Origin of the sequence: Citrobacter sp. NCU1, from assembly GCF_010231475.1 — a bacterium.
GTDB lineage: Bacteria > Pseudomonadota > Gammaproteobacteria > Enterobacterales > Enterobacteriaceae > Citrobacter_D.
On the sequence record NZ_NRDO01000042.1, the window covers coordinates 1 to 56,609 of the forward strand.

Annotated in this window: 57 protein-coding genes and 7 pseudogenes (1 of these 64 running past the window's edge); 36 read left to right on the top strand and 28 right to left on the bottom strand. The window is 52.8% G+C overall.

Annotated elements, in window-relative coordinates:
- A pseudogene (locus CJP72_RS14090) lies at window positions 1-232 on the top strand (hypothetical protein); the annotation flags it as partial.
- Window positions 233-474: 242 nt separating this feature from the next.
- On the opposite strand, the pseudogene CJP72_RS14095 reads toward CJP72_RS14090, so the two are convergent.
- A pseudogene (locus CJP72_RS14095) lies at window positions 475-669 on the bottom strand (arsenic metallochaperone ArsD family protein); the annotation flags it as partial.
- Window positions 670-926: 257 nt separating this feature from the next.
- On the opposite strand from CJP72_RS14095, the gene CJP72_RS14100 reads away from it, so the two are divergent.
- The 7 genes from CJP72_RS14100 (at window position 927) to CJP72_RS14130 (ending at window position 7,913) form a co-directional block, all read left to right on the top strand.
- The gene (locus CJP72_RS14100; protein ID WP_162381994.1) at window positions 927-1,946 is read left to right on the top strand and encodes a TRAP transporter substrate-binding protein; all 1,020 of its coding nucleotides are present in this window, start codon (window positions 927-929) and stop codon (window positions 1,944-1,946) included.
- Between the two features lie 67 nt (window positions 1,947-2,013).
- Window positions 2,014-2,484 carry a TRAP transporter small permease gene (locus CJP72_RS14105; protein ID WP_162381995.1) on the top strand — a complete coding sequence of 157 codons (471 nt, stop codon included), beginning with the start codon at window positions 2,014-2,016 and terminating at the stop codon, window positions 2,482-2,484.
- Window positions 2,485-2,501: 17 nt separating this feature from the next.
- On the top strand, window positions 2,502-3,779 hold the full coding sequence (locus tag CJP72_RS14110) for a TRAP transporter large permease subunit (RefSeq protein ID WP_162381996.1): 1,278 nt from the start codon (window positions 2,502-2,504) through the stop codon (window positions 3,777-3,779).
- Window positions 3,780-3,914: 135 nt separating this feature from the next.
- Window positions 3,915-4,898, top strand: a complete 984-nt coding sequence (locus CJP72_RS14115) for a sugar kinase (RefSeq protein ID WP_342212314.1) — start codon at window positions 3,915-3,917, stop codon at window positions 4,896-4,898.
- A complete protein-coding gene (locus CJP72_RS14120) occupies window positions 4,895-5,875 on the top strand; it encodes an NAD(P)-dependent oxidoreductase (RefSeq protein ID WP_162381998.1) in 981 nt (326 codons plus the stop codon). Before CJP72_RS14115 ends, CJP72_RS14120 begins: the two co-directional genes overlap by 4 nt.
- A gap of 156 nt (window positions 5,876-6,031) precedes the next feature.
- Window positions 6,032-7,048, top strand: a complete 1,017-nt coding sequence (locus CJP72_RS14125; RefSeq protein WP_162381999.1) for a LacI family DNA-binding transcriptional regulator — start codon at window positions 6,032-6,034, stop codon at window positions 7,046-7,048.
- Window positions 7,049-7,145: 97 nt separating this feature from the next.
- Complete coding sequence (locus CJP72_RS14130; RefSeq protein WP_162382000.1) at window positions 7,146-7,913, top strand: sugar phosphate isomerase/epimerase; 768 nt, start codon at window positions 7,146-7,148, stop codon at window positions 7,911-7,913.
- Between the two features lie 33 nt (window positions 7,914-7,946).
- Here the strand turns inward: CJP72_RS14130 and CJP72_RS14135 are convergent, their stop codons facing one another.
- Complete coding sequence (locus CJP72_RS14135) at window positions 7,947-8,627, bottom strand: EAL domain-containing protein (protein ID WP_162382058.1); 681 nt, start codon at window positions 8,625-8,627, stop codon at window positions 7,947-7,949.
- 74 nt (window positions 8,628-8,701) lie between these two features.
- On the opposite strand from CJP72_RS14135, the pseudogene CJP72_RS14140 reads away from it, so the two are divergent.
- Window positions 8,702-8,818 (top strand): annotated as a pseudogene (locus tag CJP72_RS14140) (transposase); the annotation flags it as partial.
- Window positions 8,819-9,036: 218 nt separating this feature from the next.
- Here CJP72_RS14140 and CJP72_RS14145 read toward each other — a convergent pair.
- Window positions 9,037-9,695: pseudogene (locus tag CJP72_RS14145) on the bottom strand (transposase).
- 66 nt (window positions 9,696-9,761) lie between these two features.
- On the opposite strand from CJP72_RS14145, the pseudogene CJP72_RS14150 reads away from it, so the two are divergent.
- Together CJP72_RS14150 and CJP72_RS14155 are read left to right on the top strand one after the other, a co-directional pair.
- Window positions 9,762-10,011: pseudogene (locus CJP72_RS14150) on the top strand (IS3 family transposase); the annotation flags it as partial.
- Window positions 9,969-10,205: pseudogene (locus CJP72_RS14155) on the top strand (Arm DNA-binding domain-containing protein); the annotation flags it as partial. The pseudogenes CJP72_RS14150 and CJP72_RS14155, both read left to right, overlap by 43 nt.
- A gap of 422 nt (window positions 10,206-10,627) precedes the next feature.
- Here CJP72_RS14155 and CJP72_RS14160 read toward each other — a convergent pair.
- The 6 genes from CJP72_RS14160 to yihU are packed head-to-tail and all read right to left on the bottom strand — an operon-like array spanning window position 10,628 to window position 17,172.
- A complete protein-coding gene (locus CJP72_RS14160; protein ID WP_162382001.1) occupies window positions 10,628-11,506 on the bottom strand; it encodes an aldose epimerase family protein in 879 nt (292 codons plus the stop codon).
- Between the two features lie 11 nt (window positions 11,507-11,517).
- Window positions 11,518-12,819, bottom strand: coding sequence for an MFS transporter (locus CJP72_RS14165; RefSeq protein WP_162382002.1), 1,302 nt, complete (start codon window positions 12,817-12,819; stop codon window positions 11,518-11,520).
- 58 nt (window positions 12,820-12,877) lie between these two features.
- Window positions 12,878-14,296, bottom strand: a complete 1,419-nt coding sequence (locus CJP72_RS14170) for an MFS transporter (protein WP_238340075.1) — start codon at window positions 14,294-14,296, stop codon at window positions 12,878-12,880.
- Window positions 14,297-14,347: 51 nt separating this feature from the next.
- Window positions 14,348-15,349, bottom strand: a complete 1,002-nt coding sequence (locus CJP72_RS14175) for a zinc-dependent alcohol dehydrogenase (protein ID WP_162382004.1) — start codon at window positions 15,347-15,349, stop codon at window positions 14,348-14,350.
- Between the two features lie 10 nt (window positions 15,350-15,359).
- Window positions 15,360-16,241 (bottom strand): class II fructose-bisphosphate aldolase, encoded by an 882-nt coding sequence (locus tag CJP72_RS14180; RefSeq protein WP_162382005.1) that lies wholly within the window; start codon window positions 16,239-16,241, stop codon window positions 15,360-15,362.
- A gap of 37 nt (window positions 16,242-16,278) precedes the next feature.
- Window positions 16,279-17,172, bottom strand: a complete 894-nt coding sequence (gene yihU, locus CJP72_RS14185; RefSeq protein ID WP_162382006.1) for a sulfolactaldehyde 3-reductase — start codon at window positions 17,170-17,172, stop codon at window positions 16,279-16,281.
- Between the two features lie 138 nt (window positions 17,173-17,310).
- Between yihU and CJP72_RS14190 the strand changes: the two genes are divergently transcribed.
- On the top strand, window positions 17,311-18,207 hold the full coding sequence (locus CJP72_RS14190; protein WP_162382007.1) for a PfkB family carbohydrate kinase: 897 nt from the start codon (window positions 17,311-17,313) through the stop codon (window positions 18,205-18,207).
- A 420-nt stretch (window positions 18,208-18,627) separates the two neighbouring features.
- On the top strand, window positions 18,628-19,440 hold the full coding sequence (locus CJP72_RS14195) for a DeoR/GlpR family DNA-binding transcription regulator (protein ID WP_162382008.1): 813 nt from the start codon (window positions 18,628-18,630) through the stop codon (window positions 19,438-19,440).
- Window positions 19,441-19,544: 104 nt separating this feature from the next.
- Here CJP72_RS14195 and CJP72_RS14200 read toward each other — a convergent pair.
- Window positions 19,545-19,712, bottom strand: a pseudogene (locus CJP72_RS14200) (DUF1889 family protein); the annotation flags it as partial.
- 216 nt (window positions 19,713-19,928) lie between these two features.
- Here CJP72_RS14200 and CJP72_RS14205 point away from each other — a divergent pair.
- Genes CJP72_RS14205 through CJP72_RS14215 form a run of 3 tightly spaced genes read left to right on the top strand, consistent with a single transcriptional unit; the run spans window position 19,929 to window position 21,804 of the window.
- Window positions 19,929-20,477, top strand: a complete 549-nt coding sequence (locus CJP72_RS14205) for a tetratricopeptide repeat protein (protein WP_162382010.1) — start codon at window positions 19,929-19,931, stop codon at window positions 20,475-20,477.
- A gap of 2 nt (window positions 20,478-20,479) precedes the next feature.
- Window positions 20,480-21,010 carry a sigma-70 family RNA polymerase sigma factor gene (locus CJP72_RS14210; RefSeq protein WP_162382060.1) on the top strand — a complete coding sequence of 177 codons (531 nt, stop codon included), beginning with the start codon at window positions 20,480-20,482 and terminating at the stop codon, window positions 21,008-21,010.
- Window positions 21,007-21,804 (top strand): anti-sigma factor family protein, encoded by a 798-nt coding sequence (locus tag CJP72_RS14215; protein WP_162382011.1) that lies wholly within the window; start codon window positions 21,007-21,009, stop codon window positions 21,802-21,804. The genes CJP72_RS14210 and CJP72_RS14215 overlap by 4 nt, the downstream gene beginning before the upstream one ends.
- A 62-nt stretch (window positions 21,805-21,866) precedes the next feature.
- Here the strand turns inward: CJP72_RS14215 and CJP72_RS14220 are convergent, their stop codons facing one another.
- On the bottom strand, window positions 21,867-23,399 hold the full coding sequence (locus CJP72_RS14220) for an EAL domain-containing protein (protein ID WP_162382012.1): 1,533 nt from the start codon (window positions 23,397-23,399) through the stop codon (window positions 21,867-21,869).
- A gap of 418 nt (window positions 23,400-23,817) precedes the next feature.
- A complete protein-coding gene (gene pspE / locus CJP72_RS14225; protein ID WP_238340079.1) occupies window positions 23,818-24,141 on the bottom strand; it encodes a thiosulfate sulfurtransferase PspE in 324 nt (107 codons plus the stop codon).
- A gap of 721 nt (window positions 24,142-24,862) precedes the next feature.
- Between pspE and CJP72_RS14230 the strand changes: the two genes are divergently transcribed.
- The 8 genes from CJP72_RS14230 (at window position 24,863) to CJP72_RS14265 (ending at window position 32,298) form a co-directional block, all read left to right on the top strand.
- On the top strand, window positions 24,863-25,747 hold the full coding sequence (locus CJP72_RS14230) for a FliM/FliN family flagellar motor switch protein (protein ID WP_162382014.1): 885 nt from the start codon (window positions 24,863-24,865) through the stop codon (window positions 25,745-25,747).
- Window positions 25,748-25,767: 20 nt separating this feature from the next.
- On the top strand, window positions 25,768-26,148 hold the full coding sequence (locus CJP72_RS14235; protein ID WP_162382015.1) for a FliM/FliN family flagellar motor switch protein: 381 nt from the start codon (window positions 25,768-25,770) through the stop codon (window positions 26,146-26,148).
- 4 nt (window positions 26,149-26,152) lie between these two features.
- Window positions 26,153-26,887, top strand: coding sequence for a flagellar type III secretion system pore protein FliP (gene fliP / locus CJP72_RS14240; RefSeq protein WP_162382016.1), 735 nt, complete (start codon window positions 26,153-26,155; stop codon window positions 26,885-26,887).
- Between the two features lie 14 nt (window positions 26,888-26,901).
- Complete coding sequence (locus CJP72_RS14245) at window positions 26,902-27,153, top strand: flagellar biosynthetic protein FliQ (RefSeq protein ID WP_193568730.1); 252 nt, start codon at window positions 26,902-26,904, stop codon at window positions 27,151-27,153.
- 2 nt (window positions 27,154-27,155) lie between these two features.
- Window positions 27,156-27,935, top strand: coding sequence for a flagellar biosynthetic protein FliR (gene fliR, locus CJP72_RS14250; protein WP_162382018.1), 780 nt, complete (start codon window positions 27,156-27,158; stop codon window positions 27,933-27,935).
- Complete coding sequence (gene flhB, locus CJP72_RS14255) at window positions 27,932-29,047, top strand: flagellar biosynthesis protein FlhB (protein WP_162382019.1); 1,116 nt, start codon at window positions 27,932-27,934, stop codon at window positions 29,045-29,047. The genes fliR and flhB overlap by 4 nt, the downstream gene beginning before the upstream one ends.
- Before the next feature lie 85 nt (window positions 29,048-29,132).
- On the top strand, window positions 29,133-31,148 hold the full coding sequence (locus CJP72_RS14260) for a flagellar biosynthesis protein FlhA (protein ID WP_238340080.1): 2,016 nt from the start codon (window positions 29,133-29,135) through the stop codon (window positions 31,146-31,148).
- Complete coding sequence (locus CJP72_RS14265) at window positions 31,111-32,298, top strand: transglycosylase SLT domain-containing protein (protein WP_162382021.1); 1,188 nt, start codon at window positions 31,111-31,113, stop codon at window positions 32,296-32,298. Before CJP72_RS14260 ends, CJP72_RS14265 begins: the two co-directional genes overlap by 38 nt.
- Before the next feature lie 11 nt (window positions 32,299-32,309).
- Here CJP72_RS14265 and fliO read toward each other — a convergent pair whose 3' ends face one another.
- The 15 genes from fliO to flgA form a co-directional block, all read right to left on the bottom strand.
- On the bottom strand, window positions 32,310-32,690 hold the full coding sequence (fliO, locus tag CJP72_RS14270) for a flagellar biosynthetic protein FliO (protein WP_162382022.1): 381 nt from the start codon (window positions 32,688-32,690) through the stop codon (window positions 32,310-32,312).
- Window positions 32,691-32,849: 159 nt separating this feature from the next.
- The gene (locus CJP72_RS14275) at window positions 32,850-33,509 is read right to left on the bottom strand and encodes a hypothetical protein (RefSeq protein ID WP_162382023.1); all 660 of its coding nucleotides are present in this window, start codon (window positions 33,507-33,509) and stop codon (window positions 32,850-32,852) included.
- Window positions 33,502-34,545, bottom strand: a complete 1,044-nt coding sequence (parM, locus tag CJP72_RS14280; protein WP_162382024.1) for a plasmid segregation protein ParM domain-containing protein — start codon at window positions 34,543-34,545, stop codon at window positions 33,502-33,504. The genes CJP72_RS14275 and parM overlap by 8 nt, the downstream gene beginning before the upstream one ends.
- A 47-nt stretch (window positions 34,546-34,592) precedes the next feature.
- Complete coding sequence (locus CJP72_RS14285) at window positions 34,593-35,021, bottom strand: flagellar FliJ family protein (protein ID WP_162382025.1); 429 nt, start codon at window positions 35,019-35,021, stop codon at window positions 34,593-34,595.
- Window positions 35,018-36,349 (bottom strand): FliI/YscN family ATPase, encoded by a 1,332-nt coding sequence (locus CJP72_RS14290; protein WP_162382026.1) that lies wholly within the window; start codon window positions 36,347-36,349, stop codon window positions 35,018-35,020. Before CJP72_RS14290 ends, CJP72_RS14285 begins: the two co-directional genes overlap by 4 nt.
- Before the next feature lie 4 nt (window positions 36,350-36,353).
- The gene (locus tag CJP72_RS14295; RefSeq protein ID WP_162382027.1) at window positions 36,354-37,220 is read right to left on the bottom strand and encodes a FliH/SctL family protein; all 867 of its coding nucleotides are present in this window, start codon (window positions 37,218-37,220) and stop codon (window positions 36,354-36,356) included.
- Window positions 37,221-37,223: 3 nt separating this feature from the next.
- Complete coding sequence (locus CJP72_RS14300) at window positions 37,224-38,258, bottom strand: FliG C-terminal domain-containing protein (protein WP_162382028.1); 1,035 nt, start codon at window positions 38,256-38,258, stop codon at window positions 37,224-37,226.
- Between the two features lie 9 nt (window positions 38,259-38,267).
- Window positions 38,268-39,932, bottom strand: a complete 1,665-nt coding sequence (fliF, locus tag CJP72_RS14305; RefSeq protein ID WP_162382029.1) for a flagellar basal-body MS-ring/collar protein FliF — start codon at window positions 39,930-39,932, stop codon at window positions 38,268-38,270.
- A gap of 24 nt (window positions 39,933-39,956) precedes the next feature.
- Window positions 39,957-40,286 (bottom strand): flagellar hook-basal body complex protein FliE, encoded by a 330-nt coding sequence (gene fliE / locus CJP72_RS14310; protein ID WP_162382030.1) that lies wholly within the window; start codon window positions 40,284-40,286, stop codon window positions 39,957-39,959.
- Window positions 40,287-40,312: 26 nt separating this feature from the next.
- Window positions 40,313-41,647 (bottom strand): sigma-54-dependent transcriptional regulator, encoded by a 1,335-nt coding sequence (locus CJP72_RS14315; protein WP_162382031.1) that lies wholly within the window; start codon window positions 41,645-41,647, stop codon window positions 40,313-40,315.
- A 315-nt stretch (window positions 41,648-41,962) separates the two neighbouring features.
- On the bottom strand, window positions 41,963-42,394 hold the full coding sequence (locus CJP72_RS14320; protein ID WP_162382032.1) for a flagellar export chaperone FlgN: 432 nt from the start codon (window positions 42,392-42,394) through the stop codon (window positions 41,963-41,965).
- 6 nt (window positions 42,395-42,400) lie between these two features.
- Window positions 42,401-42,802 carry a flagellar biosynthesis anti-sigma factor FlgM gene (locus CJP72_RS14325; RefSeq protein ID WP_162382033.1) on the bottom strand — a complete coding sequence of 134 codons (402 nt, stop codon included), beginning with the start codon at window positions 42,800-42,802 and terminating at the stop codon, window positions 42,401-42,403.
- Window positions 42,803-42,950: 148 nt separating this feature from the next.
- A complete protein-coding gene (locus tag CJP72_RS14330) occupies window positions 42,951-43,217 on the bottom strand; it encodes a hypothetical protein (protein ID WP_162382034.1) in 267 nt (88 codons plus the stop codon).
- Window positions 43,214-44,494, bottom strand: a complete 1,281-nt coding sequence (locus tag CJP72_RS14335; RefSeq protein ID WP_162382035.1) for a motility associated factor glycosyltransferase family protein — start codon at window positions 44,492-44,494, stop codon at window positions 43,214-43,216. Before CJP72_RS14335 ends, CJP72_RS14330 begins: the two co-directional genes overlap by 4 nt.
- Window positions 44,495-44,582: 88 nt before the next feature.
- The gene (gene flgA / locus CJP72_RS14340; RefSeq protein WP_162382036.1) at window positions 44,583-45,470 is read right to left on the bottom strand and encodes a flagellar basal body P-ring formation chaperone FlgA; all 888 of its coding nucleotides are present in this window, start codon (window positions 45,468-45,470) and stop codon (window positions 44,583-44,585) included.
- A 28-nt stretch (window positions 45,471-45,498) separates the two neighbouring features.
- Between flgA and flgB the strand changes: the two genes are divergently transcribed.
- The 12 genes from flgB to CJP72_RS14400 are packed head-to-tail and all read left to right on the top strand — an operon-like array spanning window position 45,499 to window position 55,701.
- Window positions 45,499-45,885 carry a flagellar basal body rod protein FlgB gene (flgB, locus tag CJP72_RS14345; RefSeq protein ID WP_162382037.1) on the top strand — a complete coding sequence of 129 codons (387 nt, stop codon included), beginning with the start codon at window positions 45,499-45,501 and terminating at the stop codon, window positions 45,883-45,885.
- Between the two features lie 41 nt (window positions 45,886-45,926).
- Window positions 45,927-46,358, top strand: coding sequence for a flagellar basal body rod protein FlgC (gene flgC, locus CJP72_RS14350; RefSeq protein WP_162382038.1), 432 nt, complete (start codon window positions 45,927-45,929; stop codon window positions 46,356-46,358).
- Complete coding sequence (locus CJP72_RS14355; protein ID WP_162382039.1) at window positions 46,358-47,209, top strand: flagellar hook assembly protein FlgD; 852 nt, start codon at window positions 46,358-46,360, stop codon at window positions 47,207-47,209. The genes flgC and CJP72_RS14355 overlap by 1 nt, the downstream gene beginning before the upstream one ends.
- On the top strand, window positions 47,206-48,429 hold the full coding sequence (flgE, locus tag CJP72_RS14360) for a flagellar hook protein FlgE (protein WP_162382040.1): 1,224 nt from the start codon (window positions 47,206-47,208) through the stop codon (window positions 48,427-48,429). Before CJP72_RS14355 ends, flgE begins: the two co-directional genes overlap by 4 nt.
- The gene (locus CJP72_RS14365; RefSeq protein WP_162382041.1) at window positions 48,429-49,166 is read left to right on the top strand and encodes a flagellar basal body rod protein FlgF; all 738 of its coding nucleotides are present in this window, start codon (window positions 48,429-48,431) and stop codon (window positions 49,164-49,166) included. The genes flgE and CJP72_RS14365 overlap by 1 nt, the downstream gene beginning before the upstream one ends.
- Before the next feature lie 22 nt (window positions 49,167-49,188).
- Window positions 49,189-49,974, top strand: coding sequence for a flagellar basal-body rod protein FlgG (gene flgG, locus CJP72_RS14370; RefSeq protein WP_162382042.1), 786 nt, complete (start codon window positions 49,189-49,191; stop codon window positions 49,972-49,974).
- 8 nt (window positions 49,975-49,982) lie between these two features.
- Entirely contained in the window at window positions 49,983-50,666 is a 684-nt protein-coding gene (gene flgH / locus CJP72_RS14375; RefSeq protein ID WP_162382043.1) for a flagellar basal body L-ring protein FlgH, read from the top strand.
- A gap of 2 nt (window positions 50,667-50,668) precedes the next feature.
- Window positions 50,669-51,772, top strand: coding sequence for a flagellar basal body P-ring protein FlgI (locus CJP72_RS14380; RefSeq protein WP_162382044.1), 1,104 nt, complete (start codon window positions 50,669-50,671; stop codon window positions 51,770-51,772).
- Between the two features lie 13 nt (window positions 51,773-51,785).
- A complete protein-coding gene (locus CJP72_RS14385) occupies window positions 51,786-52,277 on the top strand; it encodes a rod-binding protein (protein WP_162382045.1) in 492 nt (163 codons plus the stop codon).
- Between the two features lie 5 nt (window positions 52,278-52,282).
- Complete coding sequence (gene flgK, locus CJP72_RS14390) at window positions 52,283-53,635, top strand: flagellar hook-associated protein FlgK (protein ID WP_238340076.1); 1,353 nt, start codon at window positions 52,283-52,285, stop codon at window positions 53,633-53,635.
- A 59-nt stretch (window positions 53,636-53,694) separates the two neighbouring features.
- Window positions 53,695-54,618, top strand: a complete 924-nt coding sequence (flgL, locus tag CJP72_RS14395) for a flagellar hook-associated protein FlgL (RefSeq protein WP_162382047.1) — start codon at window positions 53,695-53,697, stop codon at window positions 54,616-54,618.
- 3 nt (window positions 54,619-54,621) lie between these two features.
- A complete protein-coding gene (locus tag CJP72_RS14400; protein ID WP_162382048.1) occupies window positions 54,622-55,701 on the top strand; it encodes a hypothetical protein in 1,080 nt (359 codons plus the stop codon).
- Between the two features lie 513 nt (window positions 55,702-56,214).
- On the opposite strand, the gene CJP72_RS14405 is transcribed toward CJP72_RS14400, so the two are convergent.
- Window positions 56,215-56,609, bottom strand: partial view of a flagellar motor protein MotB gene (locus tag CJP72_RS14405; RefSeq protein ID WP_162382049.1) — the 3' end only. Its footprint extends 550 nt past the window's final position; the window shows 395 of its 945 coding nt (coding positions 551-945); the start codon falls outside the window, past its right edge; it ends in the stop codon at window positions 56,215-56,217.

Here is a 56,609-nt window from a genome sequence, read left to right on the forward strand (position 1 = left end):
CTTTGGTGATAAAAACAAAGCCGACGAAATGCTGAAAAAAGCACTGGCGATCAATCCTGATGGAATCGATCCAAACTTTTTTTATGGCGACTTTTTGCTAAAAGAGAAAAAGACTGACGAAGGAAAACGCTATCTGGAAAAGGCTCTTAAAGCACCGGCTCGGCCGGGACGTGAGATTGCTGACCAGGGACGCCATCGTGATATAGCAAAAGACCTGGAAAGTATTCAGTAAAATATACAGCCCCTGCGTTGTTATAACGCCTGGGGTTGTTGGTTTTAATAATCCATGTCACCTCTCCCCATTTTTCTCATTGACGAAATCTCCGTACTCGTACTGGTGCCTCAAGGTAGCTTCTTACGTAAATTGAGAGTCTGAGCCTGGGCAAAGCGGGGCTGATGGGCTGCGGGAAAAGAGAAATGAATCGCCACAGGTTTAACAGACACCTCAGAGTCATTTATGGACTGACCCCACCCCGGTAGACGATCCTGCCCTATAGTTGGAGTGACCCCACACCCGTACTCGCTATGAACAAAGCTCACAGGCTGTTGTGCCAGATTGTAACGTTCAACGTCTACACCACGCCCTTTCAGTCATTGCACATCAGCAGAAAAATCGACCTGAATCTGATCGACATCTTAACTACAAACGCCGGTCCTGCAGCACTTCATTTACACTGAAACGGCAACAATGATGATTTACTGCCAGAACGGCTTCATTTTAACTGTGACTGCATTATCGATTATTCATCTGGACAGCCCATTAATCCTATATTTGTGACTGATATTTAATTTATGGATCATTTTTTTGATGCATGGAATCGATTCCATATATCGTACCACTAACGGGTGCAAAGGCAGAGAATGGAGAGCCCCGTAACCAACATCCCCTACATTTATTCATGTCGTACAGACGGAAAACTATACATATGAAGAATACGAGAGCGCTTTTTACTTCAACCCTCATTGCTGCCAGCTTATCTTTGATATCTTTCACCTCCCAGGCCGCCGATATCAGCTCCCGAAACCTGAAGATGCCTATCGTCAACGCGATTGATCACCCGCAAGGAATCGGTGCCAAAGTTTTTGTTGATGAAGTGGCTAAACACTCAGACAACAAAATTAAGATTAAAATTTTCCCGAACGGCACGCTGGGTGGCGAGCAACAAGTAGCCTCCGCTATGCAGGGGGGCACGATTGAAGTTTCCATGATGTCACCGGCGCAAATCGTCGGCACTATTCCGGAGTTTGTGGCTCTGGACTTCCCGTTCTCGTTTAAAAATACCGCACAAGCTGATGCTGTTCTGGACGGTCCGTTTGGCCAGAAACTGCTGGATTACATGCCAGCAAAAGGTTGGGTGGGACTGGCCTATATGGAACAGGGCTACCGTAGTATCAGTAATAACAAACACCCGATCACGAAACTGGAAGATGTGAAAGGATTGAAGATCCGTACCATTCTCAATCCGTTGTATGTCGACATGTTTAATGCGCTGGGTGCAAACGCAGTGCCGCTGCCGATGCCGGAACTCTACACAGCCATGGAAACCCGTACAGTCGATGGTCAGGAAAACCCGGAAACATCTGTTGATGCCAACAAATACTATGAAGTACAGAAGTATTTCAGCGGCACTCGTCATATCTATAATCCACAATTGCTGATGGTGAGCAAAAAGCTGTGGGACAAACTGTCTGACGATGAGAAGAAAATCTTCAAAGATGCGTCAATTGTTGCCCGTGATGCTCAGCGTAAAGCCGCCCGTGATATGACCGAAGTTTCCCGTAAGAACCTGATTGACAAAGGTATGCAGCTCAATGAATTGTCACCAGAAGAAATCGAGCGTATGCGTGTTGCTGTAGAGCCAGTGACACAAAAATATGCAGCGAAGCTGGACCCGGCCCTGCTCAAGCAATTCCAGGATGAGCTTGAAAGAACAAAAGACCTGTAATTTATCTCTTCCAGCGGCGCGTTTTATTTCGCGCCGCTAGCAGGTTTTCGTTCAAGGAAAATACTCCATGGCAACCCTAGAAAAATATATTCTCCGCACTATCAACTTTATCATCGTTTTTTGCCTGGCCTCTATGATGTTAATGGTCTTTGTTAACGTCATTCTGCGATACGGATTTAATTCAGGCATTACTTTTTCCGAAGATGTCTCCCGGCTGTTTTTCGTCTGGTTGACATTTTTAGGGGCTATCGCCGCGATGAAAGATGGTACTCACATTCGGGTCGATTCGCTGGTTGAAAAAATGCCTCGCTGGGGGAAGCAGGTCTGTGAATTAGTCGGCAACGCGTTAATACTGTTCGTATGCTGGCTCCTGTTGCAAGGGGGTTGGCAGCAAACTGTCATTAATATCGATACCGTTTCCCCGGTAACTGGCTGGCCGATGGCTGTTTTGTATATAACCAGCGTTGTCGCCAGCATTGGTATTGCGCTGTACGCCTTCAAAAACATTTTTCGTCTTTTCCTCAACAAAAAACATTAATCTGAGGATAGTTACACATGACAGTCCTTATTTTCCTTGGCATCCTGCTGAGTGCTATTGCTATCGGCATTCCCATTTCTTTTTCGCTGTTTCTGAGTGGTGTCGGTTTGATGTGGCATCTCGACCTGTTTGATGCCCAGTTGATTGCGCAAAATGCTGTAGATGGCACAAACAATTTCGTTCTGCTTGCTGCGCCGTTCTTTATGCTGGCGGGGGAGTTCATGAACGCCGGTGGCCTGTCACGCCGTATTGTCCGTATGGCACTGGCACTGGTTGGTCACATTCCCGGCGGGCTGGGTTACGTTGCTGTATTCGCCGCCATCCTGATGGCCAGTCTCTCTGGCTCTGCGCTGGCTGATACCACCGCACTGGCCGCCATGCTGTTACCGATGATGCGCGAAGCCGGGTACAACCTGAACCGTTCTGCGGGGCTGATTGCGTGTGGAGGCGTCATTGCGCCGGTTATTCCTCCCAGTATTGGTTTGATTCTGTTTGGTGTTGCGGCTCAGGTTTCCATCACCAAACTGTTTATGGGCGGTATCGTTCCGGGGATCCTGATGGGGGTCAGTATTCTGATTACCTGGTGGTTTGTCTCCCGTCGTGACAACGTTGTCACGTTCGAAAAACCGACCCGTGCTGAAGTGTGTCAGGCCTTTAAAGAAGGCATCTGGGCGATGATCCTGCCATTCATCATTCTGTTTGGTCTGAAATTTGGCATCTTCACGCCGACGGAAGCCGGGGTTGTTGCTGCCGTATACGCACTGTTTGTCGGCAAATTTATATACAAAGAGCTGAAGTTTAGCGATCTGTATGGCTTGTTCCTGAATGCCGGGAAAATGACCGCAGTCGTCATGTTCCTCGTCGGCGGCGCGATGGTGACCTCATGGTTGATCACAGTAGCCGATTTACCTGGTGAACTAATCACGTTGCTTGAGCCATTTATGGATCATCCAACCCTTTTCCTGCTGATTCTGGTCACGCTGTTGTTTGTTATCGGCACCGCAATGGATCAGACGCCAATTATCCTGATCCTGGCGCCAGTACTGATGCCGGTGGTGAAAGCAGTGGGTATCGATCCAATATACTTTGGCGTGATCTTTGTGATGATTACCGCACTGGGACTGATTACCCCACCAGTGGGCACTTCCCTGAATGCCGTGTGTAGCGTAGGGAAACTCAAAATAGGTGAAGTGACCTGGGGAATGATGCCATTCCTGATGGCCGAATTTCTGGTGGTCGTCCTGCTGATTATCTTCCCTGAACTGGTGACGGTTCCCCTCGAATGGTTTAGTTAACTAACTGCTGTGTTATACCGTATTTCTTCATGCTAATCGGCAATAACACATTGATATAACACCCTGAGATATCAGCCAATTATGGCTGACGTCTCAGGGCTGGATGAGTTTTTAAGGAGTGCGATTACTGTGACAGTGAACCTTATATCCTCACGTGATACCCATAATAATCTGGATCTGGTCACTATTGGCGAAGCCATGGCTATGTTTGTTGCCGAAGAGTATGGCGATTTGGCTGACGCGGAACACTTCATTAAACGCATCGCTGGCGCGGAGTTGAATGTGGCTACCGGCATCGCAAGATTGGGGCTTCGGGCAGGTTGGGTTAGCAGAGTCGGCAAAGATGCGTTTGGTCGCTATGTTCTGAACTGTCTGGAAAAAGAAGGTATCAGTTTTCAGCAGGTGACGACCGATACAGAGTACGCCACCGGATTTCAAATCAAGTCGCGGGAAAAAGAGGGAGCAGATCCTGTCGTGCAATATTTCCGCAAAAACTCGGCCGCCAGTCATCTCTCGCTGGCCGATTTTTCCGCCGACTATTTTCTCACCGCGCGTCACCTTCATCTGACGGGGGTGGCAGCGGCACTCTCGGAAAGTGTTCTGGCGTTATGCCACCATGCCGCAGACGTGATGATTGCTGCCGGGAAAAGCGTCTCTTTTGACCCCAATCTGCGGCCTGTATTGTGGCGTGATACACCCACGATGGTGAATACCTTAAATGCCCTCGCCTTTAAAGCAAAACTGGTAATGCCAGGCCTGAGTGAAGGGAAAATACTCACCGGCCACGAACATCCTGAGGCGATTGCCGACTTTTACCTTAATCAGGGCGTGAATGCCGTTGTCATCAAACTTGGGCCGCAAGGCGCATGGTTTAAATCTGCTCATGGCGAACAGGCAACAATACCGGGCTTTCCGGTCACAAACGTGGTGGACACGGTCGGTGCCGGCGACGGTTTTGCGGTTGGTGTACTGAGCGGATTAATTGAAGGAAAAATGCTATCCGAAGCCGTGCGACGAGGCAATCTTTTGGGTTCCCTGGCCGTTCAGGTGCCTGGTGACAGCGAGGGACTCCCCCATCGCGAACAGTTGAACTTACTTGAACAGGAGAGTGCTCTTTGAAACCTGCCATCGTATTGTACAAACGTATTCCGGATGCGCTGTACCACAAACTGGAAACCTGTTTTGAGGTGCGCTTTTTCGATGGGATCAACGACACGAATCGGGTCGCAGTAAAAGCTGCCCTCCAGGATGCCCAGGGGATGATCGGCGCCAGTGTGCCGGTACGTGATGCGTTGCTGGACTGCGCTCCCCATCTGAAAGCCATCTCGACTATCTCTGTCGGTGTCGATCAATTTGATATTCATGACCTGACACGACGCGGTATTTTACTGATGCATACCCCTTCGGTATTAACGGAAACAACCGCAGATACTATCTTTATGCTGCTGATGATGACGGCTCGCCGCGCCAGTGAACTGGCAGAATGGGTGAAAGCCGGACACTGGACGGGCAGCATTGATGCGTCAATGTACGGTGTGGACGTCAATCATAAGACGATAGGTATTGTCGGCATGGGACGTATTGGTGCCGCCCTGGCACGCCGGGCGAATGCCGGATTTGGTATGCAGGTGTTATACGCCAACGAAACGACGAATAGCGAAGTGGAACAACATTACGGAGCGCGTCGTTGCTCGCTGGATCAGTTGCTGGCAGAAGCAGACTTTATCTGTCTGACCTTACCGCTGACACCGCAGACAGAAAAAATGATCGATGCTCGCTGCCTGGCACAAATGAAATCTGGCGCTATCCTGGTCAATGGGGCCAGAGGAAAAATCGTGGATCAGCAGGCCCTAATTCATGCGTTAAAACAGGGTGTTATCCGCGCCGCAGGGCTTGATGTCTTTGAAACCGAGCCGCTGCCTGTCGACTCGGAACTGTTACAATTACCCAATGTTGTCGCGTTACCGCATATTGGTTCTGCTACTCATGAAACCCGTTACAACATGGCGGTTTGCGCCGTCGATAACCTGATTACTGCGCTAACCGGTACGGTCACGCAAAATGGGTACAATCTGCACCAGCTGATTCAACGTTAACCTGGCGTCAGAATGAATAAAGGAATACACCATTCTGCCAGGACGAGTGCTCCTAAAACGGCGTTAAGAATCATTGTAATGAAGCCCTCAGAGGCACCAGTGAACGACCCGGATTTTACGTCCGGGCGTTCGTAGATAATGATGAGAAAAGTACCTATGGAACCATCACCGCGCCCTACCATAAAAGATGTTGCCAAAACAGCGCAGACAGGAAAAACCAGCGTTTCACGTTATTTGAATGGTGAAAAACATCTTCTCTCTGCTGCACTGCTGGCGCGGATTGAAAAAGCCATTGCCGACCTTGATTACCGCCCAAGCCTGATGGCTCGCAGTTTAAAGCATGGGCGAAGTCGTCTTATTGGTCTGATTATCGCCGATATAACCAATCCCTATTCGATCGATGTACTCAGCGGCATAGAAGCTGCATGCCGTAAAAATGGGTTTACCCCACTGATTTGTAATGCAAATAATGAGGGCGTTCAGGAGCAACACTATCTCGATTTGCTGCTCAATTATCAGGTTGAAGGGATGGTCGTCAATGCGATACACATGCCTGAGGATACGTTGGATCGGCTTAAGCAGTCGGCGCTACCGATGGTGCTCATTGACCGTAAGATCCCCCATTTCATCTGTGACAGTGCCGCACTGGACAATGCCCAGGCAACAACACTGGCAACAGAGCACCTTGTCACACACGGATTTGAAGCCATTCTTTTCCTGAGTGAGCCAATCGGTACCGTCAATACCCGTCGCGAACGCCTGAACAACTTTCGTGCCACTCTCGCCCGTTATCCTGAGATTGTGGCGGACAGTGCCGAAATACCACTGACACAAGGCGACCTTCTTGATGACACATTGCACCAGTTTCATACCCGTTACCGTGGCATGCGCAAAGCGGTTATTTCCGCTAACGGTGCCTTAACGTTACAGGTTGCCCGCTCCCTGAAACGTATTGGTCTGCAATGGGGGAGCGATATCGGCCTGCTGGGATTTGACGAACTGGAATGGGCTGAACTGGCTGGCGTTGGTATCACCACGCTCAAACAACCCACCTGGCAAATTGGTTATGCTGCCGCCGAACAGGTCATCCGTCGTATTGGCGGTGCCAAAGATCCCGTCAATGAGCAGTTATTCCCTGGTGAATTGCTGGTGCGCGGTTCAACGGTTCGTTAGTTTTCTTTTATGACAGTCAACACGTGATAAATATCACTTGTATGGGATCGATTTCATTCAGGGCTAAAACCAGGATTTGATGGCAACGGAGCGATAAGTGAGCAGAAAAATTATTGTGGTAACCGCCGCCTATGGCTATGAGACCGTACGTGCAGCTGGTGGGCAGGTGGCCATGTTACCCGTAATAGCGCAGTCGGGTGCGCAAGGCGTCGAAATTCGTCGGGAGATGTTATCAGTTGAAGAGTTAAACCACTTACCTTCGCTGGCGCACACCATCAGGAAGCATAATTTGCAGGCATGCTACTCTGCGCCTGAGCCATTGTATCTGCCGGATAGTTCGCTCAACCCGCAAATACCAGCGCTACTTGAGGAGGCTCAAACCCTTAATGCGCAGTGGCTGAAAGTGTCGCTGGGGCACTTTGGTCAGGTTCCGGCAGTGGAAACATTGCGACACTGGCTTGCCGATACTGGCGTACCGCTGGTGGTAGAAAATGATCAGACTGAATGCGGGCAGTTGCCGGTAATGCAGCGTTTTCAGGTTACCTGCCGCGCACTGGGATTACCGATTACGCTGACGTTTGATATGGGGAACTGGCTGTGGGCTGGCTCATCGCCGGAAGAGGCAGCTCATCAACTGGCACCGTCTGTGAGCTATATCCATGTGAAAGCGGCGGAACCTCATCGGAATACCTTTCGCGCGATTGCGCCTGAGCCAGCCTCTTCGCGCTGGCTGGCATTACTGCAGTTATTACCCACTGAGGCGCCACTCGGGATTGAGTTTCCCCTGGAAGGTCCGGATTTGACAGCCGTGACTCAATATTACGTTACGTTATTGCGAAAGGCGGGCAGGCACAGCCCGGATTGATTCTTCGAACTTAAATTGACCGCTACAAGACACTTAAACTGAGGCGTAAAATTGTCTGGCGAACTCATCCATGGGGATGGGTTTACCGTATAAATACCCCTGCAGATAAGTCACGTTGCGTGCTTTCAGATATGCTGCCTGAACTTCATTTTCAACCCCTTCTGCCACGGTTTGCAGGTGTAACCGGGAGGCCAGATCAATGATATTGTCGATGATATGGATTGAGTGCGAATCGATGCCAATATTGCTGACAAATCTCTTGTCGATTTTAAGGACATCAACGTTGAAGCTTTGCAAATACTTGAGGCTGGAATTACCCGTGCCAAAATCAGCAATGGCGATCAGCACCCCCAGCTTGTGCAGTTCTGCCACCAGCATTTCCGTCGCACCATCAGTGACCAGCAACTCCCGCTCGGTGAGCTCCAGAACCAGCTTAACAGGGTTGTCACTGAATGCCTGGATGAAGGTCCGGCAGTCCTCCACCAGATTGAAGTCTTTGAACTGGCTGGCACTGATATTGAAAGCGAAATGAAAATCTTTCGGCAATAAGTGAACCATAGGAGCAAACTCTTTACGTACCTGAACCATCAATGCCTGGGTCATCGGCACAATGAGGTTACAGCGTTCAGCTAAAGGGATGAAACTGTCCGGTGGGAAAATGCCGAGTGTGGGATGTGACCAGCGTATCAGGATCTCGCAACCAACCCAGTTGATCTCCCCCTGAAAACAGTGCCAGTCTAAACTGAAGTATTCGGTCTTTCTTCCATCTCACCGGGAGGCACATCACCATGAAAAAGACCCGTTATACCGAAGAACAGATTGCATTGGCGCTGAAACAGACCGAAACCGGCACCCGCGTCGGGGAAGTCTGCAGAAAGATGGGCATTTCTGAGGCCACCTTTTACATTTATGGACTACCTCCGTTTTGCAAGTACTGAATCTGATTTTGGGGTGTTGCTTACATCTATCCGGCATCAGGAAAACCTGTGCCCAAATGGGGAATACACACACCATCGCCTCAACAACTGGACGGCCTCTGAGGCCAGTATAAAAATCAGGTTCCGATTGTGCAGGTGCAACCTGTCACCATTTCTCAGTACGCTGCAACTTTTCTTGCTGGGAATTAACTTCCAACTACCTGATACTCTGTCTCATTTCTCAGCATCGACCAGATTATTCTCGCGTTTTTGTTAGCGACCGCCACGGTTGTTTTGTTAAACCCTCGCCGTTCTTTCAACTGGTTAACCCACTGATTCATATCGCCATCATTACTATTTGTTGCAACTCTGACGACAGCACGGGCACCATGAATAAACAGGGGCCGCAGATGCCTGTCGCCTTTTTTCGTCATATTCATCAACACCTGTCTGTCACCACTGGAGTGCTGACGCGGAACCAGATCCAGCCAGGCTGCAAAGTGACGACCATGCTTAAATTCAGTTCCTTTGTCTGTCGCGGCAACGACGGTAGTGGCCATTTTTGGGTCGATACCCTTAACTTTGGCAATACGCTGGCAGGCTTCGGAATGCCTGAACACAATATCTTTTACATACTGAGGGCTGATGACGTTTACTTTATGACCCAGTTTCTCAAACTCACGCTGCCAGTAAAATGCGCCTGTGGATGCTTCGACACCAATCAGGCAGGCCGGAATATTCGCCACCGTCTGGAGTAATTCTTTTCGGCCGGTACGTTTTGAATAAACCGGCTTACCAGCCTGGTTTAACCCGCAGAGCGGAAAGACATTTTTAGCCAGACAATACCCAGAAATGCGATATTCATGGTGATTCGCCTGCTGAACGTATTTCGTACAGTTAACCGCAGAGGGAGGAGGTAGTCCATTCCATTAACTGGAAGAAGAAATTTGCCGGTCTGGGCGTGACTTAACTGCGACGTCTGCGGCAACGGGAAGATGAAAACCAGCGGCTGAAGAAGACCTGAGTCTGGATAAAGAGATGCTGGAGGAGGTGCTGAAGCAAAAGTTCTGAGGCCGGCTCAGAAGCGCCAGGTGGTGCATTTCCTGCAGGCAGCATACCGTATCAGCATCCGCCGAGGATGCGGGTTACTGATGCAGAGCAGAACAGTCTACCACTGGCAGATGGTGCTGGTTTGAATCTTGACGTCGTTCCCTCGTGTTCTCGATACTGGCGGATGAAATATCGCTTCAATGGTAAAGAGAAGCGTATGGCTTTCGGTATCTATCCGGCAGTGTCCCTTGCACAAGCGAGGGCACTATGCGATGAAGCCAGAAAAAAGCTGGCCGAGGGTATCTAACCATTGTCTGCCAGAAATTAAGAAAGGTCGGTTCGCGATGTGCAGCTTAATTACACGTTTCAGACTGTGGCAAATCTCTAATTATAAATTAAAGGGATTTGTCATTATGGCAGATTTCTTAACTTATAAAATTGTTATAAAAAAACATATCTGGCCAGATATGTTGATTATAAAAAATAGATAAAAACCACTATCACCCAAAAGAAATTACACTAATTGAAATTTCTGGTCATTAACTATCTAATGATCGGCGACAAGGGAGTGTTCTCTACTCCTGACGCCAATGTTAGCATCGGCAGCTCGCTTAAAACGGCCAGTTTTACCTCATGAGGTACTAATTACATTGGTCTGTGGGGCATTTTTACATCGGTAGTAACATCTGTGAAAATAATCCACAGCCGTCTGATAGTTGGACTGCTGTGGATTCAGTGAGCCATTATTTACGCAATACCGCGTGTGAAGGTCAGTATGCTGGTAATTTCAGTCGGTTGATCCGGTGTGGTCAGATTAACCTGGTGGCTGTTAATGCCATTGGGTCGATCCGTTAATGTATTCACACAGGTAGCATCAGGTTGTTTATCAAATACCGTCAGATAATGGCCAGTGCTGGAGATATTGAGGGTTAATTTACTTCCCCAGTATAATGAAACATTGGCCCCGCAATTAAATCCAAAAGTATCATCCCACGGCCCATTTCCTGGTGCTACCCGCTTTCCGGTCGGGACTTCATTGGTTCCAGGTTCTTCCTGCCAGTCAGCACGGAAAGTTATCAGCAACTGATTTTCTTCAGTGCCATCCAGTTGTTTTTTGAACCATGGATGCCAGCCAGCACTGGCAGGAAACGCACGCTCAGCGGTAAAAATACTGAGTTTCATGATGACGTTATTGCCTTCCAGACGAACTTCATACAACACACTGCCTGTAAACGGCCATGGGTCACTAAGTTCAATACGGAACAATGCTTGTGTTTTTGTTGCGTACAGGACTTCCCAGCGCTGCATACAAGCGATACCGTGCATCGCATGCGGAAATTTATTCTGCGGTAATTGATAGCGAATGCCCTCGTGGTAAAAAACCCCGTTTTCTACACGACCGACCCAGGGAACCATAGGGAAACATCCATACTGGAAGGCACGCTTTCCCTGCTCCCAGGGACGCAATGTTTCCATCCCAAAGGCCTGCATAGAGCGGATACGACAACCATCATCCGGATAAATACTCAGAGTCAGATCCTGGTTACTGAGTGTGATGACAGGACCAACAGGACCCGGCCAATCGGTCGCGAAATCTTGTTGAAGGCGGATAAAATGTTCAGTCATAGGGTTTCCTGTTATATTTTCGATTCAGAGATATGTCTGTTAATTAAATGGACACACATAAAAGAGATTGCAGAAATACTGACGACAAAGGCTGCAATCAGCCACGGTTGTCCATTATTTTGATTAAGCAGCCAGGTACAGATAAAGGGCGTCATGCCACCAAGAATGGCAGAAAATTGATAGGCAACCGAAAGCCCAGAATATCGGACGCGGGCGCGGAACATATTCGTAAACATCGTCGGCTGAACAGCGAACATCATTGTTGGCCCAAGGTTATAAGCCAGAATCATGGCCAATGTGATGAGCATGGCGTCGCCAGTATTCAGCAGATAAAAATACGGGAACATTGCGATAACTAAAAAACCAGCCCCCCATTTATATATACGTCGTTGACCGTAATGATCAGACAACCACCCTGCAAGCGGGCAAATAATCATCCCTACGGCTGAAGCGATCATGATGGCCTTTAAGGGTAAATCTTTCCCCATCGCCAATTGAACTGCGACATAAGAAATCGCGAATGCATTCACGGTATTTGACGATACTGTTTCAGCAAGACGAGCGCCAAAGGCAAGAAAGATATTTCTGCGGTGATGCTTGAATAATGCGACCAGCGGTTTGGCATCATCCGGATGCGGCGCATCTTTACACAGATCCAGGGTTTCAACCGAATTAGCACGTATATACATGCCAGCGATAGCCATGACAGCCGAAAGTAAAAAGGGAATACGCCATCCCCACGCTATCATTTGCTCGTCAGTCAGGAACTGATACAACAGCCAGAAAACGGCGGTTGCCAACATGATCCCGGCGGATGCCGCGACCTGAGGCAATGAACCGATAAATCCGCGACGGTGTTCTGGCGCGGCCTCAATAGATATCAGCGCCGCACCACCGTATTCGCCACCAAGGCCAAAACCCTGAACAAGGCGCAATACGACCAGAATTATCGGAGCCAAAATTCCGATTGCCTCATAGGTTGGGATCAGGCCAATAAGAAACGTGGACAATCCCACGATCGAGAGCGTCCAGATGAGGGTGACTTTTCGTCCAACTTTGTCACCGAAATGACCAAATACAACGCCACCCAGTGGGCGAGCCAGAAAGCCGACGCCAAAGGTCGCGAATGAGGCCATTGTCCCGAATATCGGATCGGATGTAGGAAAGAAAATTGGGCCGAAAATGATACTGGCTGCAGTTCCGAAGATAAAAAAGTCATACCACTCCAGCAGCGCACCCGCAAAGCTACCTGCAACGATTCTACGCAATTTGGAGCGACTAACCGGACTATGTCTCTTGTTATTGTCATGCATATGTAGGGTCTCGCAATGGATGGCTAATCCAGCCGGGGTTGCCCCCCGGCTATTGAGATCAAGATTTATGGAGGTAATTAATCACTTCTTCATCTTCAGAATCGACATTGGCTTTTTCATAATCCCAGCGAACGAAAAGGCAGGTTATAGCGCCAATGAAAGGGATTGCTGCCAGAATAAAGAAGGCATCCGTACGCCACGCGCCCCAGGCCATTGGCCAAAGCACCAGCCCTGCAATCGCACCTGCACGCATGATAGCTCGTGTAAATCCAATCGCTGCGGTACGAATGCTTGGTGGGAAGGATAAGGTTGCAATGGTCATACCCAGTCCGCCCGGCCCGGCTGAATGGCAGAAAATAATCATGCCGAGCAGCATCAGTGAGATCCATGGGTTGGCCCCGGCCAACAAGCCCAGTGCGCATAACGCGAAGGTTACGAAGGCAAAACCCCATCCAGCCTGAAAACGAGCGCCAAATTTAGCGACCATAATGGAACCCAGCCCGCCCCCCGTGACACCACACAGCAGGTTCACCAGTGCCGAACCACCCAACGCATACGAAAGACCACCAGAGAAAATACCCGCCAGCGTTAGCGGCAGATAAACCCCAACGGCGTTGTATTGCCATGCCTGCATCGTCGCGACGACACAGCCGAGGATAGTGCGATAACGGTATTTGGGCGTGAAGAGCACACCATATGCTCCTTTGATTGACTGACTCTTTGGCGAGCTGGTCATCGCAGATGCGTTTGGCGAGATAATGGCGTTAATGTTGTATTGTTCGCGCAGTAGCTTTTCTGCAAGAGAAAACTTACCAACGCGAGCAGCCCAGGTGGCAGATTCGCCGATAATGAAATATCGCAGGATCATGACCAGAATGGCGAATAGACCGCCAGCAAAAATCCCGTAACGCCACAGATGTGGTTGATCGATAGCCGCAGCATTGAGCAGCATCAGCACCAGATAAACTATCATGGTGGAGACATACCAGCCCATCTGCCAAAGGTTAACGGAACTGCCCGTTTTCTTGGATTTTGCGCCTTTTAACTCGCTAACTGCGGTGGTGGCCAGCGGGAAATCGATCCCCAGTCCCACCCCCATCAGGATACGGCATAACAGTACAACCCAGATATTCGGGGCAAATGCGACGGCCAGAGCACCGACAGTACACAGTCCCATACCGATCAAAAACGTTTTCTGCTGACCAAAGCGGTTTGCAATGGACTGCGCATACAAGCCGGCGATTAATGCAGAGACCAGTACAGACGCGTTGACCAGCGCAGCAAATCCAGGAGAGATCCCAAATTGCTGAGCAATGTAACTGTTACCAAAACCCACCATTGTCGCCTGATACGCATCAACCAGAATCCCGCCAAGCGCGACAAAAATTATAAACAGATTAGATTTACGACTGCCTTTATCATTGATTGCATTGACGACATCCTGAGATGTACTGATATGCACTGCTGCTGTAGACATCATTAGACTCCTTTGGAGGTCAGCGAGCATTGCTGACCTCCGGATAATTGATCAGAACTTAATCAATACTTTGATTGAATCAGCGTCCTGCGCACGCTGATAGGCACTGGCAGCCTCATCAATAGTGAATACATCCGTGATCATATCTTCGGTTTTAAACAGACCCTGCTTTAACCACTCAACAGCAGTATCCCAGTCCTGCGCCACATACATCCCGGAACTACGGATATCGCGTTCGAACCGCTGAACCGGACCAAGATTCAGTTCTACCGGTTTGCTGGGAACGCCCATAATCACGACAGTTCCTCCTGCGCGCACCTGAGTCAGCGCCTGGTTCAGGGTGACCTGAGCAGAAACCACATCAATGATGGCGTCAAAACGCTCGCTTTCCGGTAATTCACCGATACCGTATGTCGCAACAGCACCGTATTTTTCAGCCAGCTTGCGTTTACCTGCGTCGGGTTCAATCACATGGATCTCATGAATACCCTTGATAAACGCGGCCTGGATTACGGACAATCCAATGGTACCGGCACCGATGATTAACAGCTTGCCGCGGTTCTCTGTCGGAATTCGGTCAACGCAATGCGTTCCACAGGCAATGACTTCAGCCAGGGCCAGTTGCTCCAAAGGAATGTTTTTACAGGCCACATGCACGTTATGCGCTGGAACAATTAACTCTGATTTGCCGAAGCCGGGTGCGCGGAACCCGGCGACCTGTGGAGGTTCGCACAGGTTATATTGGCCACGCAGACAAGCCGGACAACGCATACAGGCCATGATGGGATCAAGCACCGCATGATCGCCGACAGAGATCCCTTCTACGTCAGCCCCTACTTCCAGAACTTCCACACAAACTTCATGCCCTGGAACCATTGGGGGTTTTGCAAACGGGTGACCACCGTGCAAAACATGAATTTCTGAACCGCAGACGCCCATAAAGCGGGTTGCGACTCGCACTTCATGAGATTCAAGCTCGCGTGGCTCGACATTAACCATTTCCATTCTGACCGAATTGATGGCCTCAAATTTTACTTGTTTCAGGATAGTCATAAGGTTGCCCTCAAATTTCGGTGTCAGAGAGTAAAGAAGTGGCCTGATTTACACTCCCGAACAGTTTGATTTTTTCGATAACAGTTTCTTTCATACGGGTTTTTCCTGTATTCATCAGGAAAGCCAGTGTGAAGTCCTCAGGGGTTTTGCTCATGAATTCGCCGACGCCACCGATAAAGGCCTGTCTTAACTCGGTATCCACGTTAACTTTGGCAATACCGGCCTTAATCGCTGCTTTTACCTGATCGTCCGGAATACCAGACCCGCCATGCAGCACCAGCGGTGTGCCAGTGGCTTCTTTGATTTCAGCAAGGCGCTGCAGGGCCAGTTTAGGCGCCTGGGTGTAAACGCCGTGCGCTGTGCCGCAGGAAACCGCCAGATAGTCCACACCGGTGGCATCAACAAAGGATTTAGCTTCTGCCACGGTGGTGATCAGGGCATCTTTTTCATCCACACTAAGATCATCTTCAGTGCCGCCAATCTTGCCAATTTCGCCTTCAACACCCAGGCCCAATGCATGACCGATTTCAACGACCTGACGGGTAATTCGAATATTTTCCTGATCATCAAGTTGCGAGCCATCAAACATGACAGAATCAAATCCAATACTTACTGCTTTCACGATTTGCGGATATTTGTGGCAATGATCCAGGTGAATACAAACAGGGATGTTGTAATTTGCAATAGCCGCATCAAAAACCCGTTTTACGGTTTCGATACCGTGGGTATTAATAACCCGCTGGCCAATCTGAATCATGACCGGAGACTGAGTCTCCTGAGCAGCATCTAAAATAGCCTGTGCAGTTTCCAAATTATGAGCACTGAAAGCACCGACTGCGTAACCGTGCTTAACTGCATGGGCGATCATTTTTTTACCGGAGATGTAAGACATGGTTTTCCTCTATTACGGATTTTACTGAACTAATGATTTAATTAATTTTTGAAGGAACGGCTGCGGCATCGCGGATTTCTTCAACGATGGCGGTCCAGTCCTGTTTTTCACGGCCATGAGCTTTGGCCTGGGTGTATAACATGGTGGCCGCGGCGCCCATCGGCATTGGCATATTCAACTTGCTGGCGACATCCATCACGATGCCCAGATCCTTTTGCGCCAGACCGAGCATAAATACTGGCGACAGATCGCCTTTTAATAATTTATTCGGCCATGTGGTGGTGAAATGCCCTTTACCAGCAGGTGTGCCGGAAAATACTTTTTCTACCGTCTCGTATCTCAGCCCTAATTTTTCGGACAGGACGACAGCTTCTCCTGACAGCGCATTAAGTGCCGCTGACATAAAGTTGTTAACCAGTTTGATAGCGATCCCCATACCCGGCCCACCGGCGCGAACCACTTCATTGCCCATACACAGCAACACATCGTTTGCACGATCAATTTGCTCATCGGTTCCGCCAGCCAGAATTAATAAATCGCCGGTGACGGCATGTTCTGAAGTGCGGCCAACCGGAGCATCCATAAATTGCTTGCCGTTGGCTTCGAGTCTCTGGCGGATTTTTTCTGACTCAAGCGGGTGAATCGTGGACATATCAATTAACAGGGCATCGTCGCTCAGGGTATGAATTACGCCCTGCTCATCAAAAATCACACTTTCCACTAATTGCCCGTTCGGAAGCATGGTGATCACGAAATCAGCACCTGAAGCAGCTTCGCGTGGACTGTTTTTTGCCACCGCACCGAGATTTGTAACTTTTTTTACAACTTCGCAATCAATATCGAAAACTGACACAGCATGGTTTTTCTTCAACAAATTGCACACCATGGGAAATCCCATCTGACCAAGACCGATAAACCCTATATTCGCCATGTAAGCCTCTTTACCAGAATGTATGATTTATTACATTGCAAAATCATATATGAACAAATTTGTAATTTTGGTGACATTGATCTTCTTTTTGACAATCAGCTTTTCTTACAATGTCAGTGTCATCTATAGGAGAGAGTTATGAACAAAGTTGCTTGCGTGGGGATTGCTGTACAGGATCGGATTTACAATGTGATGCAGTTACCGAGCGAGGGAGGGAAGTACATCGCCCACCATTATCATGAAGTGGGCGGTGGGCCGGCAGCAACGGCCGCAGTCGCCGTGACCCGACTGGGACTTCCCTGCGATTTTATCGGTCGACTGGGGGGAGATGATGTGGGTGCATCATTACTCAAAGAACTCAGCGAAGAATTCGTTGGCACCAACTATGTAAAAATGTTTACAGGTGGCCGATCAACGCAGTCTGCGGTCTTAGTCGACAACCAGGGTGAGCGTATCATTATCAACCATCCCAGCCCTGATTTGGCGCCAGACACGGACTGGATGGAACACATCGACTTCAGTCAGTATGGTGTTCTTCTGGCGGATGTTCGCTGGCATGAAGGCGCAGTCGAAGCGTTCAAACAAGCAACCAAATATGGGATCCCGACGGTATTAGATGCGGATCTGACTAACCAGGATATTACCGAACTGGTCGCTATGGCCGATCATGCTGTTTTTTCTCAACCGGGTCTGAAAAAGTTTTCCGGTTCAGATAACCATCTTGAAGGCCTGCTTAAGGCGAAAGAGGTTTGCCGGGGTCGCGTGTATGTCACGCTCGGCAGCGCCGGTTGTGACTGGCTTGAGGACGGGGAGTTACGGCATTTCCCTGCGTTTTCTGTCGATACAGTTGATACCACCGGTGCCGGAGATGTATTCCACGGTGCATTTGCCGTTGCCGTTGCCCGTGGTCTTGATACTCGCGCCACGGTTGAGTTTGCGTCTGCTGTCGCCGCACTCAAATGTACCAGACCAGGAGGACGTGCCGGTATTCCTGATTCTTCGCTGGTGGAAGAATTTATCAATAAGAACATATAATTTAATTTTAATTAACTGATTAATATAATAAATGCTGCGTATTTCGAGGGCGGTTGGCGACGTTAACACCTCCCTCTCTTTCACTGTTCTGAAGGCAAATAGCACGCATCATTATTGCCATCCGGTTTAAAGAAACTGTGTGATGCGCGCCAGTATCAGTCACCGGTGCTACATTGTCTGAACGCGTATTTTTATCGGTTGCCCCGACAGCGAGGATTGATGGACATCACTCTCAGACTGGTTTTGGATACAGAGGTTATGACGCCAAAGACAGCATTATGGATGACCGTCGAAATGTCAGCGTTCTTAGTTTATAGAATGCGATCAGAGTATTAGGATCTAGCGGGAGCTAGAATGAGAGTGTTAATCTACAGGCTACGCTATGCGTAACCACGTGATTCAGGAAACAGAACAACGTATATGAACGATAAAAAAATCCACAACGCCCCCCGTCTGAACAAAATTCTGGCGATTATAGAAGAACATGGCGCGTGTAGTCAGGATGAGTTAGCGAAACTGTTTGATGTTTCGGTACAGACCATACGTCGCGACTTTGCTACGCTCAGAAATAGCAATCTCATTAATGTCAAAAGTGGCGTTGCTTACATCAATCACGCCGACACCATCATTAATACCGATTTTTCGATGCGTCAGACCACTCATATGGCTGAAAAAGAGGCCATAGCGTTGCGTATCGCCCGTGATATACAAGATGGTTCAACCATTTTTCTGACTGCCGGTACTACCATCGAAAAGATAGCGGCAGCGTTATTGAATAAAAAAGATCTGACCGTCATTACCAGCAGCATTCGCGTCGCGAATATTTTATGTTCATCCGAAACAATAAATGTGTTCATCCCGAAGGGAAAAATCAGAAATAACAATGGCGCTATCATCGGTTCCAGCGTTGTTGAAGATATTAGTCAGTTTCATGCCGATTACACCATCACCAGTGTCGGTGCGATAACCGAAGAGGGGGTGTTGCTGGAATACAATATTGATGATGTGGCGATCGCCAGAACCATGATCGGGCAAAGTGAAAAGCTGATTGTGGCGACAGATTATTCAAAATTCAGCAGAAAAGCTGCCGTCGTGTTGTGCAAGCCATCGTCGATAGATGCGATTTATTGCGATCAATACCCTTCAGCAGAGTTACAACGTACTTTAGAGGATAATGGCGTCATTTTTAATAAAGTGGATGTATTGATAAACATAGAAGGTGTTGATAGTTAGACTTGCCAGTCAACCACCCGGCATTGTGCTGTCTATAACCCATGGCAGATACAGCATGACAAAGAAGGATGCTCCCAGAGTGAAGGCGAGAGCATCGGGAAAGTTTACTGTTCTTGCGCGTGCTCAACGAATATCTGAGCCTGAAGTTGCTCACGCATATAGGCAGAAAAATATTCAGGATTATTTATCAGTAGACGCTCTCCGGATGCGATATTTTCAGCCCATCCGAGCAATTTTTCCGTAAACCCGGCATTCCACTCCTCCTGCTCACCACTACATCTGCTGCACTTACAAGCACACCTTTTTTAGCTCCACGCATTTTTTTGAGATCCCGGCCAGATTGAGACGTCATTACCGTACTGCGCCTTTAATTTGTAGGCGATCAGCGAATTCAGCGTGTTACCTTGTGACTGCATTTTCTACGAATAGAAAGCGATGCTCAGGCGTTTACTCATTGTTCACCTGCCACACTCATCCAGGAGTAGAAAATGAACGCTAATGCTTTTTCTCGTCGTCATGCCCCCTTTATGGTTTTTCCTCTGCTGCTATTTTGCCTGCAAACGCCACAAGTGCTGGCGATGGGCAATAATGATAGCAATAGCAAAACGCCTGACTGCCCGTCCGGGCAGGTTTATGACAGTGTCAGCAAGCAGTGTGTGCCTGAAAAGTCCGGTCGTCTGAGCGATGAGGATAAAACGAATTATGCTTATCACCTGGCGAAAAAAGGCGAGTATCAGGCCGCGTTAAACCTGCTGGATACGCTCAAAAATGGCAATACGGCGGAAGCCTGGAACTATCGCGGCTACGCCACGCGTAAACTTGGCCGCACGGATGAAGGCATTGGCTATTATCAGCGCTCGCTGGCGCTTGAACCCAACTATGCTAAAGCACGGGAATATCTCGGCGAGGCCTGGATGGTGAAGGGGCGTGCGGATCTGGCAAAAGAGCAGCTTAAGATGATTGCCGGTATTTGCGGCCAGGAGTGCGAGGAGTATCGCGATCTTCAGGCTGCGATCAACGGTCATCCCGAATCCTGAACATTGAGGGCAAAATCATTACCACCAGCGACGTTCGCCAGCAGCTTGCCGCTCATCTGACGCGTCTTTGGCGTTATGGACTGGTATTGTCGCGCGACCGGGATCTTGCTGAAGAACTGGTTCAGTCCACCTGCGTACGCGCGCTCGAGAGGGGCGCGCAGTACACCTCTGGCACACGCATCGACAGATGGCTGTTCGCCATCTTACATTCCATCTGGATCTCTGAACTGCGCTCGCGGCATGTGCGAATGGGGCAGGGGTTCGTCGCCAGCGAAGAGTTAATCGCCCCGGATTACCGTGAGCAGGATGACGCATGTCTGCATTACCAGACTCTCATGCAGCGGGTAAATGCGCTGCCGGAAGCGCAGCGCAATACGGTATTTTTAGTTTATGTTGAAGGTTTTACCTATCGGGAGGCGGCCGAGACGTTAGCGGTTCCCATTGGCACGATAATGAGCCGACTGGCGGCGGCATGGGCAATGCTTGCTAAACCCGCAGATGCGCAGTCTCCGCAAAGGGAGAAACGTTCATGAAGCATCCTGCGTATAACGACGAGACGATTGTTGCCTGGCTTGACGGAGAGATGAGCCAGGACGCTGCGCGTAAGTTCGAGGCGCAACTGCGCAGTGATGAGCAACTTTCCGAACGTACTGCGGAACTGATGAAAAGCAATCAGGACTTTAAACGCGCGTTTGCCCCCTTGCTTGACGAAGCTCCGCTCGCGCGGATGCAGGAACATCTGGAAAGGCATCTGGATAAAATCCAGGCGCCAGCTTCCGGTATCAGTCGACGCGTGCTGGTGGCTGCATCAATCAGTTTTCTGGTGATGGGGACGGGAGTGGGTTATCTGGCGCGTCCGTTGAACAGTGTACAAAGCGAAAACGAACATATTCGCGATCTTGAGGCGCAATATATGGCGCTTTACAGTGCTGAGACGCTGCTGGATATGGACAGTTCAGCGCCGATTTTGCAACGCGGTCTTGCCCGCGCCGCGCAGGATATCGGGCTGCAACTGCGTGAGCCGCAACTCGAACTGCATGGCGCGGAGCTGAAAATGGTGCGGATGCTGCGTTACGACAAGATGCCTATCGCCCAGATTGCCTGGGTGCATGTCGATTACGGTCCGATGGCGTTGTGCATTTCGCCTCAGGAAGCCAGAAATTCAACGGAGATTACCCGTGAGAAGCGCCATAGCATGAATATTGCCTGGTGGAGTCGATGGGGATATCAGTTTGTCCTGATTGGCCGTAACCCGGAGCCACAACTACTGAAAAGCGCGCGCACGCTGTACGCTGCGCTTTCTGATGATGTCTTTAAAACGCGATAGGGCTGCGTGTTATCCGTGGTCTCTGTACGGTGTTTTCGCGCCCTGTGTTTACCCAAAATCCCTTAATCCGAAGCGTAAAATTGTCTGGCGAAATCCTCCATGGGGATAGGCTTACCGTATAAATACCCCTGTAAAAAAGTCACGTTACGCGCTTTCAGATACGCGGCCTGAACTTCATTTTCGACCCCTTCCGCCACGGTTTGCAGATGTAATCGGGAAGCCAGATCCATGATATTGTCGATGATATGGATTGAGTGCGAATCAATGCCAATGTTGCTAACAAAGCTTTTGTCGATTTTAAGGAAATTAACGTCGAAGCTTTGCAAATACTTCAGGCTGGAATTACCCGTACCGAAATCATCAATGGCGATCATTACCCCCAGTTTGTGCAACTCTCCCACCAGTCTTTCCGTCGCGCCATCAGTGACCAGTAATTCCCGCTCGGTGAGCTCCAGTACCAGCTTAACAGGATTGTCACTGAATGCCTGGATGAAGGTCCGACAGTCCTCTACCAGATTGAAGTCTTTTAATTGGCTGGCGCTGATATTGAACGCGAAGTGGAAATCCTTCGGCAGCAAATGTACCAGCGGTACAAACTGTTTACGTACCTGGGTCATCAGCATCCGGGTCATCGGCATAATGAGGTTACAGCTTTCAGCCAACGGGATGAAACTGTCCGGTGGAATAATGCCGAGTGTGGGGTGTGACCAGCGCATCAAAATCTCGCAACCGATCCAGCGAGTATGTTCTCCTGAGACCACGGGCTGGAAATAGGGAACAAACTCCTGGAGTTCCAGGGCCTGACGCAATTCATGTTCTGGCGTGATAAACCGGCCTGACCAGCGAAACACGCCAAAACCGACAATAGCGGCCAGTAAGAACCAGGCGAAAAGGGTGAAGCGGGAGAACATCCAGAAGTAGTGGGCATAATTCGCAGGGGAAATAACGGTCACTATCCGAAAAGGATAGTGGGTCGAGGCCTGCTCCAGATACCCCGACATGCTGGACGAAAACGGCGTTACCGCAGAGGTTTGCCACTGCTGCTTACCCACGGCCAGGCCCAGCGGTAAATTGATGCTCATGACATTGAGTTCGGAAAGAATATGATCGCCATAAAGCCTGACCACAATGCTGTCATTGTCGATGACCATCCGGTAGATAATCAGCGGCTGTCCTTTCCTGACCCGGGTGTCGCTCATCAGGTAGAGCATCCCGTTGGTATAATTATCAAAACTGATATTTTCTTCATTGTTACCGTACAGGGATGAGCAATAAATTTTGTTTCCCCGAACCAGGTTGACGCTACGCACATCCTGCGAGTAAGCCACCTGCATTCTGAGCTGGAGTTCCACAGGTTCAAGACAGGGATTGCCGAGATTATCTTTTACGGCAAACGCCGCATATTTGGCACTGTCCAGAGTCCCTTCGACCAGCTGCAGGGCATGGGTCATTCGTAGGAGGGTGGTGCGCTTGAGATTGGATGCCGTCTGCCAGAAGGTGCTGATTAGCCCTAACAAGATGCAAAATAAACTGACCAGAATGGCGCGAACCAGTCGGTATTTGAATTGACGCTTCTTTAACAGACCAAACGGCATAACATTGCCTCAATACTTCAGGTTAACCGTATCGTTTTACCATTTTGCCAGCAAAAACAGGTGACAGAATCTGTTATTGCTGAAAAAACATCATCAGTGCGACTATTCAATAGTGCAACTATTCAATGGCAAGAACGCCGCCACGTATACCGACGGTATGTGAAAATGCAGCATATCAGTCATGTCAGCAACGAAAAAAACATGTTTTGTCTTTTAACGGACCGCTCCTTCCTTGAATTTAATGAATAAGGGGGAGCCACTTTGCTCCCCCTTATTCAAACGATAGCGGTACCTGACGGCTTTTATTGTCTGGAATGGTCAAATTAACGTGGTTTTTAGGGGAAGAGAGTGGTGGTCATGATGAAGTGACGCGTTTCAAAAACCACCAGAATAAGGACGATTTAACCGATATCCGGCATTACTTTTTTATCATCGTCTGCGTTTTTTCAACATCCCTCAGACCACCTTCATTCACAACATGGGTATAACCCATTTCTTTGAGCATGACTTCGGCTTTGCTGGAGTTATTGCCCGTATTGCAATACAGATGCAGGGTATCGTCTTTATTCTGAGTGACTTCACTGATGCGGTGGTCTATCTGGGAAAGGGGAATATTCACGGCACCACTGACATGGGTTTCCTGATACTGCGCGGCATCACGAACGTCGATCCAATGCTCAGCCGCGTACAAGGAGGTGGACGCTATCAGCATCGTGCTGGCAAGTAACAGTTTTTTTATCATTCGGGTCTGGTGAACCATCCTAATGGGTTTCCTTATTGTTCAGGTGACATATTGCCATCATATTCAATTGTGACGTCATGACAACTGACGGGGTCGATTCTGAGGATGAAAACATTACAGGAACAAAAAAGAAAAAACATTGCAGGCAGCCGGATTATTTTAAATCACTTTTCTGGGCTGGACTGACCCGAGACGGCAGACATTTTCGGCCCGCCGGACTCACGCCCGCCAAGGGCTGATATATAAAAGGGCGTAAGCATCAGGACAACCTCTTAAATTGATGGCGATTGCTAAAAAATCACATTCCGTACAGCTCCAGTTAGGCATGTGTCATTCAGAATTTATCGATTTTCATATTGCAAGTTGCACCCAAAGCATTGCGTGGTGGTAGGTATTTTGATGTGTTTTTTATCAGTTCAATCACCTGGCATTGTTCATGTACAGGGCCTTAAGCAATACACATTTCTTAAACGACAGAAACGCCCTGCCGAATGAGGCTCAAAAGGCAAGTTTGCGTTTTTAAACCGTTTTGCTTCGAACTCAAAAGCTTCTGGTTGCAGAGCGATGTACGGGTTTGCTTTAGCGCCTGTACATGAGGCCTCAAAGTCAAAAGAGGAAGGAGAGAGGGGACGTGTATTCACCTCTAAAACAGCGAAAGCTTGCGGGTTATCCTCCTGAATTATGGGTATTGCAGACTCATTGTTAATGATAAGTAAATTTCATGGCTAACAAGACACAAAAGAGTAAGGGTCACGTCATTGCACCTGAGCAAGGCAATCTTTACCCCACGATAGAGTTAGGGCAGGTACAGGAATTCCGCTTATTGCACACCTATGTAGACGGCACTATGGAGAGGATCTCAAGGCTACTGGAGCAATTTTTGCGATCCGTTGGCTGTCTTCGGGTTGAGCCGCTTGAGCTGGCGTTTCGTGAATTATCCCCCGCCGAACATGAACAGTGGGTGTGGTGCGCCGCACTCGCGCCGCACGGTGGCCGTGCCAGAAAAATGTTTCGGTTTGGCGTACATCGCTCAGCGGTCACCGCGATGACGGAAACGGCGTTGGGCCTCAAGCCTGGGACGCAGACTGACGTGAACGGCGAGCAACCGCCAAGTGAAACTGAGCGACGTTTTCTGGATCGGATGGGTCAGGCCCTGACCCTGGGGGTCAAAACGGAATACCCCGTTTTGCACGATCTGGACTGGCAGCAGCAACCTACGGACGCCCCGGAAAAAAAAGGGTTATGCCTGACGTTGCGCCTGGTTTTTCAGGAGCAATCCTGGCCGCTGACTCTCCACTGGCACAGGGTGTTTTCCGAACTTCTGGAGAAGGTGACTGACCAGGAGCCGGTGGTATCTCCCATTACCAGCGCGCAACTGGAAGCCGCGTTGCGAAACATTCCGGTTCAGCTCAAGACGACGTTGTTCAGTACCAAACTGACGATGGTCGAGCTGGATCAATTCCTGCGAGGGGAGGTGCTTCCCGTTGCACCGCTGGAGCGGGTGACGCTGGGCTGCGGGAGTTTCTCAATCGGTGTCGGTCAACTCTATGATCGCAATGGGCACCTGGCATTTCAACTGCATGACGTGTCTCAACAGACACCTTAAATACCCTCTGGAGGTTTTGAATGGCTAAAGAATCGAAAATGGATCTGGACATGGCCGGATTAGATGTTGAGGGATTTGACGATCTGTTTGCCAGTGAGGGCGACGCGCTCAACGAGAGTGAACCCGCAGAAAGAGTCGTTGAAAAGCGCCCTTTATCTTTTTTCCATCGCTTACCGGTTACGCTTTCCCTCGAAGTCGCCAGCGTTGAGATCCCGCTGGAAGAGTTGATGACGCTGGCTGAAGGGGCTGTCGTTCAAATGAATAAGCTGAGCCACCAACCTCTGGATGTGAAGGTTAACGGGGTTTTGATCGGTGCCGCCGAAGTGGTCCTCGTCGAGGGGCACTACGGATTACGGATGACCGAGTTGTTTGATGACATCAACTGGTCAAAGCTGGCGTGATGTAATGAAAACAGCGCTCCTCCTGTTGTTCATCCTGGCGCCAGCGTCAGCCTTTGCCAGCGAAGTCCCTCTCCTGACCATTACCGGTAGCGAGGGTCAGCAGGACTTTTCGGTCAAGTTACAGGTCTTGCTGTTGATGACCGTGTTGGGGTTGCTCCCCTCCATGCTGTTGCTGATGACCTGTTTCACCCGGATCATCATTGTGTTGGGGATCCTGCGTCAGGCCATCGGTTTGCAAAGTTCGCCACCGAATCGTCTGCTGATCTCTATCGCACTCAGTATGACGTTGTTGCTGATGAAACCTGTCTGGCAGGATATTTATCAAAATGCGTTCGTCCCCTACGACGAAGACAAGATGACGCTGATGCAGGCGGTATCCAGGGCTGAGCAACCGCTGCGTAAGTTTATGCTGGCGCAGACCAGAAAGACGGATCTGGATCTGATGTTGAGGGTGGCGGGAGAGTCGCGTACGACCTCTGCGCAAGAGGTTAATTTCTTTATTCTGATGCCTGCATTTGTATTGAGCGAATTGAAGACGGCATTTCAGATAGGGTTCATGCTGTTCATTCCGTTTGTGGTCATTGACATGGTGGTGGCCACGGTACTGATGTCGATGGGGATGATGATGCTTTCGCCCATCATCATCTCTTTGCCTATCAAATTGATGGTGTTTGTCCTTGCTGATGGCTGGAGTATGGTGGTCAACACCCTCTCGATGAGCTTTGGGGGGATACAGTGACGCCCGATAACCTGATGGCGATGATGGTGGAGGCGACCTGGACCATCATCATGCTGGTCTGCATCATTGTTCTGCCGGGCATGTTGGTGGGGCTGTTGGTCAGCATTATTCAGGCGGTGACCCAAATCCAGGAGCAGACCCTGAGTTTCCTGCCCCGCTTTGTCGTGACGATGCTGATGATCGTCTTCGCGGGGCAGTGGATGGTCAGACAATTGCTGGAGCTCTTCTCCAGTATCAATCAGTACATTCTTTATTCCCTGCGCTGACCATGCTTGAGATATCTGCTGCGGAATTATTGCAGGCATGGGGGCGTGTCTGGTGGCCATTCTTACGGATAGGTAGCGCCTTTGCCGTTCTGCCGTTGCTGGGATATCCGCTGATCCCCATCCAGGTCCGGATCCTGCTGGCATTTCTGATAGCCGTACTGGCGGCCCCCTTGTTGCCCGCCATGCCCGCTGTCGATCCCCTGTCGCTGAATGCCGTGTTGCTGAGCCTGGAACAGATCTTTCTCGGGGCAATGATGGCGCTATTTCCGGTATGTCTGATTCAGGTGCTGGTCATGGCCGGTGAACTGCTTTCCATGCAGATGGGCCTGAGCATGGCGCGGATGAATGACCCCGTTAATGGCCTTGCCATACCGGTGCTGGGGAGTTTCTTCAGCAATATGGGGTTGTTGCTCTACGCCAGTATGAATGGCCATCTGGTGATGCTGGAAGTGCTGGTCGAGAGTTTCAGCGTCTGGACGGTCGGTTCTGGCCCGTTCAGCGTGGATTCTTCCAGTGTGATCCAGTTGTTTTCCTGGCTGCTGGCGGCGGCCCTGATGTTGTCGTTGCCCGCGATGGTGGCGATGTATCTGGTCAACTTCACCTTTGGGGTGCTCTCAAGGGTTGCGCCATCCCTCAATATCTTTGTTCTGGGTTTTCCGATGGCCCTGTTGTGCGGGTTATTTTGTATTTTGTTGATTATCAGCGGATTACCGGATCGATTCGCCGATTTGGCGCACAGCATATTCCTCAGCGTGCGTCACTACTACGGGGGTGAAGGATGAGTGCGGAAAAAACCGAAAAACCCTCGTCGCACCGGCTTGGCAAAGCCCGCGACAAGGGGCAAATTCCACGTTCCAAAGATTTGGGCATGGCGATCATCCTGATCGTGATTGCGTCCCTGGCGCTGCCTCTTTTTGCCCGGTTGGGTACTTCGTTGAGTCAGATCCTGACCTTTAATCTGTCTCTGACCCGCGATGAGGTGAACGATCCTGCTCAGATGCTCAGCCATCTTGGTCAGAGTCTCATTGAGACACTGCTGGCGCTGTTACCCCTGGCGGGGCTCATTATTGCCGTTGGCGTATTGGCTCACGTCGTGATGGGCGGATGGAATTTTGCATTGGAACCCCTGCTTCCCCAGTTTTCGAGGATAAGTCCAATGAAGGGATTTAAACGGATTTTTGGCGTGCAGTCGTTGGCCGAATTTACCAAGTCGGTACTGAAGATAGTGGTGATTTCCGCCACCATTTTGCTGTACGTCAGGACCGAATCAGACACCATCACCGCCCTCTATTATATCGGGTTGAAGGATTCCGTCAGAATGGGAATGGCCATCCTGATCGATGGCATTTTTTATATGGCGCTGGCGATGTTGGCGATCGGCATTCTGGATGCTCCCTACCAGCAGTGGAACCATCTGCGCGGCCTTCGGATGAGCAAACAGGAGCTGAAGGAGGAGCACAAAAATCTGCAGGGGAACCCGGAAATCAAAGGGCGTATCCGGCGGATCCAGATGTCGATGGCGATGCGTTCAATGCGTCAAACCTTACCGGATGCCGATCTGCTGCTGATTAACCCGACGCACTATGCGGTGGCGATTAAGTACGATCCGGCGCGTTGTGATGCTCCCTTTGTTATTGCCAAGGGGGAAGACTATATGGCGCTACAGATGAGGGCTCTGGCTCAGTCATTGGGCGTGGAGGTCCTGGAGATACCGGCCCTGGCCCGTTCCGTCTATCACACCACCCGTGTGAATCAACAGATCCCCCCCGGCCTTTACGTCATCATGGCGCAACTGCTGCACCATGTGTTGCGTCTGAAGGCCTTTCGTCAGGGAAAGGGCGACCAGCCGGCACCGCTCTCGTCAGTCGAGATCCCTGACTCATTAAGATATTGATGGTGACCCCGTGAAACGTTTGATCCCGCTTTTTTCCGGTACATCGCGCAGTTTTATTGCGATACCGCTGCTTATTCTGTCGCTGATGGCGATGATCGTGCTGCCCTTGCCCGCGTTTTTGCTGGATGGTTTTTTCACCTTCAATATCGTGCTTTCCATCATCGTGTTGCTGGTCGCGTTGTCTGTCCGGCGGCCACTCGACTTTTCGATCTTTCCGACCGTACTGTTGATTGCCACGTTGCTACGTCTGTGTCTGAACGTAGCATCAACCCGCGTGGTGCTGCAGTTTGGCCATGAGTCTCCCGATGCGGCCGGTAAGGTTGTCGAGTCTTTCGGTAAGGTGGTGATTGGCGGCAACTATGTGGTGGGGATGGTGGTGTTCTTCATCCTGATGATCATCAACTTTATTGTCATCACCAAGGGTAGCGAGCGAATCTCGGAAGTGGCTGCCCGATTTACCCTTGACGCTTTACCCGGTAAGCAGATGGCCATTGATGCCGATCTGAATGCCGGGATGATTGATCAGCGCCAGGCCAAGGAACGCCGGGACGAAATAGCCCGAGAAGCCGATTTTTATGGCTCGATGGACGGTGCGTCCAAATTTGTCAAAGGGGATGCGATAGCCGGTCTTTTGATCCTGTTTATCAACCTCTTCGGTGGGGTTGCCATCGGGGTCTTTCAGCATGGACTCAGCTTCTCTGAGGCCATGGGCGTTTATAGCCTGCTCTCCATCGGTGATGGTCTGGTCGCTCAGATTCCTTCGCTGATGCTGGCGGTGTCTGCGGCCATTGTGGTCACCCGCGTCTCTGATTCTGACGAAGATATTACCGTCCAGTTCGGTGCGCAGTTGCTGGCTTCGCCACCGGTTATCATGACCGCTGCCGCCGTGATGTTGGTGATGGGGCTGGTGCCGGGCATGCCGACGCTGGTCTTCTTGTTGTTTGCCGGTATCCTGGGTTATGCCGCCTGGCGAAGTCGAAAACATAAAGCCGAAAAAGTCGCGCCCGCCGATCAGGATCAGATGGAGCGCTTTACCCGCCCCATTGAGAATGAACTGGGGTGGGGGGACATCCCGTATACCGACCTGCTCAGACTGGAGCTGGGTTATCAGCTGATCTACCTCGTTGACCGGGACAAGGGGGCTGAATTACTGCAACGCCTGCGCGGCGTACGTCAGACGCTTTCCGAGCAAGCCGGTTTTCTGCTGCCCGAAGTCCGGGTCAGGGACAATATGGGGCTCAAACCCAACCAGTACGCTATCTATCTCAATGGGGTCAAGGTTGCCGTGGCGGACGTCATGCTGGACAGACTGCTGGCGATAAGCTCCGGTGAATTGCTGGGGGAGATCCCAGGCTATCTGGCCAAAGAACCGGTTTATGGCATGGATGCGGTATGGATCCTGCCTGCCGACAAGGCCAGAGCACTTAACTTAGGCTATTCCGTCGTCGATGTTGCGACCATCATTGGTACTCACATCAGCAAGGTTATCCGCAGCAATATCGGCGTCCTGTTGCAACTCGACGATGTACATCATCTACAGCAGCGACTCAGCCAACTGGCCCCCAAACTGGCCGAGGATCTTAGTGCTAAGTTGACGGCGAACCAGCAGTTGAAGGTCTACCGCAATTTATTAACCGATCAGGTTTCCCTGATGGACGTTCGGACGATCGCTCAGAGCATGGTGGATGGGGCCGAAATCACCAAAGACCCGATGTTACTTGCCGCGGAAGTCCGCTGCGCTCTGCGCCACACGATTCTGCACGGTTTGATTGGTACGACGACGACGGTGCAAGTCTTCACCCTTTCTGACGAACTGGAGAACATTCTGCTCAATGCCGCGACGCAGGCGCAGCGTAACGGTGGCGTACCGGCTGACAGCTTCCCCATTGAACCGCAGTTGCTGGCGCAGTTGCAAAACCGTATGCCCAGTGTGAAGGAGCAGATGTCGCTGCAGGGATGGTCGCCTATCTTGCTGGTGCTACCCCAATTACGTCCTCTGCTCGCCCGTTATGCCCGTACCTTTGCCAAAGGGCTGCACGTTCTGTCATTTAACGAGGTTCCCGATGAACTCCATATCGAAGTCAAAGGGATCCTGGGTTAAGGCGATGCTGGCCGGGGGGCTGTTGATCCTGTCAGCCCCGCTGATGGCGCAGGAAGTTGTTCCCCCCCGACAGGGAGAAGGGACGGCCATGAACTGGCAGTCGCGTCATCCGGACGTGGCGTTATATGAGAGTCTTTACCGCAAAGAAGCGGTCAGGATCCAGGGGCTGATGACGCGCTCAGCCCCATCAATCCGCTTTATCGTCACCCAACTCCAGCGGCGTAAATTACCGCTGGAACTGCTGTTTGTGCCGCTTGTCGAGAGTGGCTACGACCCGTATGCCGAATCGTCGGCGGGGGCTGTCGGCCCCTGGCAATTGATGCCCAAAACGGCGAAACAGTATGGTGTGATCCGCTATGACTGGTACGACGGGCGCAAGGATTTGAGCTCCTCTACTCGTGGGGCGCTCAACTATCTGAGTTATCTGTATAACCTGTTCGAACGTGACTGGTTACTTGCACTGGCGGCCTACAATGCCGGGGAAGGGACGGTTCAGGAGGCCATAACGCAAAACAAAGCGAAGGGCAGACAGACCGATTTTTGGTCCTTATCTTTGCCGGATGAGACCCGACAGTATGTGCCGAGGTTACTGGCGTTGGTGCGATTATACCGCAGCGGGCGTATTCAGTTGCCCGCAGTGCCCGAAGCGTCCCGTCTGGTCGCTCTGCATGTTGAAGATGGCGTCAGTCTGGCGTGGCTTGCCAGAAAACTCGGGCGCACTACGGAAGAGTTGAGTTATTACAATGCGGGGCTGGAAAATGCGGTCGCGCCGAAGGGCAGTCGCATTGCCCTGTTGCTGCCTGCGGGATGGGGGAAACGGGCGCGCCAGGCGCTGGGAACGCGCAGTGACCCACTCCCCCTGACACAAGAAAAAGCGCCGCCCCAGACGGCAAAGCGGCGGGCGCTCCCCGACAAGGATCTGGAGACTCTGGGATGGGGCGTTGGGCTGTGGCAGAAAACGCCGGGGGCGGCGGATCTCTATTCAGTGCGCCAGACAAACGACAACAAGAGCGCTCAGGATAAGGGGGCGAAGAAAGAGACACAGCCGCAGACGCTCTCTCTTCATTGGCGTTCCAGCATTGAACCCCTGAGCCAGTGGAATCGGGTGACGCCGGAGAATCCAGCCAAACCTGAGACGGCGTCGCCCTGAGCCGTCCGGGACTATTTTTTATCGCTGTTGGATGCACCGAGGGTCTCAAAGACCTGGGTAAACTCCGCCGGGGGAGGCTGAGGGGTTTCCTGGGTCAGGTTGCTGATTAGGGTGATCTGTTGTGGGGTGATCCCCAGCAATAACCGTTGGTCTTCCACCTGCACCAGCACCAGTTTCTCTTTCATACCTAACGACAGTACCGACTGGATCCGCATCTCCCCGCCGCTTCGCCAGTTCGCGCGCGCTCTCTTCCTCGCCAGCAGAAAGACCACGGCGCCAATCAGGAGAACGGCAAGGCAGGTGACAAACCAGGGCTTGAAGGCGGTCATATCCTGCTTCAGGGGCGCTGCCAGCGCGGGCAGCGGTAACAGCAACAGACAGAGTAAATACATGATGGAACTCCGAAACCAATGAGGGTGAGTAGGGCATACATCATGAGTAACACGATGTATGCCCTGAGCATGGAGGTGCATGTGCAGCGGTATGCCTGCGATCCTGTTGCGGGGATGTGGCATCAGATGCTGACCTGGGATGCTCATCATGGGCGTGGCTCAGAAGATGCCTTTTGCCCTGACTTTGCGCACTTTTGCCGCCGTCTCCGAGAGATCATGTCGCTGGACCTCTCCGGCAACCTGAGCAGGCAAGGGATGATTCTGTGTCGGGTCGGACTGAACCTGCCCACCAGCCTGCGTCAGTTTTTCGAGCAGAAGTGCCTGCTGTTGTAAAAGCTTGCTCTGTTTCTGTAACTGCTGGACCAGCTTTTTGACCTGGGTTTGCAACTCCTCATGCTGTTCATGTTGACTCGTCGATTCATCCAGAGCGCTGAGCAGAGGGGAGAGTTTATCGGCAATATGGGTGGCCAGTTCGTCCGGCGTGAACTGCCCGGACGGTTCTGTCGCTGGCGCCCCTGGCCCCTCGATGAGTCGGTGTTCCTCCAGACTTTGCTGGAGGAATGCGTTGTTCAGGTTGTGCAATTGCAGATTTCGGGCGAGAAATTTGACCAGACTGGGTTCCAGCAGGCACAGCATCAACCCTGACAGATAGATGTCTTTGTGCAACGACAGTCTGAAGAAATCAAAATTGTCCGTCTCTTTGTTCAGGATTTCCGCGCGCTGATACCAGCGCTGTAATGTCGCCAGCGCCAGGTTATCACTCGCCAACTGCGGGTCCAGCGTGAGGGTGACCTGGACTTCTCTGACTGGATTAGTCATTGCTGGCCTCTGAGGTGACAGGCGTTTCGCTGAAGACTTTATCTTCATCGCTGATGTAGAGGCAGATTTCGCGAGAGAGTGCGAATTGCGACTCCTCAACCAGGATCACGCGTTTGCCCAGAGTGGGATAGCTGGCCTGAATGGTGGGGTAGATAAGGTTTGCGCCACCGCCGACCAGGTAGACTCTGTTGGGGTTACGGGCAAATTTTTTCGCCTCTTCTGCGACAAAGTGTCCCAGCTCCTCAATTTTGCGCTCAAGTTTCTCCAGAATGCGCGGGATTTGGGACTCATCGTTAATCACTTCACGCACAAAAACATCATCGTGGCGGTGTTTGATCAGTTCGTTTGCCACCAGATAGCTGGAGTCGCTGTCGGCGGCGGCCAGTGCGGTGCGGGCGGCATCGGTGATCAGAGAGACACCGAGCGCGCGGTTGCCGTAGACCTCGGAAACCTCGTCAAATTCGCCGACGATCAACCCCATATCCAGTGTTGTTCCGCCACAGTCGATGACCAGCGTTTTGGTGTACGGGTTCACTCCCGAATTCACCAGTCGGGTAAGGATGGCGGGCAGACTCTCGGGCATCACATCCACGCTGACGATGCTGAACAACTCCCCTTTATTCAGACTGATGGGGCGCATCAGGTTCTGTTTTTTGCGCTCAATGTTCGCTTCGTTACGCTGGCAGTCATCTTGCTGATAGTACTCGGTGATGGGCAGCGTCACGGTGATTGCGACATCACAGGGCGGAAGACCGGTCTGTAGCAGGGCGTGATGCACTGCCAGCAGGTTCAGGTCGCCATACTGATAGTCGATGTGGGTGGTGGAGAGGGACTTCTCTGACGTCGGATCGTAGGTGTATTTGTTGATCCCGATTTCGTAGTTGTAGACCATCTTGCCTTTGAGCAGGGCGGCGCTCTTCCAGTCTTTGCGAAAGGAATTGGGCGAGATGATACTTTTTAGGGTCTTGTTAGCAATCCAGCTGACCTTGACGTTGGTCGAACCGTCGTCGATGGCGATCTTCAGGGGTTTACGCATAGTTGTGTGTCTCAATAGGGTTCAAAAAGGGAGGATGGTTTTGCGGCTCAGCGCTTATCCCGCGCATCGAGCCGTACCTGGTTGAGCGCCAGTTCATCCAGGATCTTTTGTTCTTGCCGTTGGGTTTCAAAGGACTGGCGGATCCGCTGTCGTTCCAGAATTATCTCGCTGCTTTTTCTGGCGACGAAAGCATCCAGCACGACTTTCTTCTGTTGCGCGATGGAGAGCTTGAGCGCGACCTTTTCCTCGTGCTGCTTATCAATAAGGTCGCCCAACTGGCGGTGCATGATATTGCGATTATGCAGGGCGAAGGCTGAACCGTAGGTGGGCAGTCGCGACATCTCACGGCGATATTGCCCGAGGACGTCGAGGGAGCGCTGGAGTTCGGCGCTGCGCGTCTCCAGCGTCGTCAACGCCTTGCTCTCATTATCCAGCTTGTGGCTCTGCAGTCGGTGCAATGTCCTTAAGGATTTCATCGTTTATCTTCCTCCATTAGCGCCTGGAGCAACGTCTGGGTTTGTTGCAGGTTTACCCCCTGTTGAGCAGGTTGCTGTAAATACTCCAGCATCTGCGGGAACAGGGTCACGGCGTGGTCCATTTCCTCATCGTGACCCGCCTGATAACCGCCCAGCGGGATCAGTTCGCGCACCTGCTGATACAGGCTGTAATAACGGCGAAACCGTTGGATTTGATGGACCTGTGCGGTAGAGCAGATCAACGGTATAACGCGACTGGCCGACGCGGCGACATCAATGGCTGGATAAATTCCCTGTTCGGCGATGTCACGGCGTAGAACAATGTGACCGTCGAGGATAGCCCGTGCAGCGTCTGCGATCGGATCGTTGTGGTCATCCCCTTCGACCAGCACCGTGTAGATGGCGCTGAGGCTGCCTTCCGGGTGATATCCGTTGCCTGCCCGCTCCACCAGTTGCGGCAGTTGGGTGAAGACGGAAGGGGGATAACCTTTCGTGGCGGGAGGTTCACCCAATGACAGGGCGATTTCGCGCTGGGCGATGGCATAACGGGTCAGGGAGTCCATCAACAGCAACACGTGCTTGCCCTGATCCCGAAAGCTTTCGGCAATCCGGTGACAGACCTGAGAGGCTCTGAGTCTGAGCAGGGGAGAAACATCGGCGGGAGCGACCACGACAACCGCCTTACGGCGTCCTTCTTCCCCCAGCGTATGTTGCAGGAATTCGGCAACTTCGCGTCCGCGTTCCCCAATCAGGCCGACCACGACCACGTCGGCATCGGTATAACGGGTCATCATACTGAGCAACACGCTCTTGCCCACGCCGCTGCCAGCAAACAGTCCGATACGTTGGCCGCGACCCAGCGGTAATATGCCGTTGATGGCCTTCACGCCAACATCCAGAGGGGCTGTGATGGGCTGGCGCGAGAGCGGATTCAGCGGCGGCTGATGCAAAGAGATGCGTTCACCCGTCAGTGGACCAAGACCGTCCAGAGGGCGGCCCAGACCATCCAGTATGCGACCGAGCAGCGCAGGCCCGACCACCAGTTCGCTGTCATCTTGTAGCGGTGAGACGCGGGCGCCGGGGAACAGGCCGGTAACCTGTTCGACGGGCATCAGAAACGTGCGCTCCTGATTAAAACCCACCACTTCCGTCTCGATCCAGGTGCTATTCCCGGTTTCAACGAGCGCGCGTTGACCAATGGAAAGGGGGCACCCTGTCACCTCCAGCAGCAGGCCAGTGACGCGCACCAGCCGCCCATAAATCTGGGCGGGAGGAACCCGATACGCTTCCTTTTCCAGTTGATTAAGCAACGTTTTCAGGGCGCGCATTGGGTTAAGCTTTTAAGTCTTCGTCGCTGAACTTGTCTGCGGGCAGCGAAAGCGAAGAGAAGGTCTCTTGCAGGCTCCAGGGCAAGTTAGGCGGCGTGATCGTTGATGATATCGTCTGGCTGTCCGCCGCGATGGCGGGCGTCTCCAGCGTATTCAGTTCAGGGGTATCGGTCAGTTGACGACGCAACTGATCGACACACTGATCGATGCGTGCATCCAGGTGGCTTTCCGCTTCCGCTAAACCCGTCTGAATATGGAAACTGCCGGAGGAAAGCAGGGGATCGGGTTGCAGATCCCAGCGTTCCAGGGCCTCCGGGGCAAATGTCTTAAGCAGCGTGTGGGTGCCAGGATCCAGGCGGATGGAAATCGCGCCCTGTGGCTTAGGTAACATCGCCAAAGTCTCTTCGATAAGCCCAAGGATCTGCGTCGGATTGAGCGCGAGTTCGGCGCGCAGTACCTGTCGGCAGATCTGTGAAATCAGGCGGCAGAGCGTTTCCCTTTGCCCGCTCAGTGTTTCTTGCAGTGTGGTCTCAAGGGAGAGATAGAGTTGACCGACCTGATGAAACATGTCATCCAGTTTAGGTTTGATCTCTTCCTGCGCTTGCTGGCTCCCGGCTTCTCGCCCTTCCTGCATTCCCACCTGAAATCCACGCTCCTGGCCCAGAGGATGACCTTGCTCCAGCCCCTGACGCAGCCCTTCAGCAAAACCCGCATCGCGACCCTCTTCCATCAGCGCCTGATATTTGGCCGCGATCTGTTGTGGAGAAGCATACGGTTGCTCCTCCGGCTGGGGCTCCTGCTGGGATAAGGGTGGAAAATGGTAACGATGGACACTGCGTGGGGGTCCGTCTTTTTTGCTATGCAGTGGCATGGGTTACTCCAACACTTTCTCTTCAAAGAGGCGAAACTCAAAGGGTTCGCCTCCTTCTGCATTTTCATTGTCTGCGATGAGCTCACGCACCTTAGCCATGATCTCCGCTTCCGCGCCTCTGACCACACTGGCGGGGAGGCCGCCCATGACCTGCATTTGCTCCTGAATCGCATTGGCCTGGCGTTTCGGCAGGCAGCGCAATATTGCCTGACGCAGGGAGGGCGACGCCCCTTTGAACGCTCTGGCCCAAACCTCTGGTTCCACTTCCTGGCAGAGTCGGACGATAGTGGCCTCTGGCTGGCGCTCCAGAATGGAGAACCGATACATACTGTTCTCAATTTCTTCGGCCAGTCCCTGGTCATGTTCGCGCACGGTCTCAAGCAATTTGGCGCTATTTCCTGGGTAACGGGAAATCAGGCCCGCCGCTTGTTCGACACCGCTCACCGATGTTTGAACGCCCTGCTGGACCATGGTCAGGCACTGCTGAATGATTTTCTCCAGCTCCGCCACCATGTTTTGGTTGATTTCCCGCAGGTTAGCCATGTTCAGAATCAACCGGTCATGCTGCGCCTGCGGCAGAAACTTCATGACCTCGGCAGAAACGTCCTGCGGCAACAGCGCGAGGAAGGTTGCCTGCAACGGCAGCATTTCATGTTGCAAATTAGCGGCGATCAGGGTGGGGGAAATCCACTGTAACTGATGCATGGTTTCCCGAATCTGTTCTCCGTAAACGTCGTTGATCACCCCTTTCGCCAGTTCTGGCCCCAGGGCGACATCGAGCGTTTTCTCAAGAAAGCCACGGGAGGCGCGAGAGATACCGCTCAGTTCGCGATAGTCGACGAACATCCGCTGCAATGCCATGTCCAGATGCTGGTTCTTGACATGTCCTACTTCTGCCATCGCCCGGACGATATCCTGGACATGTTCCCGACTCAGGCTGCGCAGAATGTTGCCAGCCTGGTGCTCGCTCAGTGTTAACAGCAGCAGACCTGCCTGTTCGGCACTTTTGAGCGGTTGTTGCTCGTACTCTTCATTCATGGCGGGTAATCACCTGCTATTCATCCACTGTTCTAATACTTCGGCGACGCGTTTGGGGTCATGGTCCGCCAGCAACTGCAAGTGGGCCAATTTTTCCCGCAAAGGCGAATTCGTGTCAGGCAGTTCATTTAAGCGAACTTTGTCAAACGCCAGGTTGCGGTTGTGCTTTCTGAAATATTCGCTCTCTTCGCTTTCTCGCTTGTCGGACGTCACCCGCGTGGCAGACGCGTTATCGTCGCCATTCGCCGGGGAACGTTGGATCAGGTGCTGCATCAACTTGCGGATGACAAAGAAGATGAGACACAGACCGAGAATGGTGGCGACCAGATAACGGGCGTAGATCAGCAACACCGGCTCCTGCCACCATGCGCTATCCAGCGCAGGATTGATGCCATCTTCCGAGAACGGGAACACATTCAGGCTGAGCTGATCGCCCCGCGCCTGATCAAAGCCCACCGCATCCAGCGCCATCTGACGGATATTGCTCAGTTGCTCAGCACTCCAGCCTTTTTCCGGCGAAACGGTCTGATTCAGTACCACGGAGACACTGAGATTATTCAGACGCCCCTGCTGATATTTGGTGTGAGTGATCGTACGTCCCACATCATAGCGACGCTGCTGCTCATCTTTCTCATTCACCAGACGTTCGGCCGTGGCGGGGGGCGTTTGCGCCTGATTACCCTGTTGCAGTGGGTCTGTGACCGGCGGACGGTTGCTCAGGGCTCCGGGGATACCGCTCAGTTGGCCTCCCTGCGAGGAGTCTTTCTGCAAACGCTCTTCGCGTACGATAGGACTCTTGTCGAGAGATTCCCGGGTCTCTTCCACGCTGTCGAAAATCAAGTGTGCCGTGACCTGCACCTTATAGTTGTTGGCGCCAAGCACCGGTTGCAGCATCTCACTGACGCGACGTTCATAACTGCGCTCGACCTGCTTTTGATAGTCGAGCTGATGGACGGTCAACTGGGTTCCGGAAAGTTCATCGTTGAGATCCTGTGTCAGCAGATTTCCATACTGATCGACCACAGAGATGTTTTCGGTGGTGAGATTGGAGACGCTACCTTTGACCAGGTTCACGATAGCGAGCACTTGCCCTGGCTCCATTCGGGTGGTCGCAGGGGAAAGCTCAAGCATCACGGAGGCAGAAGGTCGCTCCTCATTGCCACGCAGGAAGATCATTTTGTCCGGGATAGCCAGATGGACCCTGGCAAAATCAATGCCCTGCATGCCCATGATGGTACGCGCCAGTTCCCCTTCCAGCCCACGACGGTAACGGGCATTTTCAACGAACTGACTGGTTCCAAGCGTTGACTCTTGCTCCAGCGATTCCAGTCCCACCGGCAGTTTGGCTTGTACGCCTTTAGCCGCCAGCAACATACGCGCCTGTGACAAGTTATCTTCTTCAACCAGCACCTGTCCCGTCGTTTCCAGCAGACGATACGAAATGTGCTCCTGATCGAGAATAGCCATGATTTGAGCACTGTCGAAGCGCTCTTGCTGACCATAGAGGGGCCGATAATTTCCCTGGGAAGACCAGAGAAACAGTACGATGAGTACCGCTATCAGGCAGGTCAACATGCCCAATAGCATAAACTGCGGAACTTTACTCCGTAATGTGGTGATGGCGGGCAGCGGTTTGCTGATATTTTCCCAAATCGTTTTGAATTTTTGCCTCATTGGTTACTCACTACGTCCCCGGCCTTACAAAGGCATCTTCATGACTTCGTCATAGGCCGTCATCAGTTTGTTGCGGACCTGAGTGAGGGCCGAAAAACTGAGACTGGCTTTCTGACTGGCGATCATGGCACCCGTCAGATCGTCGCTGGCGCCGGTTTCGATTTGCGTCGCCAGATTGGCCGCTTGTTGCTGGTGGCTGTCCACCCCATTTAGAGCTGCATGAAAGACACTCTCAAAAGACGTGTTTTGTGTGTTGTTTTGCTGGTGAGAGGCCATCAGCGGTTGCTGGGCAGCGGTTTGCATCGTCGTCATACGCTGCATCATTGCCTGCTGTGTGTCATTTATCGTGTTCATAGTGTGGCCAAATAATAAAAAACGGGTCACGCATCATCAGTGATGATGCCTCTTTGCCGCATCTCGGCGAGTTTGTACCGCAGCGCTCTGGGGGTGATGCCAAGGGCTTTGGCCGTCATACTCCGATGTCCGCGGCAATGGCGTAGCGTGTCTAAAATGTGTTGGAACTCACCGTGTTTGCGGCTCTCCTGTAGGGAGGCCGAAGGGGTGAGTTCAACCTGTGTTTGTGGGGCAGCAACAATAATTTCCTGCGTGGGTGGAACAGACGGTAAATCGAAATCAGCGGCGAGCAGCACCGTACTGCGGCACATCACCAGCGCACGTTGTACGCGGTTCTCCAGTTCCCGAATATTGCCCGGCCAGTTATGCGCTAATAAGGCTTTCTGAGCACACGGGCTTAATTTAATGGCGGGCGCAAAAGCCTGATCCCCGTGTTTTTGCACGAAGTGGGAGATCAATCGTTCCAGTTCTTCCCGGCGTTGGCGCAGGGGGGGAATGACGAGCGGCAATATATCCAGACGATAGAGAAGATCCTCGCGAAAACGCCCCTGACTCACCGCTTCCCGCAGATTCTGGTTGGTCGCCGTGATCAGTCGGACATTAAGTGGAATGACCTTATTGCTTCCCAGACGTTCGACTTCCCACTCCTGCAACACGCGCAGCAGTTTCGCCTGCAAAGGGGGCGGCATTTCTGCAATCTCATCCAGAAACAGGGTGCCGTTGTTGGCCAGCTCAAACTTACCGGCTTGCCCGCTGTAAGCGCCGGTGAACGCCCCTTTAACATAACCAAACAGGATCGCTTCCAGCATGTTCTCGGGGATCGCGGCGCAATTGACGGCGACGAAGGGACCCTCTTTCCGGCTGGAGTTGGTGTGGATAAATTGGGCCAACATCTCCTTGCCCGTTCCCGTTTCCCCTCTGATGAGTACGGGGGCTTCGGCCAGGGCAACCCGATGCGCCATCGTCAACAGACGGCGGGAGGCTGGCGAACTCATGATCATGCCGCGGGTTTGCAGCGAGTTGGCATTGAGCAGGCTGGTTATCTGTTGCGTCAGTTGCTGGAGACTAAAGGGATAGAGCAAATAATCACTGACGCCGTTGCCTAACGCGGTGCTGGCCCATTCGGCTTGATCCATAGGGCTAATCAATAGGATAGGTACGGCATGCAACTGGCGAATAAAGCTAAGGGCCTGCACCTGAGAAAGACCCCGACCCAGAATGACCAGACTCGGGAGAGTGGCGCTGAGAGTGGCGATGTCCTGCAAACCTGGCTGCCAGACAACGCGACGAGCATATTCTTCACTCAGATGAGTGAGAATTTCGTCTGCGCACACTTTATCTGATTCAAGCAGCAAGATCATTGAACGAATACATACCTGTTATGAGCGAATAAAACGTCAGTGACGAGACGGGATCACAATAGAATTTATGGGAAATTAAAGCAGAGTTAACTTAACTGAAGCTGTACATACGACAGACATGACGCCTTTCGCAGGAACTTACCTGAACTAATCTGTGGTGAAGAGTGATTTGTAAACAATTTAGGAAGGTTAAACGATTATTTGCCGTCGATTATGATGTTTTGTAACACATGCAAGCACTCTCACTGGGACGTGTAATCCAGGGATGGGGCGACAGAAACGGGTGAGGCTCCTCTGTCGCAGTGAAGGGCGTCATCAGGTCGCGGGTTGGTAGAAGTCTTCTTGCGTGTTGAGCAGTTTACGTATCAACAGTTGTTGATTCGCCAGCAGCCGGCCATTGTGGTCATTGAGCTTTTTGCAGCGAACCACACTGTTTTCCAGCGTTTGCCACTGATCGAGCAACTTCTCTGAAATGGCCGTTGGCAATTTGTTGGCCAGCCGTTTCAGATCGTCCGTACTGGCCTGTAACCCAAAAGCGCGCAGCAGTTGCACACGTCGTTCGGCCCGGCCACGCAGGGTATCCAGCAGTTGCACCTGCTGTTCATTGTTGTGATGGATCGCCGGATTATTACGGCGAATCAGGTTGCTGTGCTGCTCCTTAAGCAACAGTTCCATCTGTTGCCAGGAGACGACATCCTGATTGATGTCCACAATCAACTGGCGGACGCGCTCGGTAGCGTTGCTCACGTCTGCTTATCTCCCACTTTGATAGAAGTTCATCATGTCGTCGGCGAGGGCGTCGGTGCTCACGGCAAACTTACCGCTGTTGAGTTGCTCCATGACGTCAGCCACTTTGGCATGATCAATATCGGGAAACTGACGTAGCTCATCGGCCAGGGCACGAGCCAATGCTGCGGATACAGGGGCATTCACCGGCACGTCGGCAGGGAACTCTGCGGGGGGCAGAGTGAACGGCGCGTCATGAGATCCCTTCGTCCCGAGCTTTTGATCGTTAGCGACGTTTGCTGGCGCGTTGACCTGCTGGGGAATGTTATTTTCACTTGCCGCGATCTCAGACGCTACCTGCGTTTGTTTCGCGTAGGCACTCTGAAGTGAGTTCTCGGGAAAACTCCCGTTTGGTGATGTAATGTTCATAATTAAGCCACTCTGAACAAGCTGACGAAACGATATGCTGGTTGGCCCCGACAGAACCCACGTAGCACTCTGGTTAAGTCAAATAAGCGACCGTTTTACGGCCAGACTTTAGCCATGATCGCATTTTTTACAAAAAATATTCAATGTCTCATTCTGTGTGGCGCGGCGTTGGGTCTGACAGCGCGTGGAGTAATTCATATTCCAGCCAGTCGGCAAGACCCAGCCAGTCTTCGCGCTCCTGACAGGCAAGGACAGCCTGCATTATCTGCGGTAACTGGCGCTGCGCCGTTGGCGAAAGCGAAGGAAGTAGCGGAAGCAACGATTTCATCAGGGGCGGAAGCGCCATTGCCGCATCCAGAGACATGCCCAGGCGGAACTGATGTGCAAGATTCGTGATCTGTGAGGCGATGGTCATGCGGTGAACTCCGGATGGTAACGGCAATCGGCAATCCTGGCGCCTTCCCGACTGCCGTTCCAGAAGCGAACCTCGGGATGCGCGGCAATATAGCGTTCAAGCTGAATACGATAACCCGTAAAGCTGATGTTGGTACGGATGCGCTGATCATGCCCATTCAGCACCCAATGTTTTGCCTGTTCCAGCGTGGTATTCAGGGCGCCGACAGCCCAGCCGGTATGGGTTTCCCCGCCTGGAAAGGCAAAATCGGCACCTAACAGGGTAACGTCCCGACAGCCCATCCTCACGGCGAGATCGACGGCGGGATGAATCACGCTTCCTCCCGAATAGAGCTGAGCCTTTGGCTGCGACTTACACAGCGCCTGATAAAGGGGACTGCTGGAATAAGCGGCCAGCCGTTTTCCGCGCCAGGCCATCAACGTTCGGGTGGGGACCAGAGGGAAATACACCAATCCGCAGTCTGCGGGCGGAAGTTTCTCTTCATCAATCAGGTGGTCGATGGAGACAACCCAGTCCGGTTGGATGCCATGAGCAAACAGCGCGCGGCAGGCGGTGTCGACCGCAATCAGCAACGGTCGTTCCGCCAGGCATTGCAGCGCCTGTAATCGGGGCAGATGCGACTTCAGCGTGGGGCCCGCCCCGATAACGAACGCCTCGCGACCGGGGGCGCTGTCGAAGAGCGAGGCCACATCACCGTCTTGTTTTAGCAGGTGACGATTGTCGGCAAGCCGCTGTCGCAGTGCCGGGAGGTGTTGCGCGTAACGGCGATTGGTATGAGGAAGTGATATTTCCCTGATGAGGCGGTCACGTATCCCATTTGCCGCCTCTTCCGCCAGGCGCATCTCGGCAGGCAAGGCAAAGAAGGGCAGACGGATCTCTTTTTCGTCGCCGGCCAGTGCCAGGCTGAGTCTCGGGTCCTCTAGCCAGTCCTGGTGATCCAACAGCGTCAGGGTCAGCAGGAACAGGGCGCGGTTCATGATGAAGACATTGAGGTGTTTCAGGGTGGGACGTTGCAGCAAGATGCGCGGCAGGCAGCCAAGCCCAATGCCGTAGACGTTGAGGTCCGGCTCTACTGGCAGGCTATTCGCCTGCTGCTGCGCCTCATTTTCCCGGTTGTGGCGACTGGTGAGTTGGATCCCGTCGACCAGCAGGGTTCCGCAATGCCCTTCCATGATGCTTGCCGATGACAGTGGCTGCGTCTGGCTTAGCAGGGTTGCCAGCGCCGGCCAGCGGCGGGCGATGATGGCGAGATGTTGGGTCAGGCGTGCGTCAGACATCGTTTATTGCTCTCTTTAAAACCATGTTCCCCGAAAGGACTCCACCCGATGGCGAGTGGGCGTTGAGATAAGCAATAAACATGCCGTTTTAATTCTGAGGATTCTCCATCGGTGTCTCATTGAGGATCAGCAATTGGCCGGGGCCAGAGACCGAAGCGGAAATAACCTTTCCGCTTTTTTCATTTTTGATGCTGATGGTTTCCCCTTTCTGTCCGTCCTGTAGGGCCGTCCCCTGCATGGAAATAGCCATCTCACCTTCTGCCAGCGTCAGACGCACCTTGTCGCCTTTACGTACCAACAGAGCCGCTTCAAGCATTCGGTTTCGCACGGGCTGTCCTGCTCGTAGCGAGCGTTGGGGACGACGCCCAATGGCCTGCTCCGGGGAGATGAGCACATCGTCCATCTGGGGCGTGAGCAGGATCTGGGTAACGGCCAGGTCGCTTGCCTGTAGGTAGTGCTCTTGTGCAACTGCCACCCGCGCCACGACGACAGGCATCAGAACAGAGATTTGGCTGCGGGTCGTAATCATCCAGCCTGGGGAGTCAGGGCAGCGTAAACGCAGGGAGAGTCGGCCCACGGGGAACTTAACCGATGAGTCTTCTACCTGGTATGGCTGACGACAGGGAGGAAGTTTACTGACCGCCTCAGGGATGATGACCTCGATTTGCCAATGGTAATCATGCCAGTTAACGCGCTGCGCATGCTGGGCAAAGCGTTGTTGCCAGTGATCGTGAACAAATTGCTTCAGGGTATTGGGATCGACGCCGGGTGTTGGCGCGGTGCGCCGGGTGGTCGACTCCACAGGCGCGGGTTGTGTTGGCAATGCCGTTGACGCAAGGCTCTTCCCACAGATCAGTAATAACGCAACGGCGAGAAACAGCCACATCACCTGCGTGGGTAATTGCGCGCCCCGACGGCAGATACGGCAAAAATTAAATGTTGGCCCGAAAATTGCTTTGTGCGTATGTCGTTTCATCTCTACTGAACTGTAAGGAGGAGGATGGATGGGAATTAGCTTCGAAAAAGCGCTTGGCATTCATCCAGAGGCGCTCAATTTTCGCGTCGAGCGTAGCAGGGTCCTGGCCAGTAATCTAGCCAATGCTGATACCCCCAACTATGCGGCACGGGATCTGGAGTTTCGACTCGCCGTCCCCGAGGGACAGGGTTCCTCCCCGGATGACATCGTCGCCCCCATTCCGGCCATGAGCATGACGCAGACCGAAATGAACCTGAAATATCGCCAGCCTTATCAGGTGAGCCGCGATGGCAATACGGTAGAAGCGGGTATCGAACAGGCGAGGGTTGCCGAGAATTCGATGGATTTCCAGACCAGTCTGGAGTTCCTCAACAACAAGTTTAACGGACTCGCGACGGCCATCGACGGCAAATAATCATTCAACATTAGCTAGATAAGACGAGACAGAAACACGCTATGTCCTTCGGAAAAATTTACGATATTGCGGGTACGGCCATCAACGCGAACAGCCTGAGGCTCAATACCATTTCGAGCAACCTGGCCAATGCCGACGCAGTCAGCGGCAGCGAAGCCGGGGCCTATCGCTCCCTGAAGCCCGTATTTAGCACGATTTACAATGATCCCACGCTGCATGTCACCGAGCGTGCCGCCTCAGCTGGCGTCGGGGTGATGGGGATAGTTCAGGCCGATCAGCCCGTCCAGAAGCGTCACGAGCCGGATAATCCGCTGGCAGACGCAGAGGGCTATGTCTACTACTCCAACGTCAATGTGGTGGAGGAGATGGCTGACATGCTTGCCGCCTCACGTAACTACGAAGCCAACGTCGAGATGCTGAACCAGGCTAAGAGCATGCAACAAAGCTTGCTGCGTCTGGGAGATAGGGTCTGATGAACCTGGCCGCATTCAACCCGGTCAACACCTATCCGGGTAATCGCTTGCCGGGCGCCCAGAACATGCTGTCACAGGTCAACGGCATGGTCGCCCCCATGAGTGCGCCGGGCACCCAGGCCGCAACGCCTCCGCCGACGGCGGCTGTCACTGAATCCACGACGGAGACCCCGTCTGAGCCTGAAGATGACACCAGTTCTGAGGAGACGACTCCACCACCTCAGGTGGCCAACGTCTTCGTCGACCTGATGCTGGCGCAGTTGACCTATCAGGACCCGACTAACCCTGTCGACAGTACCGAGTTTGTCACCCAGATGGCGATGTTCGCCCAGGTCACCAGCATGGAGTACATGCGTATGACGATGAACGCGCTCTATGCGGTGGCGGAAAACAACCTGGTGGTCTCGACTGAGCAGTTGATCGGCAACACCGTCACAGCGCCGGATGACACCGTGACCCTGGGGCCCGATACCCTACTGGAAGGGGAACTGATACTGGATAAGGACTACGACAACGTGAGCATCCGGATTTATGACGAGTTTGACGCGGAAGTAGGCACTGTCACGCTGGGACCACAGACGGCGGGCGAAAAACAGTTTGTGCTGGATGGCAACGTGCTGGGTCTGCCCGAAGGCGAATATCGTATTGAGGCCGAGACGGTGATCGGCGACGAAATTAGCACTACACCGACCTACTTTAGCGGCGTTGTGAACTCCGTGACCCTCAAAGGGCAGGAAGGGTTGATGCTGGATGTTGAAGGTGTCGGCATGGTGCCGTTGTTTGATATTTCGAAGATTAGCGCTCCTCCCACGCAAGGTGGAGACGAAACGACAGAGGGTAAAAGACTATGAGTTATGCAATCTCGGTAAGCGGTCTGAATGCCGCCAGCCAGAGCCTGAATACCATCAGCATGGATATCGCCAACGCCGCAACCGTGGGCTATATGGAATCCACCACCACCTTCTCGGCGCTGTATGCGGGGGGCCAGGCGGCGGGGGTATCGTCGGGCTATACCACCCAGAACTTTTCTGCACTGGGCACCACCACCTTCACCGGGCGCGACCTCGATATGGCCATTACCGGGGATGGCTTCTTCATCACCCAGGGGAGCGACGGCCAGGTCTATTACACCCGCGCGGGTAACTTCCATCAGGATGAAGACGGCTACATTGTTGACAGCAACGGCAATCGGGTACAGGGCTACCCGGTCGATGCAAACGGCAATGTCATGACCGGTCAGTTGGGCGATCTGCAACTGGATAACGGCTCAATGCCTCCCCAGTCAACCACCGATGTGGATCTGGGTATGAACCTGGATCAGAACGCAGAGCCGATCGACCGTGCGGCCACTACCTTTGACCCCTCCGATCCCAACAGTTATCACAGCACCAACTCGACGGTGGTCTATGACTCAATGGGCAACCAGCATACCGTCTCTCAGTACTACACCAAGACGGCAGACGGCACCTGGGAAGTGCAGGTCTATGTCGATGGTCAGGATGCGAATAGCTATTGCACGCCTGCCGGGCCACAAACCCTGCAGTTTGACGCCAACGGCAACCTGGTTTCCGGCGGCAATTTTACCCTGAGTATTCCAGCGGGCGATCCTCTGCTTGAGGGCGCCAATACGCTGACCATCGATATCGACATGAGCGAAACCACCCAGTATGCGGGGGCGTACAGTAACCAGTTGAACTCCTCCAACGGTTACCCGTCAGGCGAGCAAACCGGTGTCACGGTGGATGAGTACGGCAATATTTATGCGACCTACTCCAACGGCGAAACGATGCTGCAGGGGCAAATCGTGCTGGCGACGTTCCCGAACCCGGAAGCGCTCACCGTGGCAGACAACACCAGTTGGACGCAATCTTCGACCTCCGGTATGCCGTTGTACGGTACGCCAGGCACCGGCGTATACGGTGGTATTGAATCCCAGTCGTTGCAGAACTCCACGACCAACGTCACGGGCGAATTGGTTTACATGATGGAAGTGCAACGTAACTATCAAGCCAACACCAAGGCCATTGCGGTGCAGAGCCAGCTTGATCAAGTGCTGATGCAGGCTATCTGATGGACAAGCTGATCTACACCGCCATGAGCGGGGCGAATCGCAGCATGCTCTCTCAGCAGGTGCACGCCAATAACCTTGCCAACGTCAATACCACGGGGTTTCGCGCCGATTATGAGCGAGCCCACAGCTATGCCGTTGGCGGCGACGGCTTTTCCACGCGGCATATCGCGGTCCCGATGGGCGTGGGAAGCAAGTTTTCGCCAGGGGTGCTGGAGCACACGGGTAATGAGCTGGATGTCGGCATCCGTGGCGAGGGGCTGCTGGCCGTACAGGTCAATGGTCAGGAGCGTTACACCCGGGCTGGCAGCATGCATATCAATGAGCAGGGCACCCTGATGCTGGGACAATTCCCGGTACTCGACATGGATGGCCAGCAGATTGAGATCCCCGATTACCGGTCGATCAGCATCACTGACCAGGGACGGGTCAGCGTCGTTCCCGATTCCGGCGGCGAGGTATTGCTGGAAGTGGCAACGCTCAAAAGAGTGAAGCCAGAGGTGACGGAGCTGGTCAAAGATGCGGACGGGCTCTTCCGTCCCCGGACGGCAGCAGCCTCCCTTCCTGCGGATGATACGGTGGCGGTCGCGAGCGGTTTTCTGGAAGCCAGCAACGTCAATCCGGTCGAAGAGATGGTCGCCATCCTTACCACCAGTCGGCAGTTTGAACTTCAGGTCAAGATGATGAAAACCGCCGAAGAGCTAAGCCAGGCGTCGACGCGTCTCATCAGACCCGCCTGATAACTAATTAAGTGAGAAAGTAATGCAAGGTACCCTTTTTGTCAGTCAGACAGGTCTGACGGCCCAGGACGCCAAGATGACGGCCATTTCCAACAACCTGGCCAACGTGAACACCATCGCCTTTAAGAAGGATCGGATGGTATTCAACGACCTCTTCTATCAGAAGCAGTTCCAGGCGGGCGCGCAGATGGACTCGCAGAACCAGCGTCCGAACGGCTTGCAGATTGGTACTGGTGTCCAGGTCGTTGGCACCCAGAAGATGTTTGTGCAGGGGACAGCCCTCACAACAGGGGCGGAAACCGATGCCTCCATTATCGGCAAGGGCTTCTTTCAGATAGAGATGCCGGACGGCACCACGGCTTACTCGCGTGATGGTCAGTTCCATATCAACAGCGATGGCATGTTGGTGAATGCCTCTGGTTTGCCGCTGATCCCGCAGATAACGATCCCGGAAAATGCCACCGGTATCAGCATTGGCACCGACGGAACCGTTTCGGCGGTGGTCGCGGGTTCTGCTGAGCCGGAAGAGTTAGGGAACATCCAACTGGCCAGTTTCGTCAACCCAGGCGGCCTGGAGCCTATTGGTGGCAACCTCTTCATCGAGACGCAGGGCTCGGGCGCGCCCAACGAAGGTGTTCCGGGCGAAGATTATTTTGGGATTATCAAGCAGGGGACGCTGGAAGGCGCCAACGTTAACGTGGCGCAGGAAATGGTCGACATGATCGCCACTCAGCGAGCCTATGAGATGAATGCCAAGGTGATGACAGCGGCCGACGAGATGCTGCAAACCCTCAACCGGATGCTGTAAGGAATAACATGAGTAATAGGCCAAAATGGTGCGCCATAGCGGTAACGGTGCTGTTGATGCAGGGCTGTACATTGCCCTCGCTTGACAAAAAAAAACAGGTGGAAGAGGAGAATTACGCGCCTCCTCAACTGACGCCCCAGCCAGTCACGTATGCGAGCCAGGGCACCCTGTACAACCGTAGCTATGTTATGACGCTGTTTCAGGACAGACGTGCCTACCGGGTCGGCGATATGCTGACCGTCACCCTGGATGAAAAAACATCGTCCAGCAAGCAGGCCGACACCAGTTATGGCAAAAACAGCGATGTCTCCGTAGGGGCCGATGCGAGCAGCAGCTCGTTTAGCCCGAAGAACTTCAAGGGCAGTCTTAACGCGAATCGCGACTTCGATGGTAGCGCGCAGAGTTCCCAGAAAAACTCATTACAGGGCGCTATCACCGTGGTCGTTGCCAGCGTATTACCTAACGGTAATTTGCATGTACGGGGCGAGAAGTGGCTCAAGCTTAATCAGGGAGACGAGTATATCCGTCTGAGTGGCCTGGTGCGCGTTGAAGACATTGACGGTTTAAACCGTGTCTCCTCCCAGCGTCTGGCGGATGCCCGTATCAGCTATTCCGGTGAGGGCACCATGTCCGACAGCAACAATCCGGGTTGGCTGACCAAGTTTTTCTATAGTCCTTTGAGTCCATTCTGAACATGAGACAGAGCATACGCATAGTGCTGTTATGTTGGCTGACCCTGTTGCCCACGTTCGCACAGACCAAATCCACGCCGTTGCTTAATCTGGTTGAAATCGGCGGCGAGCGGAAAAACCAACTGGTGGGTTACGGACTGGTCGTTGGTCTGGACGGATCAGGGGATCGCAACCAGGTGACCTTCACGGCGCAATCCATGAGCAACATGCTGCGCCAGTTTGGGATCCAGGAAGAGGATCAAGCCAAAACCAAAAACGTCGCGGCAGTGTCGATCCATGCTGAGATCAGCAATGTCACCTCTCCAGGCCAGCTCATCGACATCACCGTCTCCTCGGTGGGGGATGCCAAAAGCCTGCGGGGAGGCACGCTGCTGCTGACGCCACTCTACGGCGTGGACGGTGAAGTCTACGCCTTCGCGCAGGGCAACCTGGTCGTCGGGGGCGCTTCTGCTGAAGGCAGCGATGGCTCCAGCGTCACGGTGAATGTGCCGACCGTCGGCAGGGTTCCAGGCGGTGCGGTGGTGGAGAAAGCGGTGCCTGCCAGCCCCACCGGGAATGCTTATGTCAGCCTGAACCTTAAAACCCCCAGCTTCAATCTGGCTCGCAATATCGAAGGGGCGATTACTGCCCGCTTTGGTGGCGGGATCGCCTCGGCCTACAACGCCGGTTCGGTGCGGGTCAAGGCGCCGAGTGACCCCAGTGCCCGGGTGAATTTCCTGGCGATGCTGGAAGAAATTCAGGTTAAGGAAGGGCGCCAACGCCCTCGTATTGTCCTGAACAGTCGGACAGGTACCGTGGTGATGAGCGATACCGTTTATGTGAAAAAGGCGGCGGTCACGCATGGCAACCTGACGGTGGCGATAAGCGAAGATACCCGGGTCAGTCAACCGAATGCGCTGGCAGGGGGAACGACGGAGAGGGTGCGCCGTTCTACGGTAAACATGACCGAAGGACAGTCACGGATAACCGTGATGCCGGAGGGAACGTCGCTGGATAAGATTGTTAAATCGTTGAATGAACTGGGTGCCACCGCCAGCGATCTGATGTCCATACTGCAAGCGCTGGATAAAGCGGGCGCGTTAGATGCTGACCTCATCGTCATATAACAAGGTGAACAAAATGAAGTCTATCGAGCAATCCGAGAGAGCCTACTACGACCTGCAATCCCTCAACAAGATCAAGCAGGAGAATCCGCAGGAGGCTCTGGAGCAGGCGGCTTCCTTGTTTGAGACGCATTTTCTCAAGACGGTACTCAAGCATATGCGCGACGCAACCGATGCGCTGGCGGCAGAAGAGTCGCCGTTTTCAAGCGATACCCAGCGTTTTTATCGTGAACTGGGGGATGAACAACTCGCTCAGCAACTGGGTGCCCAGGGGCAGTTTGGTCTGGCCGAGATGCTCGTCAGACAGTTCAGCCAGACTCAGCAACAGAACTCTCTGACGACGGCATTTAAGTCGGCAGAGAATAATGTCGCCCTTAAAGGGAAAGAGGACGCAGCTGGCAGGGCAGTAGAAGAAGGTTTGAATGACTATGCCAGCGTGTCTCTCATGGATGCCAGCCAGGACCATCCCTTTATCAACCGAGTGGACAGCGAGAGTAAAACATCATGAGCAACATGACGCAGATCGGAATGTCCGGCTTGCAGGCATCTCAGGCCTGGCTGAACGTCACCGCCAGTAACATCGCCAATGCCAGTACGCCGGGTTACAGCCGACATACCCTGGCGCTGACCTCCAATGCAGACGGTACGGTGAGTATCGATGGCGTACAGCGGATCTCCGATCAGTATCTGGTGGCGCAGGCCTGGGATGCCGGTACTGAAGTGGGCTACAGCGGCGCGTATGCGAGCTATATGTTGGCGCTGGAAAACACGTTTGCGACCGACGGCGGAAACCTGGGCATGGGATTAGACGGCTATTTCGCCGCGCTCAGCGCCTGTATGGCGGACCCCGGCAACACGGCGCTGCGCGAAGATGTGCTTAATGCTTCCCGTGAGCTGTGCAACCAGATGCATAACATCAATGGCAACCTGGAAAATCAGCTCGAACAGGTCAACAAATCGATGCAGGCGATGGTGAGTGAAGTGAACTCGCTCACCCAACAAATTGCCGATTTAAACATGCAGATCCAGGAAGGAATGGCATCGGGACAGGATGTTAGTGCTTTGCAGGATAAGCGCGATGTTGCGGTGCTGCAGCTCTCTGAAATGCTCGATGTCAGCGTGATTGACTGTGGTGACGGCACTATCCAGGTCACGTTGCCCCAGGGACAACCGCTGGTCAGTCAGGGTGAGGCCGCGACGCTCGGTTTTACCTCCGGCACCCAGCCCTCCGATGGCAAGCTGGAGCTGCATTTTGGTGAAGATGTCTATTATCTCAACCCGGATATCGGCGGCGCTCTGGGCGCGACCTACGAGTACTATCAGGAAGAGCTGATTCCCGCACAGGCTTATGTCGACGAGTTTGCTCAGGAATTCGCGGACGCGATGAATAGCTGGCAAGTGGTTGGCTATGATCTCAACGGCAATCCGGGTAAACCGATGTTCACCTATGATCCGGCCGATCCGGCGGGAACCATCGCTCTGGCCGAAGGATTTACCAATGCGGATCTGGCTTTTGCGTCCTCGCCGACCAGCGGCGCCGGTGACAACAGCAACCTGCAAAACATGCTGAACGTACAGAATCAGGCCTTTGTGTTTGACTCACTGGGGGGCGGCTCTTACACCTTCAACGACAGCTATAATGCGGTCTACAGTCATATCGCAAGCGCGGCGTCCAGTGCTCGTGAAGCCTACGAGATGGCGCTGACCACCATGGAACAGGCCTATTACTCCTGGTCATCGGTCAGCGGGGTCAATATGGATGAGGAGGCGATGAACCTGATGACGTATCAGCAGAACTATGTCGCCAATGCGCAGGTGATTGCCACCAGCGATGAGTTGTTTACCACTGTTCTGAACATGTTCTAATGACGGTCTCTCCGGCCTGACGGCGGGAGAGGCGTTCGACTATCTTGCGAGAAACTCCTATGCGTGTCAGTACCAACATGATGAACACGACCATGTACAGTGCGATGGTCAAATCAAATGTCAGTTACTACGAGACAGCGGCGAAGATGGCCACCGGCAACCGTTTGTTGCGCCCTTCTGATGATCCCCTGGCGGCCCGCGCCATTCAGGATCTGCGCCACAGTGAAAACCAGATCAACACCTATATGGACAACCTCAACAATCTGGAGTCCATTTTCATGTCGGCCGACAGTTACCTGACGCAGATGAACTCAATCTGTGATCGGGTCACGGAGATAGCGATCAATATTGGTTCTGGTACGGCCTCGCCGGAAGAACTGGAGGCGTATGCGGCCGAACTGGAAGAGCTTAACGAGGCGCTGGCGATGCAGTTCAATGGCACCTCGCCGACCGGTTTCTATATGTTTGGCGGCAATGTCACCGACGAGCCCCCGCTGGTGGAAGAGACCGATCCGGCGACCGGAGAAACCACCTGGGTTTACAAGGGCGATAACGGCACACGTCCGGTGCCGGTGGGGGAGGGGACCAGTATCGACGCGGCCTTCAGCCCGTTTGATCAGCTTTTCGGCAGTGGCAATGACATCTTCAACACCATTGACGATACGGTAGAGATACTGCGCGATCCTAACGCGACTCCGGAACAAATTGCGCAGGCGTCAGATGATCTGCTGACCGCCGTCGGCGATTTCCAGGATGCGATTAACATGCAGCTTGCCGAGTTGGGGGGACGCATGAACATGGTTGACGACATGCAGCTTTCTCACACCGATGTTTTGATGTTTAACCAACAGCTACAGGGGCAGTTTGGTGACCTCGACTACGCCCAGGCGGCGATGGAACTCACCGAATCGGCGGTCGCGCTACAAGCGGTACAGAAAACCTATCTGGACATGTCTCAGATGAATTTATTCCAGATGATGTAATGCATGAAGGTTGCTAATACTTCCCCACGTACCGGCCCGCTTGACGGGCTTCAGAGGCGTCGTTTTACGACGCCTCTGGGTTCTCCTGTTACACAATCACGAAAAGGCCCGGAACTGGAGCAACTGCCCGCTCCGCTATTACGCCCCCTTCCGGGACGCTATGATTTACACCGTTTTTGGGCACAGGTGGGTTCTCTGCAACAGCAGGCGACGGCGGTGCAGATCACCTTGCGCGCGCTGTTGTTGGTCAGACAGGGGCTGCGCGACATGTTACAGCTCTTCTCTGCCATCAAAGAGGCCGGCACCTTCAAGGGCTGGACGAACCAGCTACAAGAGCAGAAGCGGTTAGTGGCCCGCATCCCGTTCCAGACGCACTATCGTGGCCTGCGCCTGTTGACGCAGGGGATTCGCCCGGCATTGCTCGGTTATCAGGATATCCGGGAGTTCTCCATTCCTGGCCTGAACCTGCTGACGCCCGCAGGGCGCGATGAGCACCTTGAGCTGATATTGCTGGGGGGACGTCCGGTGCGCGCCGGCCTGAGTATTAAAGGAGATTCGCAGCTGGATGTGCGTATTCGCCAGATTGGTCGCGCCTTTGCACGACTGGGTATCCGCTCGCGCCCCGGTGAAGAGAGCGGGCTGGTGTTTAGTGTGCCTATTGAGCAATGGAAGGCGGTCAACGGGCAGCTGTACGTCCGGGGGGGAGGGGTTCGTATTCCGACCGGGGAGCCGATTAAATTGCAGCTGGAACCCGATATCTCCTGGCGAGAAATTGGCCTCTGGAAGTTAGGTAATGAAGAGGATCTTGTGCTGGCTGAGGGGCGAATCGTTCGCCTGGGCCGCGAGATTGAGTCGCACTTCTTCCTGTTGCAGCAAATGCAGAGTCAATGGATGGGGCAATTGCAGGCGCAACCCAACGACCTGGGAACGGCAGAACTTGATTCACTGATGACCGAGGTGATGTCCTGTTTTGCGAAGGAGTCGTCTCATCCGCTGGTGCTGTTTACGACCCAGGCCAATGTTCAGCGGGGAACCGTACAAAACATCCTCGCCGTCGGGGAGCGCTGGCGAGAAGAACCGTGATAGGGGGCGGAAATAAAAAGCCGTGAGGCATTACCCTGTAAAGACAACATGCTGGTTTTGCGAATAATTTCGTCTTGAATCAGCAAAATGGATATACCTGAAAGTCAAGGCGTTGAAGCGCCACCCTGAGTCCGGCTCGAAAATCGATGAGACGTTGACGGCTGACCGGGGCCGCCCGCAGGGACGCGGGCGGAGGGGACGGCCAGACGGGATGCAGGCTCGACCCCGACGCGAAAGGCGGACGGCATAAGACGAATGTATCGCGAACGCCGGGAGCCAGGGCTGCAAGGGAAGCGGCGGCGAGCCTCCCTTGCACGTTCACAGGTAAAGTGGCTTCAGAGAAGCAGCGGACATAAGGTGAACGTCAACCTTCGCCAGAGTGAAAGGTTCTCCCTCATTCCTTTACTGACACGTATTCGCCGTTATCGCGTCCCTTTCTTCCAGAGATGACGCTTTAAGCCCGTAGAATCACGTCTTCATTATCCCGGGTGTATATAAACCGCTTTTCACCACTCAACCTGCCGGTGTGGCGGCGGGAGAGGCGGGAGACGGAGCTCCTGAGGGAACCTGGGCAGCGCTGTTTTTGAACATCTTCTTCAGCTCTTTTTCCCCTTTTTCGGTCAGGATCAGTATCTCAATTCGACGGTTGACCGGATCTAACGGATCCTTACCCTCGATGGGCATCGTGTCGGCATAACCCGCCAGTTGGATCACTTGTTCCTGCTTCATGCCATTTTGTGACAGCACGTGACGCGCCGTGATGGCACGCTCTGTAGAGAGCTCCCAGTTGGAATAAAACGCATTGTTGAGCGGCGTCGCATCGGAGTGACCACTGATCATCACCCGATTGTGGATCTTCGCGAAGGCGGGGCCAAGTGAGCGCAATATCTTCACAAAATAGCTGCTCA

Bases quoted from the DNA above. Each gene is read 5' to 3' on its own strand.
- CJP72_RS14290 (WP_162382026.1), bottom strand. From the start codon at position 36,349: ATGCGCGCCCTGAAAACGTTGCTTAATCAACTGGAAAAGGAAGCGTAT.
- CJP72_RS14285 (WP_162382025.1), bottom strand. From the start codon at position 35,021: ATGAAATCCTTAAGGACATTGCACCGACTGCAGAGCCACAAGCTGGAT.
- CJP72_RS14355 (WP_162382039.1), top strand. From the start codon at position 46,358: ATGAACCTGGCCGCATTCAACCCGGTCAACACCTATCCGGGTAATCGC.
- CJP72_RS14260 (WP_238340080.1), top strand. From the start codon at position 29,133: ATGGCGATGATCGTGCTGCCCTTGCCCGCGTTTTTGCTGGATGGTTTT.
- yihU (WP_162382006.1), bottom strand. From the start codon at position 17,172: ATGGCGAATATAGGGTTTATCGGTCTTGGTCAGATGGGATTTCCCATG.
- flgG (WP_162382042.1), top strand. From the start codon at position 49,189: ATGCAAGGTACCCTTTTTGTCAGTCAGACAGGTCTGACGGCCCAGGAC.
- flgC (WP_162382038.1), top strand. From the start codon at position 45,927: ATGTCCTTCGGAAAAATTTACGATATTGCGGGTACGGCCATCAACGCG.
- fliR (WP_162382018.1), top strand. From the start codon at position 27,156: ATGCTTGAGATATCTGCTGCGGAATTATTGCAGGCATGGGGGCGTGTC.
- flgB (WP_162382037.1), top strand. From the start codon at position 45,499: ATGGGAATTAGCTTCGAAAAAGCGCTTGGCATTCATCCAGAGGCGCTC.
- CJP72_RS14230 (WP_162382014.1), top strand. From the start codon at position 24,863: ATGGCTAACAAGACACAAAAGAGTAAGGGTCACGTCATTGCACCTGAG.
- flgK (WP_238340076.1), top strand. From the start codon at position 52,283: ATGACGCAGATCGGAATGTCCGGCTTGCAGGCATCTCAGGCCTGGCTG.
- CJP72_RS14400 (WP_162382048.1), top strand. From the start codon at position 54,622: ATGAAGGTTGCTAATACTTCCCCACGTACCGGCCCGCTTGACGGGCTT.
- CJP72_RS14380 (WP_162382044.1), top strand. From the start codon at position 50,669: ATGAGACAGAGCATACGCATAGTGCTGTTATGTTGGCTGACCCTGTTG.
- CJP72_RS14105 (WP_162381995.1), top strand. From the start codon at position 2,014: ATGGCAACCCTAGAAAAATATATTCTCCGCACTATCAACTTTATCATC.
- CJP72_RS14170 (WP_238340075.1), bottom strand. From the start codon at position 14,296: ATGTCTACAGCAGCAGTGCATATCAGTACATCTCAGGATGTCGTCAAT.
- CJP72_RS14330 (WP_162382034.1), bottom strand. From the start codon at position 43,217: ATGACCATCGCCTCACAGATCACGAATCTTGCACATCAGTTCCGCCTG.
- fliF (WP_162382029.1), bottom strand. From the start codon at position 39,932: ATGAGGCAAAAATTCAAAACGATTTGGGAAAATATCAGCAAACCGCTG.
- fliP (WP_162382016.1), top strand. From the start codon at position 26,153: ATGAAAACAGCGCTCCTCCTGTTGTTCATCCTGGCGCCAGCGTCAGCC.
- flgH (WP_162382043.1), top strand. From the start codon at position 49,983: ATGAGTAATAGGCCAAAATGGTGCGCCATAGCGGTAACGGTGCTGTTG.
- CJP72_RS14195 (WP_162382008.1), top strand. From the start codon at position 18,628: ATGAACGATAAAAAAATCCACAACGCCCCCCGTCTGAACAAAATTCTG.
- CJP72_RS14125 (WP_162381999.1), top strand. From the start codon at position 6,032: ATGGAACCATCACCGCGCCCTACCATAAAAGATGTTGCCAAAACAGCG.
- CJP72_RS14100 (WP_162381994.1), top strand. From the start codon at position 927: ATGAAGAATACGAGAGCGCTTTTTACTTCAACCCTCATTGCTGCCAGC.
- CJP72_RS14265 (WP_162382021.1), top strand. From the start codon at position 31,111: ATGAACTCCATATCGAAGTCAAAGGGATCCTGGGTTAAGGCGATGCTG.
- CJP72_RS14300 (WP_162382028.1), bottom strand. From the start codon at position 38,258: ATGAATGAAGAGTACGAGCAACAACCGCTCAAAAGTGCCGAACAGGCA.
- CJP72_RS14165 (WP_162382002.1), bottom strand. From the start codon at position 12,819: ATGCATGACAATAACAAGAGACATAGTCCGGTTAGTCGCTCCAAATTG.
- CJP72_RS14245 (WP_193568730.1), top strand. From the start codon at position 26,902: ATGGCGATGATGGTGGAGGCGACCTGGACCATCATCATGCTGGTCTGC.
- flgA (WP_162382036.1), bottom strand. From the start codon at position 45,470: ATGAAACGACATACGCACAAAGCAATTTTCGGGCCAACATTTAATTTT.
- CJP72_RS14335 (WP_162382035.1), bottom strand. From the start codon at position 44,494: ATGTCTGACGCACGCCTGACCCAACATCTCGCCATCATCGCCCGCCGC.
- CJP72_RS14215 (WP_162382011.1), top strand. From the start codon at position 21,007: ATGAAGCATCCTGCGTATAACGACGAGACGATTGTTGCCTGGCTTGAC.
- CJP72_RS14325 (WP_162382033.1), bottom strand. From the start codon at position 42,802: ATGAACATTACATCACCAAACGGGAGTTTTCCCGAGAACTCACTTCAG.
- CJP72_RS14275 (WP_162382023.1), bottom strand. From the start codon at position 33,509: ATGACTAATCCAGTCAGAGAAGTCCAGGTCACCCTCACGCTGGACCCG.
- CJP72_RS14315 (WP_162382031.1), bottom strand. From the start codon at position 41,647: ATGATCTTGCTGCTTGAATCAGATAAAGTGTGCGCAGACGAAATTCTC.
- CJP72_RS14175 (WP_162382004.1), bottom strand. From the start codon at position 15,349: ATGACTATCCTGAAACAAGTAAAATTTGAGGCCATCAATTCGGTCAGA.
- fliO (WP_162382022.1), bottom strand. From the start codon at position 32,690: ATGTATTTACTCTGTCTGTTGCTGTTACCGCTGCCCGCGCTGGCAGCG.
- pspE (WP_238340079.1), bottom strand. From the start codon at position 24,141: ATGATAAAAAAACTGTTACTTGCCAGCACGATGCTGATAGCGTCCACC.
- CJP72_RS14110 (WP_162381996.1), top strand. From the start codon at position 2,502: ATGACAGTCCTTATTTTCCTTGGCATCCTGCTGAGTGCTATTGCTATC.
- parM (WP_162382024.1), bottom strand. From the start codon at position 34,545: ATGCGTAAACCCCTGAAGATCGCCATCGACGACGGTTCGACCAACGTC.
- CJP72_RS14235 (WP_162382015.1), top strand. From the start codon at position 25,768: ATGGCTAAAGAATCGAAAATGGATCTGGACATGGCCGGATTAGATGTT.
- CJP72_RS14205 (WP_162382010.1), top strand. From the start codon at position 19,929: ATGAACGCTAATGCTTTTTCTCGTCGTCATGCCCCCTTTATGGTTTTT.
- CJP72_RS14385 (WP_162382045.1), top strand. From the start codon at position 51,786: ATGAAGTCTATCGAGCAATCCGAGAGAGCCTACTACGACCTGCAATCC.
- flhB (WP_162382019.1), top strand. From the start codon at position 27,932: ATGAGTGCGGAAAAAACCGAAAAACCCTCGTCGCACCGGCTTGGCAAA.
- flgL (WP_162382047.1), top strand. From the start codon at position 53,695: ATGCGTGTCAGTACCAACATGATGAACACGACCATGTACAGTGCGATG.
- CJP72_RS14160 (WP_162382001.1), bottom strand. From the start codon at position 11,506: ATGACTGAACATTTTATCCGCCTTCAACAAGATTTCGCGACCGATTGG.
- CJP72_RS14295 (WP_162382027.1), bottom strand. From the start codon at position 37,220: ATGCCACTGCATAGCAAAAAAGACGGACCCCCACGCAGTGTCCATCGT.
- CJP72_RS14220 (WP_162382012.1), bottom strand. From the start codon at position 23,399: ATGCCGTTTGGTCTGTTAAAGAAGCGTCAATTCAAATACCGACTGGTT.
- CJP72_RS14180 (WP_162382005.1), bottom strand. From the start codon at position 16,241: ATGTCTTACATCTCCGGTAAAAAAATGATCGCCCATGCAGTTAAGCAC.
- CJP72_RS14190 (WP_162382007.1), top strand. From the start codon at position 17,311: ATGAACAAAGTTGCTTGCGTGGGGATTGCTGTACAGGATCGGATTTAC.
- CJP72_RS14365 (WP_162382041.1), top strand. From the start codon at position 48,429: ATGGACAAGCTGATCTACACCGCCATGAGCGGGGCGAATCGCAGCATG.
- fliE (WP_162382030.1), bottom strand. From the start codon at position 40,286: ATGAACACGATAAATGACACACAGCAGGCAATGATGCAGCGTATGACG.
- flgE (WP_162382040.1), top strand. From the start codon at position 47,206: ATGAGTTATGCAATCTCGGTAAGCGGTCTGAATGCCGCCAGCCAGAGC.